Here is a 57,671-nt window from a genome sequence, read left to right on the forward strand (position 1 = left end):
CGAACGAGCCGATGACGTTCATCAGACCGCTGATGTTGAGGTCGATCTGCTGCTGCCACTGGCCGGTGCGCCGTTCCTCGATCGGGGCCGGGAGCATGACGCCGGCGTTGTTGAACAGCAGGTCCGCGCCGCCCAGCTCGGCGTCGACCCGGTCGGCTGCCGCCTGGACCGCGGCGGCGTCGGTCACGTCGGCGGCGATCGCCACCGCCGTGCCGCCGTTCTTGTCGATCCGGGCGACCAGGTCGTCCAGGCGATCGGCGCGGCGTGCCAGAACCGCGACGGTGGCGCCCAGGGAGGCCAGGTGCTCGGCGGAGGCCTCGCCGATGCCGCTGGAGGCGCCGGTGATGACCGCGACACGGCCGTTCAGGGGCTGGGTGGAGCCCGCGGTGAACATGGTTTCGGTGGACATGAGATGCACCTTTCAGGACTGAACGGAAATGAATGTGAATGAACAGGAGAAAACATGAACTAACAGGAACGAAAGAACCGGAAGGCCGGGGGGCCGGAGGACCGTGGACCGGAAGCCCGGGGACGGCGGCCAAGGGCTGCTCGCTCCTCTTCCAGGACACCACCGCACCGGCCTTCCGGCAGCCCGGTGGCGGGGCCTCACCGACTGGTCACTGGGCTGGTCACACTGGGTTCATGGACCGAAGCTGTGCGATCGCCGACTTGTCGCACAGCCGGCGCGCCCGGGGCACTCCCGGCTCGCCACCCGGCCAGGCCGGACTCACCGGCGACCAGCGGGCACCCGGCAGCAGTGCCGCGCCCGGCAGCTGATCCGTTCCGGGGCGGCGCGGTCGTCGTACGGCCCGGGGGCTACCCCCAGCAGCGTTGTCATGCCTGCCGCATGGGCAGCGGACCCCGGCTCAACAACCCTTGTGGCATGACGACTTACTCCCGCAGAGCCCTCGTTCTCGCCCTCTCGGCCGCAGGTGTCGCCGCGTCCCTGACCGCCGTCGTCACCCCGGAGGCGGCCCATGCCGGGGCCGCGGCCGTACCCGCTCTCGACTGGCGACCCTGCGCCCAACAGGCCCGGACATCCGAACCCGCTGTCGCCGAGTCCACGCCCGTGTCCACGCCCGCGCCCGCGTCCACGCCCGCGCAGGAGTGCGCCGAGCTGGCGGCGGCGAGGGGCTCCGGCTGGCCGAACGGGCCGAGGACGTACGTCCGTTGTTCCTCGCGCTGGCGGCGAAGCTGGACCGTGAACCGAAGGAGTCGACCACGGCGGGCACCCCGCTGACCGGCAACCGGCTGCGGCAGGCGCTCCAGAACGCCCTTTACAGCGACGCGTCCTTTCCCCAGCTGGCGCGGCTCGTCCGGGCGGCCATGGACCCGGCCGGAACGCCGGTCCTGCCCGCCGACCTCGCGCAGCCGCTGCCGGACGAGGACGCGGCGGTGACGGCCGGGGTCATCTGCAATGACGTGCGCTGGCCGGGTTCCGTCCCCGCGTACAAGAGCGCCGTGGCCGTCGACCGCGTCCGGTACCCGCTCACGGCCGGGATGACGGCGAACGTCCTGGCCTGCTCCTTCTGGAAGGACGCGCCGGCGGAGAACCCCACCCGGATCACCGCCGAGGGTCCGTCCAACATCCTGATGATCCAGAACCTCCGGGACCCGTCGACCCCGTACTCCGGCGCTCTGAAGATGCGCGAGGCCCTCGGCGACCGCGCCAGGCTCGTGACGGTCGACCACGGCGGGCACAGCGTCTATCTGGGCAACGGCAACGCCTGCGGCGACCGTACGGTCACCGAGTTCCTCACCTCGGGCCGGCGACCGGCGCGGGACACATACTGCGCGGACTGAGCGGGTACGCCGTACGACCGTGCCCCCACGCGTGTCCGGAGCGGCGGCGTCGGGGTGAGCCGGCCGATCGGCCGATCACCTGATCGGCCGATCCCCCAGCGCCCGCCTGACCTGGTCTGATACCCGACGGGCAGGACAGACGGCGGATCAGGTCTTGGACCGTCGGCCCCCTTCACGAGCACAGTCGGTAGTGCCGAGTTCGCCACAGAGGCGTGTCACCGCCGCGGCGGTTCACTGCCCAGGAAGGGAGCGATCATGAAGGTCTTCATGACGGGAGGGTCCGGCTACGTCGGCCGGGCGACCATCGAGGCGCTGGTCCGCCGGGGAATCGAGGTCGCGGCGCTGGTGCGCAGCGATGCCTCCGAGCGGGTCGTGACCGGTCTGGGCGCGAGCGCGGTCCGTGGCGAGCTGACCGACGTGTCCGTGCTCCGCGAGGCGGCGCGCGCCGCGGACGGCGTTCTGCACCTGGGCCAGCACGCCGGTACGGACGCCGCCGAGATCGACCGCTCCGCCGCCGAGGCGATGCAGGACGGCGCGGGACCCCGCCCGTACGTGCACACCGGAGGGGTATGGGTCTACGGCGACACCGCCGGGATCGTCGACGAGGACGCGCCGCTGAACCCGCCGAGGCTGACGGCGTGGCGCGTGGAGAACGAGAAGCGTGTCCTCGCGCGGGCCACCACGGGCGAGCGGCCCGTGGTGGTGATGCCGGGGCTGGTGTACGGCCGGTCGGCCGGGCTGATCGAGATGTTCTACGCGGCTCCCGGGCGGGCGACGGGCGCCGTTCCGTGCGTGGGCGACGGGTCCAACCACTGGTCGCTGGTGCACGTCGAGGACATCGCCGAGCTGTACGTACTGGCGCTGGCGGCCCCCGCGGGATCCGTCTACGCGGGCGTCAGCGACCAGAACCACACCGCGCTCCAGGTCGCCGAGGCACTCAGCCGGGCCATCGGGCGGCCGGGCGCGGTCCGGCATCTGACCATGGACGAGGCGACGGAGGAGATGGGGCCGGTCGCCGAGGCCTTCGCGCTGGACCAGCGGCTCACAGGCGCCCGTGCGCGCCGGGAGCTGGGCTGGAACCCCGTACGGCTGGATCCGCTCGCGGAGCTGGCCGTAGCTGATCGGCCCCGGACGGAGCCGGCCGGCCGCTGACCGAGCCGGCCGGCCGCTGACCGAGCCGGCCGGCCGCTGACCGAGCCGGCCGGCCGCTGACCGAGTCGGCCGCCTGCTGACCGAGTCGGCCGCCCGCCGAGTCGGCCGCCCGCGAGCACCGGCCGTAGCCCCCCGGGCTCCGCCCCGGGCACCGTCGAGCATCGCTGACTACGCTCGGACGACGGAGTGGCCGACGCGGAAGGAGCAGTCTGTGGCCCTCGATCTCGATCTCCGTAAGCTGCGGTACTTCGTCGCGGTGGCCGAAGAGCTGCACTTCGGACGGGCCGCCGAGAGGCTGCACATCGCACAGCCGGTGCTCTCCCGGCAGATCAAGGCGCTGGAGAGCGAACTGAAGGTCCAGCTCCTGGCACGCGACAAGCGTGCCACCGAACTGACCTCCGCCGGCCGGCAACTCCTGGCCGATGCCGTGCCCCTACTGGCGGCAGCCGAGGCCACCTGCCGACGACTGGCCCGCGCGGCCGGGGGGACGGAGACGTTCGCGATCGGGTTCATGCCCGGACTGATCGTCACGGGTGCCGTACGGGAACTCTCCCGCCGCTATCCCGATCTCTCGGTCGAGGTGGTCAGAACAGGCTGGGGCGATCAGGCCGAGGTGATCCATGACGGCCGGGTCGACGTCGGCTACGTACGAATGCCCCTCGACCGGCACGGCCTGAGCACGCGGGACCTGCTGACGGAACCCCGGGTGGCGGTGCTCCCCGCGGACCACCGCTACGCGCACAAGGGCGTCCTGAGCGTCAACGACCTCGCGGACGAACACCTGTTGCAGGATCCGGACGCCGTACCCGAGTGGCGCGACATCGCCACGGAGCTCTCCACCGATGCCCCCGCTGGCGGGCAGCCGACGTCACCACCCATCCCGACGGTCGAGGAGAAACTGGAGAACGTCGCGGCCGGCCGCGGCGTGGTCATCCTGCCCCTGTCGACCGCGACGTACTACACGCGTCCGGATGTCACCTACGTCAAGATCTCCGACATCGCCCCCAGCCAGGTCTGCCTGGCCTGGGCGAGCAGCCGACGCAGCCCGCTGATCCACGAGTTCGCCGCCATCGCCGTGGAGCACGACGCCACGGGACACCGCCCGTGACAGCGGAGTCCCGCGGCGCTCACCTCGGGACGACACACCCGCGCCGCGCCAACGCGTCGAACAGCCGGGGCCGGGGCTCGATGTCCTTCCAGCGCAGATCCAGCTTCTCCAACGACGGGAGTCGGGCGAGCCAGTCCGGGAGTCCGTGGAGGCGGTTGGCCCGCAGGTCCAGCTGACGGAGCAGCGGCAGGCCGGCCAGCGACTCCGGGACGTCGGACAGGGCGTTCTCCCGGAGGTCGAGATGGCGCAGTTCGGTCAGATCCACGAACGATGGGGGCAGTCGCTCAAGCGCATTGCCGCGCAGCCACAGCTCGCGCAGCTGATCGTGCGATCCCCGCTTTCATGCGATCTCCGACGACAACAACCTTTGCGACCCGGACACATGGCCTGGACATATGGGGAGAGGTCAGCGGGCGCGCCGCGTCAAGCCCGCCACCGCAAGGTACGCGGGAATCTCCCACGTTTACGAGGGAGAGCACTTCAAGCTGTCACCGTTGCCCATGATGTTCTACGGCCGCGCATCCTGGCAGGAAGCCTCGAAGCGTTCCCAGGTCCCGGATCGCTCCGGCCGCCCGCAGAAAGGACAATGAGATGGATCCTGATATTCGCACAAAGGCCGCACTCGCGGAACACTGGCGGGCATCGGAACGTGGGGATACCGAAGCCGAGCATGCCATCTACGCCGCGGACGCGATCCTCGACTACCCCCAGTCAGGTGAACGATTCCGGGGCCGCGCGACGATCTCGGCGCAACGTGGGGGGCACCCTGCCAGTCGGCACTTCACCGTCCACCGGATCGTCGGCAGCGGGGATCTGTGGGTGAGCGAGTGTGTCATCACGTACGACGGGGTGCCCACCTACTCAGTGAGCATGATGGAATTTGCCGGCGGGCATGTGGTGCACGAGACGCAGTACTTCGCGGACGCCTTCGGAGCGCCTGAATGGCGGGCAACACTCGGGGAGCCGATGCCGGGCAGGAATATCGCCAGGGCCTGATCCAGGGCTGGGGCGACAGCGCACGACGTCGGCCCCCGGACCGCTGAACGGTCCGGAGGCCGACGTCGGCGGCGTGCCGGGGCCGGCGGGGCAGGGGGCCGCCGGCCCCGCGGCGCGGTCAGGCGTCGCGCCGGCGCAGCACCGCGTAGCCGCCCACGATCGCGGCGAGCGCCCACAGGATCAGCACCACGAGCGCGGTGCCGCCGCTGTACGGGTCGCTGTCCTGCGTCATCAGCACGGTGCCCGCCTCGCTGGGCATGTACTCACTGGCGGTCTTCAGCCACTCGGCGCCCACGACGCTCATGAGCTGGGGCAGCGCCAGCAGCATCATGATGAGCGCGTACGTCAGCGCGATCCTGAACAAGCTCGGCGTTCGCAACCGGGTGCAGGCGGCGATCATCGCCTACGAGGCCGGACTGGTGAACAACGAGGACCTGGAGTAGCGCGCGGGCGGGTCGCCGTGTCGGCGCCGTACCTCCGCGCGGCGGCATGGCGGCCCGTGGTTCAGCCCGGCGGGGATCCCGCGCGTGCTCCTTGATGAAGCGGGCGCATGTCCGGAGTGTCCACCTCCGCACAACCATTCACCGTGCCCATGTGTCGCACAGGACATCTGGAAGCCAACGTCCGGTAAACGGAAAGGTATCCGCGAGATGTCACTACTCAGCCGACGCAGATGGTCCGCCGCCCCGACCGCCGTCGCGGTCGTTCTCCTCGGCGCCGTGCTCGTCGGTACCCCCGCCCAGGCGGACCCGTCGCGTGCGTCGCCGCCCGCGGCCGAGGCGAGCAACCCGCAGCTCGCCGCCGAGGCGAGCCGCCCCCAGCCCGCCGCCGAGGCGAACGGCCCGCAAGCCGCGCAGGACGGTCCCGTTCTGAAGCTCCACGTCGTCGAGAACGAGGTCGGCCTGCCGCAGCCCGCACAGAGCGATCCGCCGCTGATCAATTGGGGCCTGCCCGGCGACCCCGACGGCGGGACCGCCAAGGACGTGGTCGTCAAGATCGACGTATCCGGCATCTCCGCCTTCACCGATGTCTCCGGAATCGGTTGCTCGGACGACGACGTGTGCGAGTGGCCCGTCAGGGACATCGCTCCGGACGGTTATTCGGGCGGGGTCCTCGACATGCAGGCCAAGCCCGGCGTCGCGCTCGGTACGACGGGCACCGCCCGGGTCTACGCCACGTCCTCCAACGCGACCGTCATCGACACCACCGTGAAGGTCACCGTCGGCGCGGTGGATCTGGTCGTGAGCCGGCTCCCCCATACGGACACCGCCGAGCCCGGCACCGTGCTCGACGCCCCGATCACGGTCGCCAACTCCGGGTCGCTGACGGCTCAGGGGGTGGAGTTGCGGCTCGCCACCACCCACGGACTCGGCTTCGCGCAGCGGTTCTCGAACTGTACGTACGGCACCACTGACGACGTTCCGGCCGGCAACGGGCGGACGCTGGACGAGGCGGTGTGCCGTTTCAGCACGCCCGTCGAACCGGGCAAGCAGTACCGGCTGTCCACGCCCGTGGGTATCGATGTCAAGAAGACGGCGCTCTTCGACTTCGTGGACTACCGGGCGACGTTCCTTGAGGGCACCGTGCCGACGAGCGCGAAGAGCGGCAACGGCTCAGGCTCCGGGCCGGTGCTCGCGCTCGTTCCGGACGGCAGCGCTCCGCCCATCGGGTCCGTGACGGACCGCTGGCGGTGGATCGTCGACGCGGCCAACACCGCCGATCTCGATGTCACGGGGGACACCGTCACCGCCGATCCCGGCGACACCGTCACCCTGGCGGCGAAGATCCGCAACGACGGTCCCGGCTCCTTCGACCTCCTCACCTCAGACGCCCAGATCGGGCTGCTGGTCAATATCCCCAAGGGCACGACGGCGGTGAAGGTGCCGGATGACTGCCGTCCGTGGAGGGATGGCGGGAGGGGCGAACCCGAGCTCGGCGCCCCGAGCTACCTCTGCTGGATCGGCTCGCCGTTCCCCGTGGGTCAGGTCGCGACGCTGCCGTTCGCACTGAGGGTCCGTACGGACGCGCCGGCCACGACCAGCGGTGACGTACGCCATATATCCGTGTACGGCGCGGAGTTGACGTTCGACACCAACAAGGCGAACGACAAGGCGTCCTTCACGGTGCATGTGACGGACTCGGCCGGCAGCGGCGGTTCGACGGGCGGTTCCGCGGGCGGCTCGGGCGGCAACCAGCCCCAGCCCCAGACCGTCACCGCACAGCCGATCGGCACCGCGGGCACCACGGGCGGCGGCAGCGGCGCCCTGGCCCAGACCGGTAGCAGCGGTACGGCGGCGATCGCCTGGGCGAGTGCGGTCGTACTCGCCGCGGGCGGCGCGCTGTTGGTCGTCGCCCGCAGGCGCAGGACCGATGCGGCGGCCTGACGCGCCCGATCCGACCCTCCAGACCCAAGGCCCCAAGTACCCAAGGCGGTAGGGCCCCAAGGACCCAAGTGCCCAGGGCAGTAAGGCAGTAAGGCACCAAGGCCCTCATGGCCGCCTCGCCCCCCACAGCCGTGGCGAGCGCGTCATGAGGGCCTCAAGGCCTGTCCGCCGGACAGGCCTTGGCACCGGGCGCTGTTGCCCACCCCCGTGGGGCAGCGGCGCCCAGCGCCCGCAGAGTCAGATCCCACTAGAGGAACTCTCATGACGTGCACGCGCCAGCGCGTCGATCCTGCTACTTGCGCCGAGTAGAAGTCAACTATTGTTGATTGCTCGACGGTTGGGTGGCGGCGATTCCGTGCGCGATGCGTCTTTTGAGTCGCTTATTCGCAACGATCGTGTGAATCGGTACGACGGTGTGATCCCCGCCGACGGCCGAAGAGTTCTATGATCCGGCACATGGCCACCGATTCTCCACGCTCAGAAGCGTCGGCTCTTCGATCTGGCGACACTGGCGACACTGGCGACAGTGGGGAGCCGTCGGAACCTCTGGACTTCGCGGCTCGCTTCCGGCGCGTGATCTCGGTGATCTATCCGAAGGATCTTGGTCGCCCCTGGCGCGACTCCGAGATCGCCGAGGGGACCGGCCTGAGCGGCACCTACATCGGCAACCTCCGTAAGGGCACGCAGAAGCCCAGCCTGGAGAACGCGGTGAAGATCGCCAAGTTCTTCGGCATCCCGCTGGATTACTTCAGCGACTCCGCCACCGCCCAGGCCGTCGAGCGGGACCTGCGGAAGATCGAGGCGCTGCGGGACGCCCGGGTGGAACGTATCGCGATGCGGGCGGCCGGCCTGCCCCCGGAAATGCAGGACGCCGCCCTCACTGTCGTGGAACAACTGAGGAAGGCGGTCGGACTGGCCGACGGCCGGTCCGACGGCCACTCCGACGCGTGACCGACTACCGGCAGACGCCGCTGGGGCACTGGCGGCTGGCTGACGCTGATGGGGAGAACGTGCGAGATCTTGGACGTACCCGCCGCCGGATGCGGGCCATGGTCAGAGAGCTGGACCTGCCGCAGCTGAGCACGGTCGAGGAGCTGTGCGCCGCGGTCGCCGACCGGTCGGGGCGTCCCGTACAGCTCGTTCCGCGCCGGATGCGGGTGGACGAGCCGTCGGGGTTCGTCGAACGCCGCGCGGAATCCGACGTGATCTACTTCGAGCAGGAGACCTCGGGCCTGCACCAGGCCCACATCATCTGCCATGAACTCGCGCATCTCCTCTGCGGGCACCTCGCCGAGGCCCCGGCGGCCGACGAGGACACGGCCCATGTGGAACTGCCCACGATCGACGCCGACATGATCCGGCTGGTCCTCGGCCGTTCGCACTACGATGGCGCCGCGGAAGAGGAAGCGGAGATCCTGGGGGCCGAGTTGACGCGCATTCTCGTGCTGGCGCCCGGGGCCGGGACGACGTCCCAGCTGGCGCCCGCGCTGGAGCATCGCAAGGGGCAGCATGTCTGAGGGCGGCGCATCCGCCATATCCGAGGCGCCGTTCAACGTGGTCTACCTCGGTATCGGTACGGTCGCCTGGGTCGTGGCCGTACTGAAGTTCCGGGCGTGGCGCCGGGATCCGTCCCCCGGTCTGCTCGTCGTGGCCGTGACGGTCGCGGCCCCCGCGACCGCGTTCGTGGTGGCGGCTCCCGTGCTGTACCGGCTGATCGACCGTCTCACGGGCCGCGGCAACCTGGCGACCCTGTTCGTCTATCTCGGCATCACGGGTTTCTCCGCGGCCGTGGTGGTGCTGGCGCGGATGTGGACCCCGCCGAAGAAGCGCACCACCTCACGGGTGTGGGACACGGCGACGGGCGACACCTGGAGTCAGGCGCGGCTTCGGCTCGCGGTGTTCGAGGTGCTGGTACCGGTGATGATCGTCCTGTTCCTGACCGGGGGAACGGACAGCCCGGAGACGCCCCTCACGTTCGACACCACCTTCGCGACCATTCCGCGGATCGCGGTGTTCCTCGTCATCTACCAGGTGCTGTTCGGCTTCGCGCTGATCGACATCAGCCGGGTGTGCTCCGGGCACGCCGCCGGGCTGCCGCACGGGTGGCTGCGCCGCGGCATCCGGCTGATCTCCGTCGGCGGGCTCGTGGCCTGCGGCTACGTCGTGTGCAAGCTCATCGCGATCGGCGCGGCCTTCGCGGAGGTGGACGGGGTGGAGTGGCTGAGTACCGCCGCGGGCCCGGCGTTCGCCGCGCTCGGAGCCGTACTCATCACCGCCGGGTTCGCCGGACCGGCCGTCGCCGCCTGGACGAGCCGGCGCCGCGACTACCAGGCCCTGCGCCCGCTGTGGGATCTGGTGTACCGCGCGGACCGCAGGCTGGCCCTGGAGGCGCCCCCGTCGGTCTGGACCGAGCGGCTGGCGGTCCGGGACCTGGAGTGGCGTACCGCCAGGCGTGGACTGGAGATTCGCGACGGCCAGTTGACGCTGCGGCCGTGGGTCGATCCGGCGGTGGTCACCGCGGCCACCGGTGTCGCCGAACGGGCCGGCCTGGACGACGGTGACCGGGCCGCCCTGATCGTCGCCGCCGCGCTGCGCTTCGCCGGCGAGGCGCTGAACGCCGGGACCCCGCCGCGCCCGCGCGAGGACCAGGCTCCGCTGCCCGGCCTGGACGCGGAACCGGCCGAGGAGCGCGCACACCTGGTACGGGTCGCCCGCTATCTGTACGCCCCCCTGACCGGCGAGGCGCTGGCCGTCGTCACCGCGGCCGAATGACCGCCGGAACGCGCGGCGCGTACCGCGCCTACGTGCGACTCGTCCTGGAGACGATGCCGGAGGAGTCCCGGGTCGGACTCACCCTCGGCTTCGTCCGTACCTTCGGCATCCCGGACATCGCCGATGTGCTGGCCGCCACCGGCCGGATGACCAACGAGCCGCGCGGTCGGGCCAAGGCGACCGGGGTGGCCATGTTCACCCTGATCGGACTGGGCCTGGACAGCGAGGACGGCCGACGGGTCGTCGAGGGTCTGCGCCGGGTCCACGACCGGCCCGGCATCACGCCCGAGCTGATGCACTACGTACTGGCCTGCTTCACCGTATGCCCCTTGCGGTTCATCGACGCCCACGGCCACCGGGCCGTCACCGAAGCGGAACGGGACGCGGCGTACACCTTCCACCTGGCCCTCGCGGACGCCCTCGACCTGCCCGAACCCCCGGGCCCGGGGGGCGAATCGGCCGGCGACCTGGCCGGCGTGGAGAGCTGGATGCGTGACTACGAGACGCGCCACTTCGCCCCCACGGAGTCGGGCCGCGCGCTCTGGGCCGCGACCAGCAAGGGCCTGCTGGCGGCCCGCCTGCCCGCACCCCTGGCCCCGCTGGCCCCGGCGGTCGCCGCCTCGCTCCTGGACCAGCCGCTCCGCGCGGCCCTGTCCGTACGCCGCGCACCCGCCCCGGTCCGCGCCCTGGTCACCTACGCGCTCAGAGCCCGCGCCCGCGCACGACGGCGCGCCACGTGAGGCCACAACCCGAGGCCACAAGCTGAGGCAACGGCCTGAGGCAATAGCCCTCAACTTCTGGCGTCGGGGGCGGGCGGAGGCGGCGGTGCCACGGAAAAGGAGATTCCGGAGATGTCCCTGGCCTGTAGCGTCGGGCCGTGGAAGGTGCCCCCGCTGATCGCGTTGCTGACCTCGCCGTCGCCGGTGCGCACCAGCTTCGCCTGCTCGTACCACTGCTGCAGACCGGCGTGGAAGTCCGCGTCCACGGCAGCTCTCACCGCCAGCACCGTACTGAGCGTCTGCGCACGCGCCGGATCGTCCGGCGCCCCTTCCAGCTCGGCCAACTCCGCTTCCCCCGAGCTGACCGCGGGAGCGTTCGCCGTGCTCGAACCGCGCTGGAACGGGCGCCGTACCATCGCGCTCAGCGCCGCCCACGCCTGCCGGCCGACCTCACCGCCGGCGCCCCCCGCCAACGCGGCCAGTAATCCCACCGATACCGGATCCACCCCGCACCACCTTCCGTTCCCGGGTGCTTACCAGGAGTAGACACGGTACGAGAACTGTGGATCCGCGGATAGCGGGCCGAAGGGTCTCGCACGGGCCCTTCGCCTCCCTCCCCGTCGGCCACCCGGAGGTGTCTCAGCGGCACAGCGCCCCGTCCACGGCCTTCTCCACCTCCGTCAGCGCGGCCAGATCGCCCGGCAGGACCGTGACCGCGACGTTGACGGCCCGGCCGGACTCCGTGACGCCGCCGCGGGTCTCGTAGCCGGGGATGTCGCCGCCGTGGCCCCAGGAGACGCCGCCGCAGGACAGCGGCTTGCTCATCAGGCCGAGTCCGTAACGCGAGCCGGGGACCGGGTCCTCGGCCGGGACAGTGGTGCGCATCTCCTTGAGCTGGGCGGGCCTGAGGAGACGGCCGTCGAGCAGCGCGGTGAAGAAGCGGTTGAGATCGCTGTTGGTGGAGATCATGGCCCCCGCCGCCCAGCCCCAGGAGGGGTCCTGCACCGTGACGTCGCGCAGCGGGGCGCCGGGCTGCGGGGCGAAGTAGCCCTTGGGGTGCTTCTCGCGGATCGTCATGTCGCCGGGCTGCGGGAAGTACGTGTGCCGGAGCCCGATCCGTTCGACGACCCGCTTGTTGATCTCCTCGGCGAGCGGCCGGCCGGTGATCTTCTGGACGAGGAGCCCCGCGACGATGTAATTGGTGTTGCTGTACTCCCACTTGGCGCCCGGAGGGAACGATGCCTTGCCCTTCAGGGCGATGTCGAGCAGCTCCCGCGGTTCCACGTAGCGGTGCTGGACCTCCGTGAAGTTCTCGGCCACGGTCTGGGTGTACTCGGGCAGCCCGCTGGTGTGCTGGAGCAGCTGTCGTACGGTGATGTGGCGGCCGTCGACGCCCTCGCCGCGGAGGAGGTTCGGCAGGTAGGTCTCGATCGGCGCGTCGAGGTCGATCTTTCCCTCGCCGACGAGTTGCAGCACGACGACCGCGGTGAAGGTCTTGGTGTTGCTGCCGATACGTACCTGTCCGTCGGCCGGGACCTTGGCGCCCGTCGCCAGGTCGCCGACGCCGGCGGTGTACGTACGCGTACGGCCGTCCCGCTCCCGCGTACTGATGAGCGCGGCGGGACGCTTGCCGTCGGCCACGAGTCCGTCGACTGTCTTCCGCATGTCCGTCCGCGCGTCCGCCGTGCCGGTCCCCGTGTTCTCGTCGGCGTAGGCCGCGCCGTACGCGGCGGGCAGACCCAGACCGGCCACCAGGGTGAGGGCGATCAGGGTGGCCGCCCTCCACCGAGGGCCGTTCCGGCGGGTGGAGGTACCGGAAGTGGAGGCCGGAGCGAGGGTGTTGTCGGACATGCGGGAACTCCTTCAGGGCTGACCGGGCTGACCGGACGGGCCGGACGCGTGTGCACCGGCATGTCCTCAGCTTGTCCGTGTCGGGCATGCCGCGGGAATGCGGCCTGCTGCCGGAAGGGAGGTGGAGCAAGGTCCACCCCTCAGGGGGTGCGACCCCCAGGCGGGACCCCAGGCGGGACCCCAGGCGGGACCCCAGGCGGGACCCCAGGCGGGACCCCAGGCGGGACCCCAGGCGGGACCCCAGGCGGGACCTCCAGGCGGGGGCGGCTCCCCGGCCGCGGCTCCCCGCGCGCTGATCACGCCTTCAGATACGCGAGCACCGCCAGCACCCGCCGATGCCCACCGTCCGCCGTGGGCAGCCCCAACTTGTTGAAGATATTGCCGATGTGCTTGTGCACCGCACCGTCGGAGACGACCAGCAGCCCGGCGATCGTCGCGTTCGAGTGCCCCTCGGCCATCAGCGAAAGCACCTCGCGCTCGCGCGGGGTCAGGCTGTGCAGCGGGTCGTCGGTGCGGCGCCGTACCAGCAGCTGTGCGACGACCTCCGGGTCCATCGCCGTGCCGCCCCCGGCCACCCGTTCCAGCGCTTCGAGGAAGTCGGCGACCTTCCCCACCCGCTCCTTGAGCAGATAGCCCACCCCGCCGGCGCCGTCGGCCAGCAGTTCGGTGGCGTAGCTGTCCTCGACGTGCGCGGACAGGACGAGCACCGCGAGGCCCGGCTGCCGCCGGCGCGCCTCGACGGCGGCGCGCAGCCCCTCGTCACGGAAGGTCGGCGGCATCCGTACGTCCACGACCGCGACGTCCGGGCGGTCGGCGGCGATGGCGGCCAGCAGATCGGTGGGGTTGTCGACGGCGGAGGTGACCTCCATGCCCTCGGCACGCAGCAGGTGCGTGAGCCCCGCCCTCAGCAGGGCGTCGTCCTCGGCGATCACGATGCGCACGGGCGTCAGACTCCTAGGGGTATGGCGGCCCGCAGGACCGTGGGTCCGCCGCGCGGGCTCTGGATCAGGGTCGTGCCGTCGAAGGCGGCGACCCGGCGTTCGATACCGAGCAGCCCGGTGCCGAGCGTGTCGTCGGCGCCGCCCTGGCCGTCGTCGGTGACCTCGACGGTGAGCAGACCGTCGTCGGCGTGCAGGACCACGGTGATCTGCCGTGCCCCGCTGTGCTTGACGGCGTTGGTGAGCGCCTCGGCCACCACGAAGTAGGCCGCGGCCTCCACCGCGGCGGGCGCCCGGGGCAGGTCCCGCGCCTCGTACGTGGCGGGGATCGCGCAGTGCGAGACCAGCGCGCTCACCGCGCCGGGCAGGCCGCGGTCGATCAGCACCGGCGGGTAGATGCTGCGCACCACCTCACGCAGTTCGCTGAGCGCGTCGGTGGCCGCGTTCTGGGCGGTGAGCACCATCGGCAGGGCCGCCTCCGGGTCGCGGTGCAGCGCGCGCTCCACCATGCCGAGGTGCATCACGACCGCGACGAGACGGTTCTGCGTGCCGTCGTGCAGGTTGCGTTCGATACGGCGCAGTTCGGTGCCGTGCGCTTCGAGTGCGGCGGCCCGGGTGGCCGTGACCTCGGCGAGGCGCTCGGCGAGCGAGATCTTGCGCGGCGCGAGCCGTACGGCGCTGATCCGCGCGTACCACCGGGCCATGGGCGATACGAGCAGCGCCCCCACCGTGCCGTACGCGGCGGCGGTGGCCAGCGCGACGGACGCGTCGCTCCAGGACTCCACCGGGTGGTTCAGCGTCGTCGTGACCTCGGGCAGAAACGGCCAGAGCGCGGCGATCACCACGTTCTGGACGGCGCCCGCCGGCGCTCCGACCGCCAGCAGTCCGGTCAGCGCGCCCAGCGTGGCCTGCAGGGTCAGCCAGCTCACGTCACGGCGCATGTCGGGGCTCGCCAGTACGACGCCGATGTCGTCGCCGTCGTCGTCGAGCGGCTGGGGCGGGGTGATCGGTGTGCCGAGGAACTCGCCGGTACGGCGGCGTTCGAAGGCCGCCAGGCGGCGCGCGGCCCGCGCGGTACGGGGCAGCAGCGGCAGCGTGACGACCGGTGCCACGCTCAGGACCAGACCGGCCAGCGTGAACCAGGACATCAGGCCGGTGACAGCGCCGACCCCGAGGAACCTCAATTCCCGCAGCCATGGCCGTGGCCGCGGGCGCCCCGAGGCGAGGTGGGTCACTCTGGCTGTCCCCCTGGTGCGTGGTGGAGTTGGCTCCACCCCCGATCCTGGCATGTACGGGATCGTTCACGCCAACGGCTCCGGCCTACCGTCACGATATCGATTTCCTGGTGAAGGGGCGGATCATGAGGGCAGGGCCGGTACGGACATCGGGGCGGGCGGTGAGGGGCGCCGAGGCGTCCGGCGCCGATGGGATGTCCGGCGGTGGGACACCCGGCGGGACGACGTCCGGCTTCGCCGTGCGACTGGACGCCGTCAAGGCGGTCTACGGGGAGGGTGCCGCCGCCGTCACCGCCCTGCACGGGGTGACGGCCGGGATCACGCGAGGCGCGTTCACCGCCGTGATGGGTCCGTCCGGATCGGGCAAGAGCACGTTCCTGCACCTGGCGGCGGGCCTCGAACGGCCCGCCTCGGGCCGGGTGCTGCTCGGGGACACCGACCTGAGCGGGCTGAAGGAGACGGCGCTCACCGAACTGCGCCGCGAGCGGATCGGCTTCGTCTTCCAGGCGTACAACCTGATCCCGGCGCTCGACGTCAGCGACAACATCACCCTGCCGCTGCGCTTCGCCGGCGGGTCGGTCGATCCGGCGTGGCTGACGGAGATCGCGGGCGCGGTCGGGCTCGACGGGCTGCTGGACCGGCGCCCGAGCGAGCTCTCCGGCGGCCAGCAGCAGCGGGTGGCGATCGCCCGCGCGCTGGTGACCCGCCCCGATGTCGTCTTCGCCGACGAGCCGACGGGCGCGCTCGACACCGGAACGGGCGCGCAGGTGCTGCGGCTGCTGCGGGGGCTCGTCGACTCGCTCGGGCAGACGGTCGTGATGGTCACCCACGATCCGGTCGCGGCGTCCTACGCCCACACCGTGATGTTCCTCGCGGACGGCCGGATCGTCGGCGAACTCGACGCGCCGACGGCGGAGTCGGTGGCGGCGCGGATGACACGTCTGGGGCAGCGATGAGCGCCCGGTCCGTCAAGAGCGGCAGCTCCGCCGGGCGCGGCAGGTCGGTCGGGGGCGCCCGATTCTTCGCCTGGAAGTCGATCCGGGCCCGCCGCGCCCAGTTCGTCGCCTCGTTCCTCGCGGTGCTCGGCGGCGCCGTACTCGTCACGGCCTGCGGGGTGCTGCTGGAGTCCGGGCTGTTCGCCGGGATCGCGCCGCAGCGCTACGCGGCGGCCCCGGTCGTCGTCGGTGCCGAGCAGTCCGTCACCGTGGCGCTGCCCGAGGGACCGGACGCCGTCGAGTCGCTGCCCGAGCGGGCGATGCTGCCCGCGGAGCTGGTCGGGACGGTCGCCACGGTTCCCGGTGTACGTACGGCAGTCGGCGAGATCAGCTTCCCCGCGACGCTGGTGACGGGCGACGGACGGACGCTGGGCGGCCTGGCCGGCGGCGAGATGCTGGGCCACGGCTGGGGTACGGCGAAGCTGACCCCGTTCGCGCTGCGCGACGGCGCGGAACCGCGCCGCCCCGACGAGATCGTGCTGGACGCGGAGACCGCCGCGCGGGCGGGAGCCGGCGTCGGCGAGGAGGTACGGATCGCGACGGCGGACGGCGCCACCGCGTACCGGGTCGTCGGCCTGGCGACACCGCCGGAGGGCGACGGACTGCCGCGGCAGTCCGCCCTGTTCTTCACCGACGCGCGGGCGCGCGAGCTGTCCGGCCACCCCGCGTCGGTCGCGGCCATCGCCGTCTTCGCCGACCCCGGCGTACCGACGGGCGGCGACAGCGGTCTGCTCGGGACGGTGGCTTCGCTGTCGCGGGATCAGGACACGCTCGTCGAACGCGTGGAGCGGGCCCTCGCCGCGAAGGGTTACGGCGACAGCGGGAACGGCGACAGCGCCGACGACGACCGCGCGGACGGCCAACACGCCGTGGTACGGGCAGGTGTCGAACGCGGCGAGGTCGAGTTCCTCAGCGCGGCGCAGTCGCGCTCCGTACTGACGCTGGTGTCGGGGTCGTTCACCGGTTTCGTCCTGATGATCGTGGTCCTCGTCGTTGCCGGCACGCTCTCGCTGATGGTGCACCAGCGGCGCCGCGAGATCGCGATGCTGCGCGCGGTGGCGGCCACCCCGCGGCAGGTGCACCGGATGCTCGCCACCGAAGTGCTGCTGGTGTCGGGGGTGGCGACGCTGGCCGGTGTGGGGCCCGGCTATCTCGCCGCGCAGGCGCTGCGCGACGGCTTCGCCCGTATCGGTGTGATCGAGGAAGGCTTCGCCCTGTCGATCGGCCCGGCGCCCGCGATCGCCACGCTCGTGCTGTGCCTGGGCTCGGCGCGGTTCGCCGTCTGGGTGGCGGCCCGGCGCCAGGTGCGGGTGCGTCCGGTGGAGGCGCTGCGGGAGTCCGCGGTGGAACGTCCCGACATCGGGCGCGGGCGGATGATCGGTGGGTACGTGATGCTGGGCCTGGCGTCCCTCGCCGTCGTGGCCGTCGTGGTCGTACCGCAGAGCATGGCCGCGGTGCCCGCCGCGCTCTCCTCGATGCTGGCCCTGATCGGTATCGCGCTGCTCGGCCCACGGCTGATGGCCGCGCTCTCCCGCTTCGCCGGCGCGAGCCTGCTGCGGAGTTCCCGGGTGGCGGGCTATCTCGCCGCTGCCAACAGCGTGGCCGGTTCCCGGCGGCTGGCGGCGGCCGTGACCCCGCTCGTGCTGACGATCGGCTTCGCGACGAGCCAGTTCTACAGCCAGACCACGCTGTCCACGGCGACGCAGTACCAGGCCCGTGCGGCGACGGTCGCGGACTTCGTGGTGGCCGGTACCGGCGGCGTCGCCCCGGACGTCGCGGCAGCCGCGCGTCAGGTGCCCGGCGTCGCCGCGACGACCCCGCTGGTCGCCACCACGGTGGTCGCGGTCGACCGCGAGGCCTCCGACGAACCGCTGTCACGGTCCACCGCCTACGGCATCGACGCCACGGGTCTGAGGGGCACGCTCGACCTGCCCGTCGCATCGGGCAGCCTGCGCGAACTGCGTGGCGACACCGTCGCGTTGAGCGAGACGGAGGCGCTCTGGCTCGGCAAGAAGGTCGGCGACCGCGTCGATCTCGTACTGGGCGACGGCACCCCCACGAAGCCCCGAGTGGTCGCGCTGTACCGGCCCAACCTCGGCTTCGGCGACGTACTCCTCCCGTCTGCGGTCGTACTGCCGCACACGACGGACCGGCTCGCCGACGTCGTACTCGTCGCGACCGACCCCGGCGCGGACGGCAACACTGTCGCCACGGGCCTGAGCGCGCTGGCGAAGGAGCACCCGGGCATCGCCGTCGGCGACCGCGAGTCCCTGCTCGTGGCCCAGGACACCGAGATGGAGGCCAACGCCTGGCTGAACCGCCTCCTGCTCGCCGTGGTACTGGCCTATGTAGCCCTGTCGGTCGCCACCACTCTCGTCACCATCACCACGGGCCGCGCCCGCGAACTCGCCCTGCTGCGCCTGGTCGGCGGCACCCGCCGACAGGTGAAGCGCATGCTGGCCCTGGAAACGTCGCTGGTGGCCGGCATCGCGGTACTGATCGGCACGGCGGTGGCCGCCGTCCCCCTGACCGTCCTGGCCCTGCGCCTCATCGACACCCCACTGCCGTCGGGCCCGCCCTGGGTCTTCGCGGCCATCGTCGCGGCGACGGTCCTGACGGGCGTGCTGTCGATCCGCATTCCGGCGACGAGGGTGCTGCGCGCCCGGCCGCTGGAGGCGATGCGGTCGCGGGATTAGCCCGCCACCGATCGGTCGGCGCACGCAGCCGATCAGCTCACGCACCCCGTCAGTTCACGCAGCCGATCAACCGATGCACAGAACAAGCAGGCAGAGCCGGTCCGGTGGCGTCGTGGCCGGCGCGGGGCTCGGGGGCGCTGTGTCCGATGCCGAGTCGTCGGCGGGCTGGGACGGAGGAGAGGCGGGTGGCGTGGTCGTCTGTGAGGCCGGAGGATTGGTGGTGGGCGACGCGTCGGCCGTCACGGGCGTGGTGGCGCGCGGCTGCGGGCTCGTCGTCGCGGCGGGGCGGGTGGTGACGCTGGTCCGCCGCGGGTTCTTCGTAGCGGTCGTGGCCACCACGGTGGTGGCGTTCCGCGGTGGGCTGGTGATCGCGGAAGAGTGTGCGCCGCTGCCGGAATCCCGCGGATCGCGGATGCGCGGCCGTACGGATGACGAGTCGGTTTCGGTGGCGTCCGTCTCGGTCGTGGCCGTGGCTTTCGGCTCCGGCGTCGCCGATGCCTGTGTGTCGTGGCCGGTGGACGGCCGCGACGGCAGCACGGCGAGCGTCAGACCGCCCCCGACGAGCGCGACGGTCGACGCGACCACGGCTCGGCGTCGCTGCTTCTTCCAACGCGCCAGCTGGCGGCGCCGGGCGGCGCGGCCCGGTGTCACGGGGACGGTCTCCTCGGAGCCGCCCGACGGCCCGGAGTCCGACGCGTCCGCCATCGCGTCCTGGGAAGCGTCGGAAACGTGGGAAGCGTGGGAAACGCCGGGAGTGGCCGGCTCGGGGCCGGGGTGGGAGTCGGCGTAGTAGTCCGTCGCGGCCGGGAACTCCCGCGTCCGCCACGCCTCCGCCGTCACGGTCGTTGGTGCCGCGTCGTGGGGGCGGTGGCGGTGGCCAGGAGGGGCGATATCCGGTGCGTACGCGCCACAACCGGGGCACACGAGTGCCCCGTTGAGGGTCCGACGGCACGAGGAGCAGTAGTCCATCCGCGATCTTTCTGTGCTGACTGCGCCACCAGGAATTCCGGCGACCTGTTCAAGTTCGCACTCTTGATCGAGCGGGAAACAACGTAACGGCACCTGCGGGAGGCCGTGCGTAGTCCGTGTGTTGCTCTCGCGAAGATTGTTCACCGACGGCCGCCGTGCGCGGGGTGGGCAGCGGATCGCCCGGACGAAAGGGGACCAATCGCCGGGCCGAAGTCGACGCTCCTCGTCGGCTGTTCACCCGGACGCCGTCTCATGCTCGCTCGCAGGTGGGACGATCTCGCTCCTTCACTGTCGTGCAACGGAGAAAAGATGCCCCCGAAGAGAACCTGCGCCGCGCTCGTGGCCGTAGCTGTCGCCGCCGGCATGCTGGCCGGCACGGGCGCGGCGAGCGCACATCAGGAGTCGCGGCGGACGGTCGCCTTCGATCGCACCGCCACCTACCCGGTCTTCCAGAACCGGCCGGCCAGCGAGGACCCGGCCTCCCCGACCGTCGCCGAGATCTCGGCGGTCAGTGAGGACGGCCGGACCCTGGTCTACACCGACGCGGCGGCGCGGCGGATCGGCTTCCTCGACCTCGGCGACCCCGACAAGCCGCGGGGGCTCGGAACGCTGTCGCTGGCCGAACTCGGCGACGCCGAGGACGAGCCGACCTCGGTGGCAGTGGTCGGCCAGTACGTCCTGGTGGTGGTGAACACCAGCGCCAGTTATGCCAATCCGTCCGGCCGGCTCGACGTCATCTCGCTGCGCGACCGCCGACGGGTCGCGAGCCATGACCTCGGCGGCCAGCCCGACTCCATCGCGATCAGCAAGGACAAGCGGTACGCCGCCATCGCGATCGAGAACGAGCGTGACGAGGAGGCGACCCCGCCCGGCGGCGAGGAGGGCGACCTGCCCCAGCTGCCGGCCGGCTTTGTGCAGATCGTCGACCTCAAGGGTGACGCGCCGAGTCGGTGGCGTACCCGGGCCGTGCCGCTGACCCAGCCGAACGGCAAGGCGCTGCCCGCCCTGGTCGCCGCCGGGATCACCGAGCCGACCGACCCGGAGCCGGAGTACGTCTCCATCAACCGCCGCAACCAGCTCGTGGTGACCCTCCAGGAGAACAACGGCGTCGTTCTGCTGGATCTGCCGACGGGCAGGATCACCAAGGCATTCAGTGCCGGTACGGCGTCGGTCAACGGCATCGACACGGTCGATGACGGCACAGTCGACCTGACCGGCTCCATCACCGACGTACCGCGCGAGCCCGACTCGGTCGGCTGGATCGACGACCGCTATCTGGCGACCGCCAACGAGGGTGACTGGCGCGGTGGCACCCGGGGCTGGTCCATCTTCGACAGCCGGACCGGCAAGGTCGTCTGGGACGCGGGCAACAGCTTCGAGTCGCTCGCCGTACGCTACGGGCTGCACAACGAGGACCGGTCCGAGAAGAAGGGCACCGAGCCGGAGGGCCTGGCGATCGCCGAGTTCGACGGCGTGCGCTACGCCTTCGTCGGCTCGGAGCGGAGCAACTTCGTCGCCGTCTACGACCTGAGCCGGCCGACCGCCCCGGTCTTCCGTCAGGTGCTGCCCACCACCAACGGCCCCGAAGGGCTGCTGCCGATCCCGTCACGCGGCCTGCTCGCGGTCTCCAGCGAGGAGGACGACGCCTCGGTCAACGTGCGTTCCTCGGTGAGTGTCTTCCGGCTGGGCAAGGGCGCCCCCGCGTTCCCGGGCATCGTCTCGGGCCCGGACTCCACCGGCGTGCCGATCGGCTGGGGCGTGCTCGGCGCGCTCTCCGCCGTACCCGGCAAACGGCACGAGCTCTACAGCGTCACCGACGCGGCGTACTCCGAGACCAAGATCCTGACCATTGACGCGGCGCGGCAGCCCGCGGTCATCACCCGGTCGTTGACCGTCAAGGGTGCCGACGGCAAGCCGATCGGCTATGACGCGGAGGGCATCTACGCCCGGCCGCAGGGCGGCTTCTGGCTCGGTGTGGAGGGCGCGACCGGCGCGGACAACAAGCTGGTCCGGCTCGACAGCGACGGAAAGACCCGGCAGGTCGTTCCCCTTCCGGCGGACATCGCCGCGGGCCTCGGGGGGCAGGGCTTCGAGGGAGTCACCGCGACCACCGACCGCGGCGGTCGCGAGGTGGTCTGGGCCACGCTGCAGCGTGAGGTCAAGACCGACCCGGCCGGGATCGTCCGGCTCGGCCGGTACGACGTCGCGGCCGGCACCTGGAGCTGGTACGGCTACAAGATCGGCAGCACCACCACCCCGGGTGACTGGATCGGCCTCTCCGAGATCACCGTGGTCGGCGACAAGCTCGCCGTGATCGAGCGGGACAAGCTGAACGGCCCGTCCGCGAAGATCAAGCGGGTGTACACGGTCGACCTGCCGAAGTCCGCGGCGCCGTCGGGTTCGCTGCCCGTGCTGCCCAAGAAGCTCGCCCACGACGTGCTGCCCGACCTGCGCGCGACGAACGGCTGGACCCAGGAGAAGCTCGAAGGGCTGACCGTGGCCGGTGACGGCGAGGTCTACGCCGTGACCGACAACGACGGCCTGGACAACGCCACCGGCGAGACGGTCTTCCTGCGCCTCGGCTCCAGCGAGAAGATCTTCGGGCGCGACTGATCCACCGCGGCGCTCACCGGCGCCGCCCGCGACAACGGAATCCTGAACGGCCGCCGGCGCATCGCCGGCGGCCGTTCGTGGTGTGTCCATGGCGAGGCCGGCCAGGGCCGCCGCACCGTGGTGAGGGCGGCTTTCATCAGCTCGGAGACGCCGGCGCCGGAGCCGAAGGGCTTGTAGTTGATCTGGGTGTCGGGGCAGGCCGCTCTGTAGTTCTTGATCCACGTGTTCATGGCGTTGTTCTGCGCGGTCGAGCCGGGGCCCAGGAAACCCCTGGCTTCCGGCAGCGCAGGCGCGTCACCGGGCTTGCCGCCGGGGCGGGTTGCACGGGCGGACCGTCGACATGGCGCTGAACGCGATCGCGCCGCAACAGCCGCATCACAGGCCGGCTCGGACGGCCCTCACCCCACCATGCGGAGGCGAGTAGTCGTCTCCCGGCGCGCCTCCGCAAAATGACATGGATCACTAAAGTGCCCCGTAAAGGGAAAGCAACTGTCCCCTTACGAGGCAATTGCCCGCCGTGTGACAGCGGTGTGCCGCACTCGTCACCTTCCTCACGTACTTCCGACAACGGTGTTTCCGGTCATACGATCGGCGACGAAGCCCTGCGTGGTTGCTGCCGCAGCGGCTGCCTCAACACTTTTTCTCACCCGCTTTTCGAACCAGCTTTTCGGACCCGCGAAGGACTCCGTTGAAGATTCGCCGCATGCTTGCCACGGCCGTCGTCGCCGCCGTGACCACCCCCGCCATCCTGCTCTCCGTCACTCCCGCGCTCGCCGACGCCAAGCAGTCCGCCGCGTCGCAGGCGCAGCAGCGGGGCGAGCAGGACAAGCCTTCCATCGAGGAACTTGAGAAGGCCGCCGAGAAGGCGCAGAAGGCGTACGACGACGCCGTCGCCGCGGACAAGGCCGCGCGGGCCGTCCTCGAAACCGCCCTCTCCGACGACGCGCCTCTCAGCGTCGCCGCGAAGGCCGCCAAAAAGGAGGCGGCCGACGCCGCCACCGCCAAGGAGAACGCCGACAAGGCGCTCGCCGACGCCAAGGCCGCACTGGCCGCGCTGCCCGAGACCGCCACCGCCGAGGAGAAGGCGGCCGCGGAGAAGGCCGTTACCGACGCGGAGACCGCTGCCGTGTCCGCGGAGGGCGCGAAGGCCACCGCCGACGAGAAGGCCGCGACGGCCGGCCGCGCCCGTGACGACGCCCGCGTCGCCGCCGTTCGGGAGTACTCCAAGGTCCAGAATGCCGCGAAAGCGGCCCTCAAGGTGAAGGAGGCCGCCGACAAGGCGCTCGCCGACGCCAAGGACGAGGAGACGGAGCCGGAGGAGCCGAGCTGCGTCTTCGAGAGCAAGCTCAGCACGGTCGTCACCGGTCTGCCGTCCAAGATCGTCGCGGGCTCGACGACGGACTTCTCACTCCGCGTGAGCAACGGCACGGACAGGACGCTGGACGAGGTCTCCCCGCGCGTCTACTTCCACGCGACGGACAAGGGCGGCTACAACGTCATCGACGACGCCTTCCACCTGCAGTGGTCGACCACCGCGTCGCCGACCTGGAAGAACGTGGACAAGGGCAGCAACGCCGGCTCCATCAGTCCGCTGAAGGCCGGTGCCCACGCCGACGTGAAGCTGCGCCTGAAGGTCGACGCCAAGGCCCCGGCCGGGTACGGCCTCGCCTTCGTCGCCGGTAACTACGTCAACGACGACGAGTCCTGTGGCGGCAACCTCTCCACCGAGTACGCCTTCGAGCTCCTCGCCGCCGGCAGCGCCGTCCCCGACGACGTCGACGACGCCGAGCCCGGCAAGACCACGCCGCAAACCCCGGACAACAAGCCGCAGGGCGGCACGTCCACCACCCCGGTGAACTCCGACAACGCCGACAACACCGCGGACACCGGCGCCCTCGCCAGCACCGGCTCCCCCTCGGCACTCCCGCAGTTCGCCACGGCGGCCGGCGCGGCGATGGCCCTCGGCGCCGTCGCGGTCTTCGTCAGCCGCCGCCGCAAGGCGGGCTCTGCCTCCTGACGATCCGTGTCGACCTTCTGACGCGGCCCCATCCAGCCGCGCCGTGAGAAAGGGCGCCCCCTTCCCCGGGGGCGCCCTTTCTCATCGGCAGCCTCTGGTGGATCAGCGCTCGCCGGTCGCCGCGACCGTGCCGCAGTTGCTCAGCGTCCCGAAACCGTGGAGCCGGATGACGGCGGGGCTGTCGCAGAGCTTCGAAGTGGGCCCGATGAAGGCGGCTTTGATGTCCGCGTTCTCGACGCGTGCGCTGTCCACGACGACGTAGAGCCGACGGACATGGGGGAAGTCGGTGTTGAACGTGCCGGAACCGCTGATGGGTTCCACCCCGTCCATCGGCACGAGCACGGCTTCGCCACGGGCGTCCGGTGCCGGCCCGTCCGTCTGGGCGAGGTAACTGGAGATCGAGAACGGCACGATGTGTCCGGCGGAGGTCAGGACTGTGCCGTTGTTCTCGGGGGCGGAGCCGCCGACACAGGAGCCCAGCTGGACCTCGCTGAGACGCAGCGCCGCGAGCCATGCGACACGGGCATCGGAGCCCGGCTGCGGCAGCAGCGGGTTCACCGTGATCCCGGCCGCCTGGGTGGTCTCGCACGTATAGATCCGCTGAAGCTCCATCAGCGTGAAGGGGTGGCTGCTCAGCGGGCTGTCACCGCGGACGGCTGCGGTCACCCCGTCCATGGCGAACTGGATCCAGCTCAGGTCCTGCGTGGAGGTGTCGATGGGCCCGCGGGCGACCCCGGCGAAGTCCAGGCAGCCCGCGCGGGTGTCGATGTCCTTGCGCAGCGCGTCGATGGCGGCCGAGGAGCCGGTCGGGCGGGCCATCCGGCAGCCGGCGGGGCGCGTCTGGATGATCGGCGAACCGCTCGACCCGAAGCAGGAGAAGTACCCCTCGCCGAGGGCATCGAGCACGGGCTCGACCGTGTCCGAGCACACCCCGACGAGCGGGGTGAAGGTCCCCACCGGCGGGTCGGCCTGGGCCGGCGCGGCGACGGTCAGTCCCAGACCCAGTCCCAGGCCCAGGGTGACCGCCACACCGGCCGCCTTGGCCGCGCGTCTGACGTTCCTCGGGAAGTTCACGTGGTGCCTCCTTGTCTTGGGGTGCGCCGAAGCCGTGGGGCACTGCGTGGCTGACGCAGTGCACGGTGGTGAAACCCCGCGTGATGTCGGAACGCACCAGGTGAAAACACGTACCCCACGAGTTTTCCAGGGGCGCGGCATACGGGCGCGGAAGCGAATGCGGCCGAGGCGCGGCCGAGGCGGCAATTCCGTCCGATGAGGGCGGCGACTTCGCCGATCGCGCTCCCGAGGCACCACGGGCAGCGTCTTGGCCCTCCTCCTCATGGGGTCGGTGGCGACCGGTTGGCGGCTGGCCCGATCGGCCGGGCTGATCCGCCCGACCGTGCCCAATGCCCGGGGCCGGCCGCCGGAACGACGCGAACTTTCGCTGCGCCATATGGCACCGTTGGTCGGCCTCGCCGTCGTGGTCATCGGTCTCGGCGTGGCGCTCACCCGGGAACGGGACTGGCAGCGCGCCTCCTGGCTGAGTCTGCGCCGGATTCCTACTCGGTGCGCTCTGGCGCCGGCTTCCCGGACGCCGGGGCCCCATACGGAGCCTCCCGATCGCGGCTGCCTACGCCCTTCCCATCCCTCTTCTTCGGAGGGAATCCCCGCCTTCGGGCGGGGAGGGAATCCGATTCTGGGTCCGGAGGCGCGGGGCGCTGGAGTTCTCTGCCCCTTCGTCGTGAAGGTCAGGTGGGCAGCTTCTGGTTCTCGATGTAGTCCTTCACCACTTGAAGTGGTGCGCCGCCGCATGATCCGGCGAAGTGGGACCCGACCAGCTGGGCAACTTCCTGCCCAACGGGGCCGGCTCGAAGGCCGGGCTGAACCGCTCGATCGCCGATGCCGGATGGGGGGTGCTCCTCGCGATCCTGAACGCCAAGGCTGAAAGCGCCGGACGGGGAGTGATGGCCGTGGACCCCCGCAACACCTCCCGGCGGTGCCCCGCATGCGGGCACACCGCCACGGAGAACCGGCCCACACAGGAAAAGTTCCACTGCCTCTCGTGCGGCCACAACGCGCACGCTGACACAGTGGGAGCGATCAACGTTCTACGGGCCGGGCTGGTCCGTCGCGAAGCCCAACCGGCATAGCGAGAAGCCACCCCCTTCAGAGGGTGGAGGAGTCACAGGTGCCGACGCCATCGGCAACGGGATCACGGCCACACGCATGGGCCGGCCGGCGCCGTCGGCTTCTACCGGTGGAACGCTCAGGGGCATGGGGCGTCCGACTGCGTCATCGTCCATCCGTTCCCGAGCACATGGACGTTCCTGGGCGTGGGGGTTTTTCCGCCTGGCCGAAAGCAGCCCCGGACGCACTGTCCTGGTTCGCCTCGAAGGGCTGGGGGGCGAACGGCGCGTGCACGTCGGCCACCGTGCACGCCAACTGCAGCATGGCCACTCGGCTGAGGGGAGTGACCTCCTTGGGGAGGCGGACGGAGAAGGTGTTGTCGCTGCCGAGCGTCACCTCCGGCGCCGCCGTCAGACGGGGCAGCTCCGTGGTGGCCGTCGCGGCCTCGCTCGCGGTCGGTCCGCCGAACAACGAGTTCACGACGGCCCCGAAGTCCCCTGGGTCGTCGATCCTGCGGGAATAGGGCGTCAGATCGCCGTCGCGCAGGAAATAGAAGGGGATGGCGGCCGGCACCGCCGACGCCGGAGGTCGTATGCCGCTCGCCGGTTCGCCGGCCTGGATGACGTCGGACGGGGGGACGCCGCACGCCGCCAGTGTGAGCGCGGCCGTGACCCCGACCAGCAGCGCCGGTACGCGCGAGCCCGTCACCAGGCACCCGCGGTGGCGTCGTCGGTGGCCGCGGAGTCGCGGTTCAGGGGGAGTTCGACCGTGAACGCCGCGCCGCCCCCGGGCAGGTTCGCCGCGCTGACGCGCCCTCCGTGCAGGTGCACGTTCTCCACCGTGATGGCCAGACCCAGCCCGCTGCTCTCGCTTCTGGTCCGTGTGGTGCTCGCCTTGTAGAAGCGTTCGAAGATGTGGGGCATGGCTTCCTCGGCAATCCCCGGTCCGCTGTCGGTCACCTCGATGACGGCCCACGCCACGTCCGCTCGCTCCTTCCGCACACCCAGGGTCAGCCGCACCGGCGGCGCACCGTGCCGCAGGGCGTTGCCGACCAGATTGGCCACCACCACGTCGAGCCGGCGCGGATCCACACGCGTCCTGAGCACGCCCGGCGGGGGCAAGCGCGTCTCCACCTGGCCCTGCCATCCCCGAGAGGCGAGGGTGCGCTGTACGGACTCGGCCAAGTCGACCTCGTCCAGGTTGAGTTCGACAGCGCCGGCATCGAAGCGGGAGATTTCCATCAGGTCTGTCACCAGCCCGCTCAGCCGACTGGTTCCCTCCGTGATGAGCCGCAACGCGTCGCCGGTCTCCTGGTCCAAGTGCAGTGCGTTCTCGTCCAGCACGTCGGTGACCGCGGACATCGCCGCCAGCGGCGTCCGCAGTTCATGGGAGACGTCCGCGGCGAAGCGGCGCGCCTGGGCCTCCAGGCGGCGCAACTCCGCGACCGACCGTTCCAGCGCGGCCGCCGTGTCGTTGAAGGATCGCGAGAGGTCGGCCAGTTCGTCGGAACCGTTGACGGCCAGCCGGACGTCGAGATGCCCTTCGGCCATCCGACGCGTCGCCCGGCGCAACGCCCGCACGGGACGGAGTACGCCGCCCGCGGCCAGCAGCGCCAGGACGACGGCGAGGCACAGTGCCACCAGGGTGGCGCGCTCGATGCCGCTGACCATCGCCCTGACGTAAGCCTCTTCGGTGTTCTGCGGCACCACCAGGTACATCACCATCCCCGAGAGCCTGGACTCCGTGCTTTCACCGGTGGTGTCGTCGTACGTGACCGGCATTCCGACGACGAGATAGGGATGACCGTCGGCGTCCACCCGCTGGAACACCGCGGCGCGTTGGGTTCCTACGGACCGGCGCAGTTGCGGGCTCAGCTTGTCGAAGTCCGCACTCGGCGCGTAGGCGCGGAAGCTGCCGTACGTGGCCAGTACCCGCCATCCCTGTGACTGGTTGGCGTGGAGCACCTGGTTCACCGCCACCTGCAAGTCCGACTGGCTCGGCGCCGTGGGTGTGTAGACGGCCACGGCGTCGACGCTGGTCCGGAACTGCCGGATGACGGAGTCCTGGCTCTGCTGCAGCACCCCCGTACGCGCCTCCCGGAAGGCGAGGGCTCCGGTGCTCAGGGCACTGACCACGGCCACCAGGGCGAAGGCCACCACCAGGCGGGAGCGCAGGCCCCGCAGCGGGAGCGGGGCCTTCGCCAGGACCGTCCGAAGGAACCGCACCGGCCTGGGGCCCTGCCCGGCCGCGCCCTGCCCGGCCGCGCCCTGCCCGGCCGCGCACTGCCCGGCCGCGCACTGCCCGGCCGCGCACTGCCCGGCCGCGCCCTGCCCGGCCGCGCCGGCCTCGCGTTGCCGTGCGGCCTTCTGCGATCGTGTGGCCTTCTCTGCCCGTGCGGCCTTTTGTGCCCGCACGGATCTCCCGCTGTTCACGGGGAACCGAAGCGGTAGCCGAAGCCGCGTACGGTCTGGATGTACCGGGGATCCCCGCCCAGCTCACCGAGCTTGTTGCGCAGTCGCTTCACACAGGCGTCCACGAGCCGTATGTCGCCGTGGTAGCTGTGCTCCCAGACCGCTTCCAGCAACTGCTGGCGGCTGAACACCCGGCCGGGCGAGGCCGACACGGTCAGCAGCAGCCGAAGCTCGGAGGGGGCGAGCGCGACGGGTTCACCGCGGTAGGTCACCACCAACCCGGCCCGGTCGATGACCAGCTCGCCGTGCGACTCCGCCCTGGGCCGGACGCCGCCGGAGACCGACGCGTCCTGCCTGCGCAGTACGGCCCGTATGCGCGCGTCGAGCACCCGGGCCTGCACGGGCTTGACCACATAGTCGTCCGCGCCGGCCTCCAGCCCCACGACGACATCGATGTCGTCCCCCTTGGCGGTCACCATGATGATCGGCACCTGGTCGCGACCCCTGATCCGCCGGCATACGTCGAGGCCGGACATGCCGGGCAGCATGAGGTCGAGCACGACGACATCCGGGCGGAAGGGGCGGAGCTGTTCCAATCCCTCTTCACCGGTTGCGGCGGCGAAAACGTCATGCCCCTGATGTCGCAGCGCCAGCTGGACGGCCTTACGGATATCTGAGTCGTCTTCGACAATAAGGACTCGGGACATGCGGACAGTATGCACAGATCGCATTTCATGACTGTCTGACTAAAGGCCTCTCTCGGGAGCTGTTACAGAAGGATCGCAAAGGATGGGGGCCGAGGGGGATACGGAAGGCTGGTGGGCCGGTTCGGCGGTGGGCGCGAAGTGGGCGGCGAAGTGGGCGCGAGAGTCACTGAAAACCACTCGTTATTCTTTCGTGACCATCCGATCCCATGGCGATCATCTGAAATGACCAGTTTGAGCTGCCATGCATTCGGCACGAGAGCGGGAATCCGCACCTCCCACCGGCAGCGCCGTGGCCCACCGCGTTGGCCGGCAGCAGCGGTCCTCCCGCCGTGGTGGACGTCACGGGCCCTCCCACCGCCGGGGCCGTCCGCGCCGCCGGGTTCGTCCGCGCCGCCGGGGCCGGAGCCTTCTGGTCGGCACGCTGGTGGCCGCCGGCCTGCTCGGCTCCGTGACGTTCTTCCTGAACGGCGGACGAAGCGACGCGTCGAGCGGTGCGCCGCACCCGCGGAGCACGGTGCGCATCACCCCCACACCGACCCCCACGCCGACCCCGACCCCGACCCCCACCCCGACCGCGACCAAGATCGACGTCCCCGCGACAGGCAGCGGCACGTTCGTCACCGCCCGTGCCAGTGGCGCGAAGGTCGGTCACGGTACGCGTCTGCTCCGCTACGTGGTGCAGGTCGAGACCGGGCTCGACGTCTCGCCGACCCAAGCGGCGAACGAGATCGCCGACATACTTGCCGCGCCCCGGGGCTGGACTCACAACGGGATCTCCTCGTTCCAGTTGGTGAGTGCGGGGGAGCCCTACGACCTCAAGGTGAAGATCGCGACACCGGGAACGGCGGACGCCCTGTGCTGGGAGGGCATCCACCAGGACACCGGAGGCGAATACAACTGCGAGATTCCCAACGGGGTGGTGGTGAACCTGAAGCGCTGGGCCGAGGGCTCGCCCACGTTCGACGGTCCGATCCATGACTACCGGGCACTGATCATCAACCACGAGATGGGGCACTTCCTGGGCCACACGCACACGACCTGCGCGGGTCCCGGACAACTGGCCCCCGTGATGATGCAACAGATCAAGGGCCTGCACGGATGCATCGCCAACGCCTGGCCCTACGACAAGAGCGGTCACCTCGTCTCCGGGCCGAACGGGTCGTGAACCGGCGGCGAAGCCGACTCCCCTGACGTCGCGAGGCCGGGGGCGGTCGGCCCGAAAGCCGTCGTTACCGACGATCCCCAGGTGCCGGGCAGCGCGGCGTCCCGGAAGGACTCGACCGACACGGTCCACGCGGACTCCGTCGCCACGCTCACTCCCGAGCAGAAGAGAACTGGACCGGTTGCTCCGGAACGGCCGACACCCTAGGGTCTCCGGCCTCCGGTCCGGTCGCGGTCCGCATGCTCGGCATGGTCTGCGCGTTATGGATTCTGTTGGATTCTGTGCGACGGCCCCTGGCGGATCCGGTGGATCCCGGCGGACAATCCGCAGCACGGGCGCCCCTTCAGGCTCTGCCCCGTCGTCTTCAACTCGCGCCCCGTGTTTGCCCGGTGGGTCCGGCTCCGGCCGCACCCACGACCGCTCCGCTCCCGAGTGAGAGGGACAAGCGATGACGAACAGCAGACCGAGTTCAGCCAATCGATCGCGTGCCGCGTGTGCGACCGCGCTCGCGGGGGTGCTGTGCCTGGGGACCCCGGCAGTGGCCCAGGGCGACGCGAGCGACACCCGGCCCGGCGTCTCGGTCCGGGCCGACGGCTCCGCCTGGACCGTGTCCCGTGGCGGGCCCGCCGCCGCCGTACGGCTCGACCCCGCCGACGGCTCCGTCACCCTCGCCGTACGCGACGGGAGCCGCACTCTCGTGGAGCCCTCGCCCATCGGCATCGTCACCGAGGACGCGGACCTGACGCGCGGGCTGCGCTTGGTGGACCGTAAGGACCGTCGTATCGCGGAGCGGTACACCACCGTCGTCGGCAAGGAGCGCCGTCGCACCGTCGACATGGCCGAGTCGCGCTTCACCCTGCAAGGGGCGGGCGGGGCCCGGGTCGACCTGGTCGTGCGCGCGGCCGACGACGGAGTCGCGTACCGCTACGTACTCCCCGGCGACAGCGGCGACGGCGGCGACAGCGGCGACGGCGGTGACGGTGGCTCGGGCGCCGTGCTGCGCGAGGCGTCCGGCTTCGTGCTGCCGGGCGACGCGCCCGCCCGGCTGAGCGACTACTCGGTCAACTACGAGCAGCCGTACGACGGTACGACCGCCGCCGGGGCGGAGAGCGGACAGTACGCCTACCCCGCGCTCTTCCAGGTGGGCGACGACCATGTGCTGCTCTCCGAGGCGGACGTCGACGGCCGCTATCCCGCGAGCCGCCTCGTGCACACGGCGGGCAGCGGCCGCTACGACGTGGCGCTGGCCGACCCCTCCGTGCCCGTACCCTCCGACGGGCCGCTCGCGACCCCCTGGCGGACCGTGATCGCGGGCGATCTGGCCACCGTGACCGAGTCCACGCTCGTGGACGACCTGGCTCCGCCCTCCCGCGTCGCGGACACCTCCTGGATCCGCCCCGGCACGGTCGCCTGGTCCTGGCTCGCCGGCTTCGGCGCGGCGCAGCGCAGCCTGGAGACGCAGCAGCGGTTCGTGGACTACGCGGCGGCGCACGGCTGGGAGTACTCCCTGGTCGACGACGGCTGGAAGACCACCGACTGGATGCCGCAGCTGATGGAGTACGCCGAACGGCACGGCGTGGGCGTCCTGTTGTGGATGCACTGGACCGATCTCGACACCGCCGCCGAGCGCACGGAGCAGCTCGACAAGGTCAAGAAGTGGGGCGCCGCCGGACTGAAGATCGACTTCATGGACTCCGACTCGCGCGAACGCATGGGGTGGTACGACGAGATCCTCCGGGACACCGCCGCCCGCGAGCTGATGGTCAACTTCCACGGCTCGACCCTCCCGCACGGCATCCAGCGCACCTGGCCGCATGTCATGACGATGGAAGGCGTGCACGGCGCCGAGCAGGGCGATGTCCAAGCCGACGACATGGCGACGCTGCCCTACACCCGCAACGTGGTGGGCTCCATGGACTTCACCCCCATGGGCTTCCAGTTCGGGCAGCGCAACAACACCGAGGCCGCCGAGCTGGCGCTCTCCGTGGTGTACGAGTCCGGTTTCCAGAACTACGCGGGCAGCGTCGAGGCGTACCGGGCCCGGCCCGAGGTCGCCCGGTTCCTCGATCAGGTCCCGACCGTCTGGGACGAGAGCCGGCTCGTCGCCGGTGCGCCCGGAGAGGGGGCGACCTTCGCGCGCAGGAACGGCGACCGGTGGTTCCTCGGCTCCGTCAGGGCGGGCGACGCGGGTACGGAGCGGGTGCCGTTGACGTTCCTGGGACCCGGTTCGTGGCGGGTCGATGTCGTGCGGGACGGCTCCGACGGGCTGGTCGGGCACAGCCAGGTGATGGACCGTCAAGACGCGATCACGGTGCCGGTGCCGGCGGACGGAGGCTTCGTCGCCCAGATCTGCCGCGCCGTGCCGGGCCGCGAGAGCTGCGACCGGCCCGTGGACGCGGTGCCGGTCGGCACCTTGTCCGTATCCCCCGGGATGGCCGACGCCCGGCCGGGAACGACGGTCGACGTCGAGGCGAGCTTCGTGCTGGACGAGGCGGGCCCCGCTGAGGACGTGACGCTGAGCGCCCGTACCCCCGACGGCTGGGCGGTCGACGGCGCCGGCGCGACGGCGGACGAGCTGGCCGACGGCGCCGAACTGACGGCGTCCTGGCGGGTCACGGTCCCCGTCGACCCGGAGTACGGGGCGACGGAGATCCCGGTCACGGTGGCCTACCGGGACCCGGACGCCCGGCGGGGCGCGCCGCCGCTGACGGTCGAGCGCACGGTGCGTGTCTTCGTGGCGCGCGCGGGCATCGTGTACGTCAGCTCGTTGCCGTTCGTCTCCGAGACGAACGGCTGGGGCCCGGTCGAGCGAGACCTGTCCAACGGCGAGAACGGCACGGGCGACGGCGGCCCGCTGCGGCTCGGCGCCGCGACGTACGACAAGGGGCTCGGGGTGCACGCGCGGTCCGAGGTGACCGTCGATCTGAACGGCGCGTACGACCGCTTCGCGTCCTGGACCGGCATCGACGAGGAGAAGCCGGACAAGGGCTCGGTGGTCTTCGAGGTGATCGGCGACGGCCGGGTCCTGGCCGTCAGCGGTGTGCTGGGGCCGACGGACGCGGCGCACGCGTTCGACGTCGACGTGAGCGGGGTGCGCCGGCTGACGCTGCGCGTCACGGACGGCGGCGACGGCATCGACTCGGACCACGGGGACTGGGCGGACGCGCGACTGCGGGAGAACGAGGCGTAGGGCGTGTTGTAGAAGTCTCTTCTGCCGGGCGGCGTCCGGCACCGGAGCTCGACCACGGCGGGCCGACCCGGCTGCCCTGCCCCGGCCCGCGTCGCCAGCCGGGGCAGAGTTTTGAGTGGCTGTTCGAGTGGCTGGGAGCGCAAACACAGCGCGATGCCGAGCGGCAAGGCGTCTCTTTTCTGTTTGTTGCCATTCGACCAATTCCGCTCGCATTCCGTCGACGGCTGACTTCGTTGCCGAAAACACCGTCGAAAACACCGGCGAAACGGATAGGCATCTCGTGGACCTCACGGCAATGCGAGAGGATTCGTTTGCGGTTCTACCCGAAGAAATTATTCGGAGATTTGACCGGTACTGTCGTGAGCGTGCAGGCATGCGTAACGGGAACTGGCCGGTCGTTTTCGTGGTAGAGTCTTAATGAATTCACAGGACGCCACGAAAAAAGGGGAATGGCGTGAATACCGAGAAGGCTACGGCTCGACGTCTTACGGCCGCGGAGGTTTCGGAGTTGGGCCTCCAGGACGGCATCTTCGTCTCGGCAGAGATGGATGGCCTTCCTCTCGACTGCTACGCCCCGGCTTTCCTTACGGAGCCGGGTAAGAATTTTGAGGGAGGGTCCTTCACCGCGAGGACGATCTTCGGTGAGGAAATCCGTGTTCTCCCGGACAATGCCGAAGAGCGCGGGATCTGGGTCGCCGACGAGGCGGGGGAGGAAATCGAGGTTCTCCAGAGTGCCGGCGTCCTCCTGAACCTCGCCCTCTTCGTGCCCAACGGGAACAAGGAATCTCTGGAGTCGCTCTACTCCGCCGCGCGGGACGCGTTCGGCGTGGGAATTGTTCAGCGCTGGAGCGAGGAAGTCGTCGCGGTGCCGGACGTGAAGGTCGACCTGTTCGAGGAGCCGACCCGGGGGCGGAAGAGCGCGAGCAGCCAGAACCGCGACCGCCGCGCCCTGGACATCTACCCGACCCGGGTGCGGTTCCTGGAGCCCAGCGATGGCTGGAGGTTCATTGTCGAGCCGCACAAGGAGGTCGTCGATGACACACCGACGATCTGACCCGAAGACAGGCCCTAGAGGATACGCCGGCGGTACAAACCCCCCTCCCCGTGGCGAATTCAAGGGGGAGTAGCAACCTGCTGGTCCAGCGGCTGTTGTCGGCGGCTGTTGTCGGCGGACCGAACAAAACGCTCGGCCGGGGTCTCCCAGCCGAGCGTTTTGTTCGGTCCGCGCCGGTCAGCTCTGCCGGTCCCGCTCCTTGTCGCGGAGCGCCTCCTCGACGGCGTCCTGTACGCGGGCGTCCTCACGCACCTTGCGACGTGCGCGGGCGCGGCGGGTGAGGATGAACGCACCGACGACGGCCGCGAGCAGTACGACGATCAGCAGCAACAGCGTCCATGGGACGGCCCAGCCGTGCGTGGTGGCCTCGACCGGCTTGAGCGAGGTGGTGGAGCCCGACGCGTCGGTGAGCAGGGGCGTGAGGGTCGCGGTCGCGGCCAGGCTGACTCCGGGCGCCACGCCGTGCACGGGCACCTTCACCTTCCAGCTCTCACCCGGAAGCAGCTCCGGCGGCGGGGCGATGTCGCCCGCTTCGGTCCGCAGCCACCCGAACGGGCCCGAGACCGACACCGTCTGCCGGCCCGACAGAAGGGCGTTGCCCGTGTTGCGGATCGTGTAGGTGACGGTGGCATCGCCCTTGGCGAACGGGTTGTAGGTGCCGCCGTAGTCCACATGGAGGTCCTCGATCGCGAGCTTCGGCTTGAGCTCGCCACCGACCCGCAGCTTGACCCGGATACCGAGGCGCCGGTCGACGTTGATTCCCTCGGCCTCGTCGGCCTGCTTCAGGGAGGTGAGTATGCCGCCCACGTAGTCGCCGGGTGTGGCATTGCCCGGAACGCTGACCGTGAAGGGGACTTCGGCGGACTTACCGGGCTTGATCACGACGCTGTCGCGGCCGGCGTGAGCCCAGGCGCCGATGCCGACGGACTTCTTGTCCTTGGTGAGCAGGTCGAGTTGGCCCGTGTCGGTCGTGAAGCCGTCGGCGGCGTAGACCGTGAGTTCGAGCGGGGACTTGCTGTGGTTGGCGACGACCATGGCGTCCTTGACCTGTCCGCCGGGGTTGACGGCATAGCTGTAACTGGACCGGTCGTCGCCGTACCCGTTCGCGGCCGTCCTGACCGTCCAGGTGACGTCGCCGTCGCCGTCGGCGGCCTGAGCGGGGCCGACACACAGGCCGGCGATCGCGAAGGCCATGAGCAGGGGCAGGGCGACGGTACGGACGAGGGCGGTGACGCCGGTCTTCCGGCGCGTTACGGGCGTGAGCATGTCGGGGTTCTCCTGGAACGGGAGGCGGGGCAGGTCACCCGAAGGCGCCTGCCCCGCCGGGTGGAACGGGTCAGATCAGCTGCTCAGCGCAGTGATCGTGAGAGTGGCGCGGTAGCCACCCTTCTCGACGCTGTCCGGGATCTTCAGGCCCAGGTCAGCGCCCAGCTTGGCGGTACCCCGGGCGTGGCCCTGCTCGGCCGAACCGAGGCCGCGCGAGACGGACAGACCCTGGCCCTGGTCGTCGTAGCCGGAGGCGACCGAGGCGCCTGCCTCGGAGCCCGCGCCGTTCGCGAGCACGCGCGGCTTCCAACCGAGGTAGGAGCCGGAGAACGTCTTGCCGGCGTCCTTGAAGTCACTCACGTTGGCCGAGATCGACCAAGGAGCGAGCGAGCGGCGGCTGTCCGAGACGACGATCGGGTTGATCTTGCCGTTCGCCTCGAAGTGGGTGCCGTCGGTCTCCTCGGCGGTGCCGAGGTCCACCAGGCCGTTGTAGCCGTCGATCGTCCAGCCGAACTCGCCCGGGGCGGCGTTCGGCACGTTGACCTGCAGGTCCTGACCGTCACCGTGGAACGGGTGCACCGTGACCTTGTCGACGAGCGAGCCGACCGGCTGGTCCTCAGCGGTGTTGTTGCACCAGTTGCCCTTCTCCACCGCGGCGTTCGGAGCGGCGCAGGTGCCGCTGCGGACGTTCTCGACGACGAGCTTGTCGTTGCGCACCTGGACCTTGACGTAGGTGCGGACGTGCTCCTGGTTCTGGACCGAGTTGTACCAGTAGCTGTCCGGGTTCAGCGGGTCCGCACCGTTGCCGGCGCCGCTCGTACCGCTGTTGTCCGGCTTGGTGATGTCGTAGTACTTCGAGCCCGAGGCGGAGTTCCCCGTCACGTAGAGGACACCACCCGGACCGGCGTACACGTCGGAGGCACCGGGCTGCTCGGCCGGGTCCGCCTTCTCGCCGTTCTTGATCAGGTAGCTGCGGGAGTAGCTGTGGTCGTGGCCCTGCAGCACCAGGTCGACGCCGAGCTTGGAGAAGGTGGTCGGGAAGTCGACGCGGCGGGTCTTGTTGTCGGAGTCCTGGGCGTGGTCGGCCGGCGAGTAGATCGCGTGGTGGTAGGTGAGCACCTTCCACTTGGCCTCGGCGCCGTGCTTGTTGATGATGTCGGTCACGTAGGCGAGGTGCGCCGCGTCACCGCCGCCGCCCTGGGAGGTGGCGTAGCTGTTGCTGTTGAGGTCGATGAACAGCACATCCTTGTAGATGTACCAGTAGTCACCGCCGGACGAGGTGCCCCCCGGGTTCCCATTGGAGTAGTACGGGGCCGAGCGGTCCGTGTTCGGGGTGGAGAAGTGCTGCTCGTAGGCCTTGCCGCCGACGTCGTGGTTGCCGATGGTGGCGGCCCACGGGTACTGGCGCAGCTTGTCGGGTGCCAGGAAGGAGTTCCACTGGGACTCGTTGTTCGCGGTCTCGACCTGGTCACCGCCCGACACCAGGAGTTCGGCGTTCGGGTTGGCCGCGAGGGAGACGTCCACGGTGTCCTGCCAGCCGGCCTGGTCCTTCGCCAGATCGCCGGACGAGCCGATCTGCGGGTCGCCGTAGAACAGGAAGTCGTAGTCGCCTTCGAAGTCCTGCGTCTTGAAGGAGTACGCCGAGGACCAGTTGCCCTCGGTGCCGACGCGGTACGAGTACTGCGTGTGCTCCTTCAGGCCGGTGATCGTGGCGTGGCGGTTGAAGCCGCCGCTGGTGGCGATGTTCGCCCCGCCGATGGCGTCGAAGGTGGCGGCGCCGGGCCCGAACTCGCCGTCGACGAGCTCCGCGGTCGGGGCGACCTGGAGCTTCTGCGCGGTGTCGGCCGAGGAGTACCAGGTCACCGTGCGCTGGGACTCGTTGGCGCCTACACCGAGGATGACGCCGGTGAGCGAGGTGGGCTCGGCGGCACCGGCGGGGGACGTCATGCCGCCGCCGAAGGCCACGGCCAAGCCCAGGAATGCCGCTGCGGCCCCGGTGGCCACACGGCGTCGCGCAGGCCCGGAAGCCTGCGCAGAAGGTCTGAATCTCATTATTTTACGTTCCTTTTACCCACATGGGTGGATGTATTGGGAATCAATAACTTCTCGGCCCTTGGTGAACCGCACGCGAATGCGACCTTCGCGCAGGCTGAACTTCTGGACTTCCTCGAAGGCGTGCGCCGGTCTCACAACCCGAACAGCCGTTGCGTGAACCACACCAGCCCCATGGCGCACACACCCGCGGAGATCACGCCGGTCGCCCAGAGACCGGCTGCCGGCGCCCGGCGCCGCACCACGGTCAGCAGCGGGAAGACCAGGGCGATGATCGCCAACTGCACCGCCTCGATACCGACGTTGAACACCAGGAGAGACCACAGCAGGGTCCACGAGAACGCCTCGTCGATTCCCAGCGCGCCCGCGAAGCCCAGGCCGTGCACGAGGCCGAAGCAGAACACGACCACGAGCCGCATCCAGCCCGCCCGGTCCAGGCTGAAGTGACCGCGCCCCGCCGTCCCGTCGAGTTCGAGGTCGGCGGCGTGGCCACCGCGCCGCCGGATCTGCCAGAGGTACCAGCCGGCCACCACGGCGATCGACAGCGCGATGACGGGCTCCACGACCCTCGACGGCACGTCGACCAGACCAAGGGCGGCGAGCATGAACGTCACCGAGTGCGCCAGGGTGAAACTGGTGGCCGCGAGCACGATCTCGCGCAGACGCCGTGACCCGGCGATGAGCGCCAGCAGGAACAGGATGTGGTCGATGCCGCTCAGCAGATGCTCGGCACCCAGGCGGAAGAACTCCCAGAACCGCTCGTACCACGACTGCCCCATCGAGAAGGACGGATGACCGGCGTCGAGTGCGGCGCTGCCGGTGCGGCCGTCGATCTCGTAGGTGACGATCGTCTTGGTGCCGGTGACGTAGGTCTCGGCGTCGGGGAACAGAGCGCTGCGCACTTCGCGGTTGTCGCCCCCCTCGGGACAGGACCAGTCGAGCAGCAGATCGGCGTACGGCACGCCCTCCCGCCGGCCCATCGTCAAGTCGCCGACCCGGGTCGGCGCGCAGGCCGCGCCGTCCGAGGTGACCGAGAAGCGCTTGGTGACATACGAGACGGCCGACTTCGCGTGGGCGTTGAGCGCCGCGGCCTGTGCGTCGGTGTCCCCGTCCTCGAACGCGGCGTTTCCGGTCCGGAAGAGAGGATCGTCGTCCTCGGAGTCGGCGGCGGATACGACGAAGAGGTCGTACTCAAGCCCCAGTTTCGTCCGTATATGACCTCCGTCGCCCGAGGAGACGTCGGCGTATACGGTCGAGGTGAATCCGTGGGCCTGCGCCGACGGACCGACGCTCAGGAGAGCGATCACCGCGGCGGTGACCCCGACGAGGGCGCGGCGGAGGTGTCGTGACATGTGGCTGGCTCCTTCAGGTTGCCAGTGCACGGTGCATGTCACGGGTGAACGCATCCCGGCCAATCGGCGAAGAGCGGAAAAACAAGCGCGAAGACGACACCCGCGAATGAAGGAGTCAGAACCCGGGATAGGAGGATGTAGGCGCACTATCCACCACCACTCGGAGGAAGATCGCCTTGCGCTCCCCGCTTCGGGCCGTCGCCACGCTGGCCGCGGCCGCCGCGCTGGTCACCGGATGCAGCTCCGGCGACGACTGGTCACGGCCGCATCCTGAGCCCACCGCCATCGGCACTCTCGGCCGGGGGTTCGTCGACCCCTCCGCCTCCCTCGTTCCGGAGTCGACCGCAACGCCGCGGCCCGGCTCCTGGACCGGGGTCCACCCGTCCAAGGACTACCGCGTGGTACTGCTCACCACGGGTGACGACCGTCCGACCAAGGCCCTCGTGACGGCGGTCGAGGGCTGGGCCGAGGAGGAGCACGTCGACCTCAGAACGGTGGTCGCCGATACCCCTCACGACTTCATATCCAGCATCAGCAAAGCCATGGAGATGCGCCCCGACCTCATCGTCAGCGCGGGCAACGACCTCGTCGACCCCCTCGCGATGGTCACCCCCAACCACCTGTCACAGCCGTTCCTCGTCGTGGGGGCGGAGCTGGCCGAGCCCACCGGCAACGTCACGGCGGTCGACTGGTCCGGGGCGTCGTTCCGCGGCGAAGGGCTCGGCGCGTCCTCGACGTACGACCCCGACTCGTTCACCACCGAGCGCTGCGCGGCCGCCATCAGGGCCGGCGTCGCGGCCGTGCTCAACGACCTGACCGGGATCGTGATCTGGCTCGACAAGGTCTAGAACCCTTCGTTTGGACGAAGGGCCCTAGGTGTCGAGTCCCAGCACCTTGATGAGGCCCACGCCGCCACGCGGGCCTCTGATGCGCAGTTCGTGCTTGGTCAAGCCTCAGGACACGCCCCAGCACTCAGCCGCTGTGCGATTCCAAGGCGTTGATGATCTCCGGCCAGAGCTCGCGGGGGCGGTCGTGGCCCATGTGGGGAATCAACATGAGTTTCGAGCCTCGCACCAGCTCTGCGGTACGTCGCCCACCGCTGGGATCGATGAGCGTGTCGTCGAGGCCATGGACCACCAGGGTCGGGACCCGGAGCTGCCGGAGAGCGTCAGCGCGTGAGCCGGCGAGGATCATTGCCGCGAGCTGGCGTGCGACACCGGCCGGGTAGTACGCGCGATCGTAGCTGTTGGCGGCCAGTTCGCGAACGGCTGCGGGGTCGCCGTAACGCTTGGAGACCCACACCAGCTCCCTTTCCGCCGCCGCGATGTACCCCTCGCGGTCCGATGGCTTCGGGCTGGAGATCACCGCCTGGGCCTCGGGGCTGGGCTGACCGTATTCGGTTTCGCCGGTCGAGGACATCATCGACGTCAAGGACAGCACCCGCTCGGGCTGGGTGACTGCCATAATCTGAGCGATCATGCCGCCCATCGAGGTTCCGACCACATGTGCTCGTTCGATGCGGAGCGCCGTGAGCAGACCGAGGCCGTCGTCGGCCATGTCCCGAAGGGTGTACGCAAGCATCCCCAGGGCGGAGGGAATATCTCCCGAACTCACAGCGGTGATGAACTGGCCCATGTCGACGGGATGATCGTCGAATTTCGTGGACAGCCCGCAGTCACGGTTGTCGTACCGGATCACGTGGCGGCCACGCTGCGCCAGCGCAGAGCAGAAGTCGTCATGCCAGGCGATCATCTGAGCGCCGAAGCCCATCACCAGCAGGACAGGCGTGTCGGAGGGGTCACCGAAGGTCTCGTACTCGATGGACATCTCGGGCGAGACTTCAACACTTGGCATGGCTGGGAGTGTCCATCAGCGCTGGTCGGAACGCACCCCATTATGAGAGGCGCCGAAGCCCTGCCCGCGACGGTGCGGCAGGCCATGCCGGTCCACACGGTCCGTAACGGGCGGCGAGGGCGGTGGTCGCCGCGCGACTCCGGGCGTTGCGGCATGTGTCGAGGAAGGGCGATGGGCGGTCGAGGGGGACTGACAGATCCTCAACGCGGTGCTTATGATGCCGGGGATGAAGAACTACTCCTCGTACAGATCGGGGGAATCATTCGCGCAAGGTGATTGCTGATGGCACATCACTTCGCGAATGCGATTCCGACCCACCTGTTGATGTGGCAGCGCGTGCGTGAGTACGCCGTGCCACCGTCCATGATCGAGACCGCGACCGCACGGCGTGCGGTGGGTGACTGGGCCGGGGCGTGCGCCGCCGCCCGGGTCGACATCGATCTCGATCTGCGCGCCGCGTGTGACCGCCACGGCACCGATCTCGTCACCCGTCTTCGTGCGGATCTGCGCCGCCTGGCTCCGGATCTGCTCCGCTGGCACATGCCCCGGATCGCCCCCGACGGGCGGCTCCGCGCCGGCCTCACCATCTCCCTGGCCCGTTACGGGAGTTCCGGAGCCACGCCGCTGCATCTGGTGGTGCGGACACCGCCGGCCTGGGCGGACGCTGGACAGCGGATATCTCTGGCTCTGTGGGAGGAGTCCGGGAACGCCGCCCCAGGGCACCTTCCGCATCCGCGCCCGCACCCGCATCCGCACCCGCGTCCCGACCGGCGTTTCCGGCTCGACCTGCACCGGCATCTCTGGGACTCCGAGCGGAGCGGCGAACTGGCGTGGCGGTGCGGTGCGGGCGAGGCGCCGTCCATGGTGCCGTCCGACCGGCCCTACGCATTCGCCCGGCCCCACGCATCCGACCGGCCGGACCGGCCGGACCGGCCGGACGTGCCGGACCGGCCGGATCGGCCCGCCGTCCACGATGACTCGTGGGCGTTGGCACGTTGGGCCGCCGAGGCGGAGTTGCTGTTGCGGGCCGAGGCTCGCGCTCGCGGGGCCTTCACCGTGCGGCTCGGTACGCGGAGCCGCGCCGTGCTCGAACTCATCGCCCCCGACGACAGCCACGCCCCGACGTTCCGGCCGCTGCGGGAGACGCTGCCGCGGCAGGAGGTCGCGGCGCTTCCGGTACTGCCGGAGGCGGCGGCCCGGGTCCTGCCGGATCTGGAGCTGCTGCGCGCCGGGCTGGTCGCGACCGATCGCCTGCACCCGCTCGTCGCCACAGCATTGGCGGCGTTCGGCTCAGCGGCGTCGTCCGGCTCGGGTCCGGCGACCGGCCCCGCCCTCCAGCCAGGTGATCCGCACCGGGTGGAGTGCCGGGGTGAGGTCCATCGGATAGCGCTGCGGGACGGGACACTGTCAGCGATCGATCACGATCCGGCACAACTGCGCCGGGAGGAAATGCTGGTGGCCCTCGGCGGGCCCGCGCCGGCCTGCCTGCGGGCCATCGACGAGGTCCACCGTGATCCGGAGGCACTGCCCGCGGTACGCGAGCGGCTGGGCCATGGCGACGTCGCCGGGGCGCTGGCCGTGGTCGAGGGGCTGCTCGGTCCCGGTGCGGTCCTGCGCGACGGGCCGCTGCGGAAGGAACTGGAGTCGGCTGCGGCCCGCCGCGTCGACCACGGACTCTTCCGCTCGGGGTTGGTCGCCGTGCACCCCGGTGCGGGTGGGGCAGCGGGCGGAAAGGACTCGGACCTGAGGCCCGCGGAGGCGGGCCACCGCCCCCGGCTCGACCGCCGTACGCCGCCCGCTGTGCGCCTCAAGCAGAGCAGCCGGGCCCGGCCCCGTACCGGCCTGAACTTGAGTACCAGCTGACCAGTTGACCGGCTGTCCCACCTGAGTCCCGTGCTCGCGCTGCGTATTGCGCGGTACGCCCACGACAGCCGTACGCCCACGACAGCCGTACGCCCACGACAGCCGTACGCCCACGACAGCCGTACGCCCACGACATCAGGGACGGGCCGCGTCCCGTTCCTCCATCCCACCCAAGGTGATGCCCATGACCTCCAGTACCCTCCTGCCCGCCCCGCTCCCGGCCCTCGGCGCTCCCGCACCCACCCCCGCCGGCGCACCCGGAACCGGCACCCAACTCGCCGTCGCCGACGACCTCCTGGCCCTCCTGCGCACGACCACCACCGAGCCGCGCCCCGACGAGCAACTCGAAGCCCTCACCCTGGCCGTCGCGGCCGACCTGCCCGTGCTGCTCTGGGGCGAGCCGGGCATCGGCAAGACCGCGGCCCTGACACAGCTCGCCACTTCCCTCAACCTGCCGCTGACGACCGTGATCGCCAGCGTCCACGAGCCGACCGACTTCTCCGGGCTGCCCATCGTCGGCGACGACCCGGCGGTGCAGGGGGTGCCGATGGCGCCGCCGCAGTGGGCCGTGGAACTGGTGCGGGCCGGGCGGGGACTGCTCTTCCTGGACGAACTCTCCACCGCCACACCGGCCGTCCAGGCCGCGCTGCTCCGGGTCGTCCTGGAGCGGAGGGTCGGTGCGCTGCAACTGCCGCCGGAGGTACGGATCGTGGCCGCGGCCAATCCGAGCGCGTCGGCGGCGGACGGGTGGGAGCTGAGCCCGCCGCTGGCCAACCGGTTCGTGCACCTGTACTGGGTGCACGACCGGGACGTGGTGGTGCGCGGACTGGGCGGGGTCTGGCCCCGGGCGGAGCTGCCCCGGCTGGTGCCGGAGCGGTTGCCGGAGGCAGTGGCCTTCGCCCGCCGCGCGGTCTGCGGATTCCTGGAAGCCCGGCCGACGCTGATCCACCGGCTGCCCAGCACGGAGACACGGCGCGGCGGTGCCTGGCCCTCGCCCCGGAGCTGGGAGGCCGCGTTGGCCCTGCTGGCCTTCGGCACGGCGGCCTCCGTCTCCCGGGAGGTGCTGGCACTGCTGGTGCGGGGCACAGTGGGGGACGGGCCGGGGCTCGAACTCCTCGCCCATCTGGACCGGATGGACCTGCCGGACCCGGAGTCGCTGCTCGCCGATCCAGCCTCCGCCGAGCTGCCGGTACGGGGCGATCTGCGTCAGGCCGCGCTGGAGGCGGTGGTGGCCGCCGTCGGGTCGCGGCCCGAGCGGGCGCGGTGGGAGGCGGGCTGGGCGGTGCTGGTCCGGGCGCTGGAGACCGGCGCCCCGGACCTGCTGGTCGCCCCCGCGAAGACGCTGGCCTCGCTGCGGCGCGACGACTGGGAGGTGCCGGCGGCGGTGGAGCGGCTGGTCGGGGTGATCGGACTCGCCCGACGGGCGGACCGGTCGGTGGGGCGGGTCGCGGCGGCGGCCGACGCCCGGCGCGCGACGGGGGTACGCCGATGACGCGGGGCGCGAGGCACCCGCTGCCGCGCCCGATGGCCCGGCCCGCGCCGCCGCGCCCGGTGCGGGCCACCGTGCCGAAGCCACCGGCAGGCTCCGGCACTCCGTACGGCCCGCCCGGTCTACCGCTGGACATGGAGAAACTGCTGGCCGCCCGGCTGCACGCGGTGAAGGTCCGTCCCTACCTGGCAAGCGCGCTCTTCGCGCTGCACGTGGTGGAGGACCGGTCGGTGCCGACGATGGCGGTGGACGCGCACTGGCGCTGTTACGTCTCCCCCGGCTTCGTCGCGCGCATCCCGGTGGAGGAGCTCGCGGGCGTCTGGGTGCACGAGGTCTCCCATCTGCTCCGGGACCACCACGGGCGGGGCGAGCGGTATGCGCGGGAACACGAGGAGTACGGGCCCGGCGCGCGGCTCCGGCGGAACATCGCCGCCGACTTCGAGATCAACGACGACATCTACGGTGACGGTCTGCCCCTGCCCGCCGGGGCGGTGCTGCCGTCTCTGCTGCGGCTGCCCGAGGGACTGCTGATGGAGGAGTACCTGCGAAGGGCGTCGATGTCAGGGCTCACCGGGGACTTGGCGTGGCTGGACTGCGGCAGTGGCGCCGACGGGCAGGGCCGACCGTGGGAGCTGGGGCCCGACGGGGCACACGGGCTGAGCAGGCAGCAGCGGGACGCGGTCCGCTTCCGGGTCGCCGAGGGGATCAGGGGGCGGCCGGGCGAAGCTCCGGAGGGATGGCGCCGATGGGCCGACGAGGCGTTCCATCCACCCCAGCCGTGGCGGCGATTGCTGGGGGCGGCGATCCGCTCCGCCGCAAGTACGCCTGGGGCGGGCGAGAACCACAGCTACCGGCGTCCGTCCCGTCGCTCGGCCAGCGTCCCGGGAGTGCTGCTGCCGAGCCTGCGCCGTACGCCGCCCCGCGTCTGCGTCGTGATCGACACCTCCGGATCGGTGAGCGACGCCGAGCTGGGCAGCGCGCTGCTGGAGGTGGCGGCGATCTCACGGGCGGTGGGCGGGCGGCGTGACCTGGTCTCGGTGATCTCCTGCGACGCGGCCGCCGGGGTCGCCGTCCCGCTCTGCCGCGCCGAGAACATCGAACTGATCGGCGGTGGAGGAACGGATCTGCGCTCCGGCTTCGTCCGGGCGCTCCGCTCCAGGCCCCGCCCGGACGTGATCGTCGCCCTGACGGACGGCCAGACACCGTGGCCCACCGGGCAGCCGCCCTGCCGGACCGTCGTCGGTCTCTTCCCTCGTCCCGTCCGTGCCGCGGAAGAAGAGAACCCCGGCTACGTCCCGGACACCCCGCCGCCCTGGGCGCGTGTCGTCACCATCACCTGAGAACCGGGCAACGCCCGGATTGTTTCAGCGGATGCCGTAAGCCCGGTGGTACGGCAATCCCAGTCCAGCGCGTCTTTGATGCCGGCCGAACTGCAACCGTCAGTACTCGGGCAGAAGTCGGCGGGGCGAGTATCCGTGTCGGCACCCGCCCCGTCCGTAAGGCATCGAACCGTCAGCCCGCCGTCGGCGGCATCGGGACCCAGTCCGCGCCGGGGGCGGTTTCCGTGCCGTCGGCGAGGACGGCCGTCACCCAGTAGTAGTGGGTCGTGCCGGAGGCCGCGGTTGTGTCCGTGTACCACGTGAACGCGTGCGGGTCGGCGCCGGTCAGCGGCGTGTACCGGCCCGCGGCCCGGTCCCAGCGGTACACGCGGTAGCCCGTCGCGCCCTCGACCGTGTTCCAGGACAGCTCCACCGCGCCCTGCGCCCCCTTCACGGCGTTCAGGTAAAGGGGTGAACCCGGGGGAGTGGGGACCGTCGGCGTCAGGTCCTGCGCGGTGACGATCCTGGCGTCGGCCGTCTTGGTCATCCGGTAGTTCGAGTTGTCGCTGGTGTCGACGGCGTCGATCCAGAAGCAGTGCTCGCCGCCGTCGGGCTTCGCCGGGTACAGGTAATGCGTGGTGGACTTGTTGAGGTAGACGAACTCCGCGCCGCTGCACGTGGTTTCGCCGTCGTCGCCGCGCAGTGCCTTCCCGACGTAGACCACGTACCGCGCGAGGTCGGACTCGGTATTCGCCTTCCAGTCCAGCGCGATGCCGTACTCGGTCGCCTCGGCGGTGACCCCGCTGACGGCGGCCGGCGGGGTGAGGTCCCGGACGGGGACGAGCGTGGTGACGGACGCGGTGCCGGAGGCGACCGACTCGCGGCCGCCGTTGTCGTGACCCTTCACCACGTAGTGGTACGTGGTCTTGGCGGCTGTGGTGGTGTCGGTGCAGCTGTATTGCCTCTGGCCGTCGGCGAGAGTGGTCAACCGCACATCGCACCGCACCGGCTCGCCGGTGGTGACCACCGGCAGGGACGTGGAGCGGTAGACGTGGAAGCCGAAGTAGCTCCCGCCCGTCGCCGAGTTGACCTTCCAGGTCAGCGCTGCCCGATTGGCGTCGGCACGGGCGGTGACCTCGTGCGGCGCCGCGACGGGGCGCGAGACCTCCACACCGGCGTAGCCCGAGTACCGGCCGGCCCCGTCGAGGGACCGCACCAGGTACGTCCGCCTCTCGGACCGGGGGGCCGCCGTATCGGTGTAACCGGTGGTGGTCGTCGCGCCGAGGAAGCGGATACTGCCGTCGGTGGCGCGCCACTCGACGGAGTACTTCACCGCTCCCGGCACCGCCTTCCAGGTCAGCTTGTTGCCGGTGTCCAGGCCCTGCGCGGCCAGTCCGGCCGGCGGGGCCACGGCGATAGTGGTGACCGGCACGTCCGTGCTGCCTGCGGAAACGTTGCCGGCCTTGTCGTACGCCCGGACCTCGTAGTAGTAGGTGCGGCCGGTGATCGCGGGCAGGTGGGCGAGCGAGGTGCCGGTGGTCGCGCCGATGTAGGCCCACGTGGTGTTGCCCGACTCCCGCCGGTACACGTTGTAGCCGGCGAGGTCCATCTCCTTGTTGCGCACCCAGGACACCACCGATTTGGCGGTGGCGTTGTCGAGCCTGCCCGTCACCGTGGTGGGGGCGAGCGGCCGGACCTTGTCGACCGCGGCGGTGCTCCGGGGGGCGTAGGAGAACGTGACGTTCGCGGACCCGGTCCAGGCGACGAAGTCGACGCGCAGGGTGTGCGTGCCGGCCGGGACAGTGAGGTCCACGTTCTTGCTCTGGGTGCTGGAGACGTTCCGCCACAGGTCGATCTTGCGGACGCCGTCGAGGTAGACGCGAATGCCGTCCTGGGATGCGGCGGAGAACGTGAACGGACCGCCCGAGCCGAAGTCGCGGGCGACGCTCCAGCGCACGGCGAAGTTGTCCCGGGGCAAGGTGACGCCCGCCGGGTCACCGGTCCCGTAGTTCTCGCTGATGGCACTGTCACAGGCAGTCGACTTGGGAGTGCCACTGAAGGTGGTGTTGGCGTAGAACTGCGCCTTCCAGGCCGGAAGGGCACATGTCACATCAGCGATGGCCGGGGTGGCCGCAGCGCTGAGCAGCGTGCCCGCGACGACGCAGACGACGCCCACCGCGCTGACGGCGCTCAACCGGTTGTGGGGTCTCACAGAGAGAGGCTTCCTTCCAATCATGATCAGCTGGGCTAGGAGGTGACCATCGGGAGCCTCATTTGGTTGTACGCCCGGTCCTGCGCCGCCGCACTGATCGCACGGTTCCCCCCGGACGCCGGCCCATGCCGGCCCATGCCGATCCGTCTTCGCCCTGAGCTGCCCCGTGGGTCCCGTACGTGCCGAACGTAACGTGAGCCCGCTCGATCAGCGGAAGGGGAAGGGCCCCCGGCCGGCGGTGACGCCGCCCAGGGGCCCTTACAACTGGCGGGAGTTCAGCCGATGTCAGTCGGTGTCCGACGAGGGGATGTAGGCGCCGGGAACGTCGTTGGGCGTGTGGATCTTGTTCTCGCCCGGGTAGGGCTTGGACCAGTTGTGCGTCTCGTACCAGGTGAGGTGGTCCATCTGCGCGGGGGGCGCGTAGTCGGGCACGGCATTGGGCCCGGTCAGCCGCTGGTGCGACTTCCAGTCGTTCCACTCGTTCGCGAGCGCCGTCATGCTCGCCGGGACCTTCGTCGCCGGCACGGCCGCGGCCTGGGGGTCCTGCGGGGCCGGGGTGTCCACGCCGCACGAAGGCGCGGTCTTCGAGCCGTCGGTCAGCGAGGTGCGGTTGGGCAGCGCGGTGAACGGGGTGAAGTCGGGCTTCTTGGTGAACGCCGAGGCCATCGGGGTGGCCGCGCTGTCCTTCTGGTTCATCGGGCGGATCCCGAGGATCTGCTCGATGGTCCGGATCATGGTGATCTGAGAGTAGTAGTGGCTGTCGACGACGCCGTGCTGGGCGTAGGGGCTGATGATCTGGACCGGGGCGCGGTGGCCGTCGACGTGGTCCTGGCCGGCCTGGGAGTCGTCCTCGACAACGAAGATCGCCGAGTCCTTCCAGTACTTGCTGTGCGAGATCTCGTCGACGATCCGGCCGACCGCGAGGTCGTTGTCCGCGACCTGGGCGGCCGGGCTGACCGGGCCGCCGGTGTGGTCGCTGGAGAGCCAGAACATGTTCAGGTTCGCCGGCCCGTTCTTTTTGAAGTCCTGCTTCCAGATCTCGGACCGGTAGACGTCCGGGACGCTGGTGTCGAACTTCGGGAAGGCGGGCACCGACACGTCGTTGAGCGACGGTATCGGCGAGGACGAGGTGAGCGTGTAGGCGGACTGCTTGCCGGACGCGTTCATGTCCTTGGCGTCGCAGTACAGGTTCTGCCAGCTCGCGTCGGCCGGCTTGGACAGGAACTGGTGGAACTCGCCGAAGTTGCGCACCGACTTGCCGGCGGCCTGCGCGCCGGTCCAGATGAAGCCGGACTTCTGGTGGCCCAGCGCGTCGTCCTCGGTGTCGTAGCTGCGCAGGTACTCACCGGCCGAGGACTCGGTGTACTCGGGGTTGTCGGCCTGCATCAGCCAGTTGTGGCCCTCGGCGGAGTTCGTGCCGACGTCGTAGGTGTTGTCGTACAGGCCGAACTGCTTGGTCAGCGCGTGCTGGTTCGGGGTGACGTTCTCGCCGAACTGGGCCAGCGACGCGTCGCCGTCGCCCTGGGGGATGTCGCCGAAGACCTGGTCGTAGGTCCGGTTCTCCTTGACGATCATGAACACGTGCTTGATCGTCGAAGGGTCACCGATCTTCACCGGCACCGGTACAGGCTTGGCGTTGCTCTTGCCGTTGGCCAGCTGGACGGAGTTGTTGGTCCAGCCGTTCTGCTTGAAGACCTTGCTCGTCTGGGACTTGATGGTCTTGTCGTCCGGCAGCGTGAAGTGCGTCAGGCTGGAGGTGGTGTCGTGGGTGCCATGTCCGGCGGCGGTGGTGGGACGGCGGGCGTCGATACCGCGCGTGTTGGAGACGACGATCTCCTTGCCGACGGTCGCGATCTCCGCGGGGAAGTAGTCAGTCGGCAGCAGACCCACGTAGCTGACCGGCTCCTGCGCGGACTTGTACTTGTAGACGGCGACCGCGTTGGCACGGCCGAGCGTCACCAGCAGGTGATTGTCGCTGGTGAGCGTCACCGCGTTGGGCTCGTACCCGACTGACGCCTCGGCCCACGGCTGGGTGGAGATGGTCTGGACGACCTTGTCCTTCGCCGTGTCGATGACCGAGATGCTGTTGTCGGCGGTGTTGGTGACGAACACCGTCTTCTTCTTGGCGTACATCGCGGTCGGGTGCAGACCCACACTGATGCTCTTGGCCGCGGCGGACGGGTTGGCCAGGTCGATGACGCTGACCGTGCCGGTGGTGGTAGCACCCGTCACCGGGCTGGCCGGCACCTGCGTGCCGTAGGAGTTGATCGTGTCCTCACCGGGACCCGCCGGACGCCCGCCCTCGTTGCTGATGTAGAGCTTGTTGCCGACCTGGACCATGCCGCGTGGGGCGTTGCCCGTGTTCCAGCTCTGCTCGATGGCGCCAGTCGCCGCGTTGATGGCGACCACCCGGTTCTGCCCGTTGACCGCGGAGTAGACCGTGGAGCCGTCGGCGGAGAACACCAGCGCGGCCGCCAAAGAGCGCTTGGAGCCCTGTGCCGGGATGGAGACGGTGGTCGGGTTGGACACACTGCCGTCCGGGTTCACCGTGAACTTGGTGTAGCCGTCGGCCCGGCCCACCCACAACTGCTTGCCGTCGGGCGAGTAGGCCGGGCCTTCCTGGCCCACGTCACCACCGCTGATCTTCAGGTCGGCCCCGGCGCCGCTGCCGATGATCTGCTGAACCTTGTAGTTCTTCAGGTCGATGATGTTCAGCGCCATCCCACCGTCGGTGACGGTGGCGGCCATGTGCTTGCCGTCCGGGCTGATGGTGGACGACATGATCTTGCCGTCGTTGACGACCAGGCGCTTGCCGTAGGGGGCGAGGTACTGGTCGCTGGAGATCAGCTGCCCGTTGGCAGTGGTCTGGCCGACCTGCACCGTCCCGAAGGAGTCGGTCTCGGCGAAAGCGGTGCCGGCGGCCGCGACGGCCAGGACGGTGACCCCAGCCGTCATGAGCGGCATCCGGCGGCCGATGCGTCTGTTGCCGAGATAGACGGAGTCGTCCTTGACCGTCTGGATGCGGCGGCGTGCTACCTGCATCAAATTATCCTTTCGAGGTGGAAAGCAGTTCGACGTTGCTGTCGAACTGCCACAACGGGTTCGGCGTGTCCCCGTAAGGGGTCCGCACCAGGAAGTAGCCATTGACTTCCTTCGGTCCGTCACCGTCGGCGACGAACCGCCCGTCCGCAGTGAGGTCGAGTTGATAGATGGCCTGCCCGGTGGCCTCGCTGTCGGGCAGGTGCCATGACACGACGCAGCGCCAGTCGTTGCCCGCGCCCTCAGCGTCGTGGTCGACGTTGCCCTTGGTGCATGCGGCGCTGGACTTCAGCTGTGCCTCGGTGACGGCGGGACGGTGGAGCTGATCGGCCTGCATGCGGTAGAGATGCGCGAATGCCGTGGCCAGCGAGTGCTCCACCTTGGCCTGCTGGATGCCCGAGCCCGAATAGGTCGCGGTCGTCACCGCGGGAAGGACCGCGATCGTCACCGCGAGCAGCCCGGCCAGCGGCAGGACTCCGGCGGTGAGCGCGCGGCGCGTCAAGCCGTCATCGGTCAGATTGGTGAAGTCGCGCCGCAGGAAGAGCACATAGGCCAGCGCCGTGGCGATCACGGCCCACACCAGGCTCACCACGATGCCGATCAGGAGCGGGCCGAGCTGCTCCGGGCTGGTGAACAGTCCGTTCCACGCGATGAAGGCGTAGCCGGGCAGGGCCAGGCGCACGGCCGCCGGCAGCGGCAGCATCTGGGCCAGTTGCATCGCGAGCGCGACGAGCGCGGGCAGCAGCAGTCCCATCGGGGAGCGCCCCAGCGTGACGGACCCGAGGAGTCCGATCCCGGCGAGGGCCAATGTCGGGGCGAGCACACAGGCCCAGGCGAGCAGTACGGTGCCCGCGGCGCCGCCGGGCGTCATGAGGTGATCGTCCAGGCCGACCAACGGATGGTTGCCCACCGCCGCGAGCCCGCCGACAACGCTGGAAGTAACCAGGCCGACGACCAGCAGCAGGATGACGGTCAGGCTGGCCAGTACCTTCGCTGCGAAGATCCGCTGAGGCGACCGCACGGCCACAAGCAGGTGGCGCCAGGTGCCGAGGCGGTCCTCGGCGGCGAAGACATCGCCCGCGACCACCGACGTCAGCAGCGGAAGGGCCCAGGTGCCCGCGAAACCGAGCGTCACCAGCGGGCCCGCCCAGCCCGTGGCCTGCATCCAGCGGCCGAAGAGAGTGTCGACGGGCAGCGAAGTCTGCTGGCTCATCGCGACGACGAACAGCGCCGGCGCGATCCAGCAGGCGAGGACCAGCAGGCGGATCCGCCATTGCGAGACCTGCTTGACCAGTTCGAAGCGGTAGGCGCGCGACACCGGGATGCGACGGGCGTCGCCATTCGGGTGGTCCACGAGGGCCGCAGGTGCGGTCGCAGTCATCGAGAGTCCTCCTGCTGCTCGGTGAGGGCGAGGAACGCGGCCTCCAGCGGCGATACGACGGGTGCGAGCTCGCGCAACGCGACGCCCGCCTTGACGAGTTGCACCACCAGTTCGTCCACGGCCGGCACCAGCGCCCGCACGACGAGCGCTTCGGCGTCGTACCGCGACTGAGCGTCGTCGACGACCAGGATCCCGGCGGTCTCGACAGCAACGCGGCGGGCGGCTTGGGCATCGGAGGTGATCAGCCGATAGTCGAGTTCACGGTTCTCGGCCGCCAGCTTCCTCAGTGGGCCGGAGAAGACAACCTGCCCGGTGGCGAGGATGGTGACCTCCGAGCACAGTTCCTCGAGGTCGTCCATGCGGTGGCTTGAGAGCACGACGCTCACTCCCTCCGCCGCGAGTCGGGTGAGCACACGGTGCACGTGTCTCTTACCGGCGGGGTCCAGACCGTTGGACGGCTCGTCGAGCACGAGCAGCCGGGGCCTGGTGAGCAGGGCGGCCGCGAGACCGAGCCGCTGACGCATGCCGAGCGAGAAACCGCGGGTCTTGTCGTCGGCGACAGCGGTGAGCCCGACCTGATCGAGGGCGTCGTCGATCCCCGCCGTTCGTGCATCGTGACCGCGAAGCGCGGCCAGCGAGGCCAGGTTCTGCCTGGCGGTGAGCGACGGGTACAGACCTGGGCCGTCCACGAAACCGGCGACACCGTCAGGAGCGGCGAGCGCCCGCCCGACCGGCGTACCCAGGATCTCCAGTTGGCCCGCGTCGGCGACGGCCAAGCCCAACAGAAGACCGAGCAACGTTGTCTTCCCGGCACCGTTCGGGCCCACCAGGCCGTGAATCTGACCTGACGTCACATCCAGATCGACGCCGTCAAGTGCGACGACGTCGTCAAATGTCTTGGTGATCCCACGAGCCCGGATCGCGTTGAGTGTCTCCATGAGTCCCTTCCTTCACGGCCCTCACGGACGTTAGGGGGACAGCGGAGCATTCAGACGGAAACCGAGTTGAACAGACGAAGAACGATTAACTGCCATTTCGCCGCGCGGGGTGGTGGTGACGGCATCGCCGAACAATTCGATGCGCACCCGTATCGCTGTCCTGCCGACCTGTGTGACATGGCGGCTCGTCTAACCTGGAAAACTACATCTTGTGGTTGAACCAACGTGATTGCACCGGATGTCTCAGCAAGGCGGGTTGGTCCGTTCGCCGTCAGGCCACTGCTACAGCGGTTGACGATCTCCGCGCCGAAGCGCTGGACCCTGCCGTGTGGTTCGTGGAAAGTGGTGAGCGCGGATTACGCCTACACTCTCTGCCTGCCGACGCATGACGATCGTCCGCCCGCCGCCTGACCCGAGAGCGTTGTGCCGAAGTTCAACCGTGGCGCACCACCTCATCCTCCAGCGACTCCGACGTACTGATTGAGCCATGCCCGAACTCACCTGTCCCCGCTGCCGGCACCAGGGGCAACAGCACCGCTGGTGGGCACACCGCCACGACGGCGTGATATGCCCGCGTTGCCATCTCACCGAACGGATCACAGAGGTCCTCGACGACGGTACGGGCCAGGTCTCCCCTGCCCTGCTGCCCCTGCACGAGGCCATCCGCACCCAGCCCCGTCCGGACGCCGGGCTGGTCTGGCTGGTCGGCAACCGGCACATCGCCCCCCTGCTGGCCGATCTGGCAACCGGCCGGTTGCCAATCAGCCATGAATTCCTCAACGACCATCCCTCCCCGCAGTCCGCGGCTCACCTGCGCGACCTGCTCGTCCAGCACAAGATCCTTGAGCAGCGCGACCGCTACCTGGTCCAGTTCGAAGCCTGGCTCTCCCGAACTCTCGCCTCCGTCGAGCCGGTGGAAGACCGACAACTCATCCGCCGATTCGCCACCGGACACAGCCTGCGCCTGCGGGAACGCGCCACTCGGGAGCCCCTCACGCCGGGCCTGGTCGACCGTCCGCAGCACGAGATCAACTCCGCGAAGGCCTTCCTGGCCTGGCTGCGCGACCACGACACCACCCCGGCCACGTGCGCCCAGGCCCACATCGACACCTGGATCACCACGGGCAGTACCAGCCGCCAAGGCACCCGGGCCTTCATCACGTGGGGCGCCGGGGACGGAGTGTTCCCCCACCACCTCAGCGTGCCGTACAACGTTCAGGTCACCCGCCGACGGAAACCCGCACGCGGCACGTTCAACCACGAACAACGCCTGCGACTCCTGCGCGACATACTCGATCCCGCGACCGACTACATTCTCCGCGACCGCGCGGCCCTCATCATCCTGATCCTGTTCGCTCGGCCTCTGGCTCACATCACCGCGCTCACCATTGACGACTTGGCCCTGAACAACCACGAAGTCCGTATCAGCATCGACCGACCGCACGAACCGCGCCTGGTGCCGGATCCCTTCGCGCCAGTCCTGCGCGACCACGCCCTCAGCCGGGGCCCCCGCAACATCGAGGCCAACCGCAGCAGTCCCTGGCTCTTCCCGGGCAACCGCCCCGGCCAGCACATCCATGCCAAGCACCTGAAGAACCACCTGAGCCGCTACGGCATCGAGGTCACCAGAACCCACCTTGCGGTCCTCCGGGCTCTGGCCCAGGAAATGCCACCCGCTGCCACCGCCTTGAGCCTTGAGAGCGACTCTCACTGAACCTGGTTCGCCACGCGTTCAATCCCCGGGGCAACGTTCCAGCTCGACCCGACAGGAGGCACAGACCGTACTCACCGGACGTGATGAGGGACAGGCCGATGCGCTGGATCGATGAGCGTGGCATCACTCCGACGACGGACGAGTTGTGCCGCAGGCTTCTGCGGCTCCGAGAATCGAACTCGCGCTCTGAGCTTGGGAATCACCGGCGTCTGCACCGTTCAAGACAGGCTCTGCCCCGGGCAGATGGCCGGAGTCGGTGCTGCTACAGGGACCAGTTCGATACCCCTGTTGACTGCCGTTGACCCGGTTGAAGGGCACGAATGGGGCACGGGCGCCGGCCGTGACCGGCCAACGAGGGTGCCGATCCGGTCGGCGGCGCCAACTTGGTGGTGGGTGGCCCGGTTGCGTCTTCACCTGCCCCCCGCGCCGAGGCCGCGTTCCCCCGGCAGTGTTGACCACGGCGCCTGACCGCTCCTGCCGCCGCGGCCGGACGGGCCACGTGGCGCACGGCAGAACCTGCCACGGCCCGCGGCCCGCTCGGCCATTGGATCAGCGCGAGAAGAGCCCGATGCCCTCCGGGACCGGGCGTTCGGCGCCACCGGTCGGGTGGTTGCGGACGACCGGGGTGTCGGTCACCGGGTCCCGGGTCACCAGGGTGGACGAACCGCCGCCGTCCAGGTTCACGCCCGCGTCGGCGCCCACCGTGTCGAGTACGTCGGCGACCTCGGCGACCGTCAGGCCCGAGCCGCTCTCCGCACTTCCGTCCAGTACCAGCAAGTAGAGGCGCCGACCGTGGTCACCGACACCCGCGCCGGTCCGGGTCGCTGCGGCCTTGGTGTCCAGGCCGGGGAGGGGCTCGCCGTCCCGGAGCACCGGGAAGCCGCCCACGGCGAACTGCAAACGCCTGCCACTCGCCGTGTTCAGGCGCTCGGAGACCTTGACCTTGTCTCCGCTCCGGAGCGCGCGCAGCCGGTCCGCGCCGGCCTCCCGGCCGACCAGCACCACGGTGTCCTCAGCGATCGCGCCTGCCCCGATCGTCGCGGATCCGGAGACCACCCGGCCGTCGCGGACGGTGACCTCATAGGTGTCCGTGGAGCACGCCGCCGCCCGGACGGTGTCGGTCCCGCACACCGAGCGCTGCCGGGAGACCTCGCCCCACTTCGGGGTGAACGCGCCCACCCCGCCCACCGGGATGGCGTACTGGTTGAAGCCGCCCAGGTCGAACGAACCGGACCTGGTGCGAACGCTTCCCTTGAGCGTCAACTCGTCCAGCCGGGCCCGCTTGTCGTATCCCACCCCGATCACATCGCGCGTCGATGTGCCGGGCGGTAGACCGGGACCGAACCGCTGGCCGTCCGGCACAGCCGCCTTGAGCGCCTCACCGTGGGCGATCGCCGGGCCGACCGCGGAGTTGGTCGGGGCCACCCCCACGTGCTGGGATTCCTCGATGTTGAAGAAGTCCGCGTTGACGCCCGCGACTGCGCCCTGGACGGCGGCCATCTGGGACAGCTTGACGCGGCTGGAGACAGTGCCGGGGGTGAGCAGGTCCACCGAGACGTGCCGGTTGGTGAGGTCGGCGGTGACCAGATGCCCGGACACCACCCCGTGCGAGCCCGTCACCGAGAACGCCCGGTAACTGATGCCCGGTGCCACGGAGGCTTCGGCGGCCAGCCGGACTTTGTCCAACGCGGTCGCCTGCCCGACACCCGTACCCGTGACCACCGCACCAACGGTGGCCGCCGCGGCGACGACCGTACGAGCCCGAACAACAGATCTCATCATGTGATGTCCCGTCATAAAACTGTGCGTATCGATCTTCGACAGACGGCATGACACAGGACGGGACACAACATCGGACAACCGCGCACTGACCGAACGGCGAACTCTGGTGGCGCGCCGCCCACGGGACGCGCGCCTCTACCCGGATCAGCTCCCTCGCGGTCCTGATCGTGCCGCCGGTTACGGCACGTAGGGGCGCGCAAGATCCACGTAATGGGCCTGGATCCTCAATGGGTGGACAGCACATGAAGCTCCCGCCGGACAGAGCGACCCTTGTCGGCAATCCACCTGGCAGGAGCTTCGCCGGGCTGGAACGAGGCCGGCCGCCTGGGCTCAGCGCCGGAGCGAACGCGCCACCCAGCGCCGTATCCACCGCTTGATGACCGAACTGAACGCGTCCACCCGTGTCCATCCAGGTCGGGCTGACGGCTGCGCCGCCGCGGCAGGCTTTGAGCCGCGGCGTTTCCTCCGGGCGATTCCGGTGCGCCGCCCGGATCGGTCAGTCTCGGGTCGGACT

General features: G+C 70.3%; 42 protein-coding genes and 6 pseudogenes (1 of these 48 running past the window's edge). 27 read left to right on the top strand and 21 right to left on the bottom strand.

The window, feature by feature from the left end; genetic code table 11:
- A partial coding sequence (locus tag ACIRQP_RS02370; protein WP_403882160.1) for an SDR family oxidoreductase occupies positions 1–409 on the bottom strand: 409 nt, incomplete at its 3' end.
- Positions 410–642: 233 nt separating this feature from the next.
- Here ACIRQP_RS02370 and ACIRQP_RS02375 point away from each other — a divergent pair.
- The 4 genes and pseudogenes from ACIRQP_RS02375 to ACIRQP_RS02390 all read left to right on the top strand — a co-directional run bounded on the left by ACIRQP_RS02375 (position 643) and on the right by ACIRQP_RS02390 (position 4,063).
- Complete coding sequence (locus tag ACIRQP_RS02375) at positions 643–777, top strand: hypothetical protein (protein ID WP_403882163.1); 135 nt, start codon at positions 643–645, stop codon at positions 775–777.
- A 351-nt stretch (positions 778–1,128) separates the two neighbouring features.
- A pseudogene (locus ACIRQP_RS02380) lies at positions 1,129–1,803 on the top strand (alpha/beta hydrolase); the annotation flags it as partial.
- Positions 1,804–2,058: 255 nt separating this feature from the next.
- Complete coding sequence (locus ACIRQP_RS02385) at positions 2,059–2,955, top strand: NAD-dependent epimerase/dehydratase family protein (RefSeq protein ID WP_403882166.1); 897 nt, start codon at positions 2,059–2,061, stop codon at positions 2,953–2,955.
- Positions 2,956–3,166: 211 nt separating this feature from the next.
- The gene (locus ACIRQP_RS02390; RefSeq protein WP_403882169.1) at positions 3,167–4,063 is read left to right on the top strand and encodes a LysR family transcriptional regulator; all 897 of its coding nucleotides are present in this window, start codon (positions 3,167–3,169) and stop codon (positions 4,061–4,063) included.
- A gap of 19 nt (positions 4,064–4,082) precedes the next feature.
- On the opposite strand, the pseudogene ACIRQP_RS02395 reads toward ACIRQP_RS02390, so the two are convergent.
- Positions 4,083–4,397 (bottom strand): annotated as a pseudogene (locus tag ACIRQP_RS02395) (leucine-rich repeat domain-containing protein); the annotation flags it as partial.
- Between the two features lie 257 nt (positions 4,398–4,654).
- Here ACIRQP_RS02395 and ACIRQP_RS02400 point away from each other — a divergent pair.
- Entirely contained in the window at positions 4,655–5,059 is a 405-nt protein-coding gene (locus tag ACIRQP_RS02400) for a nuclear transport factor 2 family protein (RefSeq protein WP_403882172.1), read from the top strand.
- A 118-nt stretch (positions 5,060–5,177) separates the two neighbouring features.
- Here ACIRQP_RS02400 and ACIRQP_RS02405 read toward each other — a convergent pair whose 3' ends face one another.
- Entirely contained in the window at positions 5,178–5,390 is a 213-nt protein-coding gene (locus ACIRQP_RS02405; protein ID WP_403882175.1) for a hypothetical protein, read from the bottom strand.
- Between the two features lies 1 nt (position 5,391).
- On the opposite strand from ACIRQP_RS02405, the pseudogene ACIRQP_RS02410 reads away from it, so the two are divergent.
- The 6 genes and pseudogenes from ACIRQP_RS02410 to ACIRQP_RS02435 all read left to right on the top strand — a co-directional run.
- A pseudogene (locus ACIRQP_RS02410) lies at positions 5,392–5,502 on the top strand (DNA-binding response regulator); the annotation flags it as partial.
- Positions 5,503–5,709: 207 nt separating this feature from the next.
- Positions 5,710–7,443: an LPXTG cell wall anchor domain-containing protein gene (locus ACIRQP_RS02415; RefSeq protein ID WP_403882178.1), complete on the top strand. Its 1,734-nt coding sequence runs from the start codon at positions 5,710–5,712 to the stop codon at positions 7,441–7,443.
- 573 nt (positions 7,444–8,016) lie between these two features.
- Entirely contained in the window at positions 8,017–8,394 is a 378-nt protein-coding gene (locus tag ACIRQP_RS02420; RefSeq protein WP_403882181.1) for a helix-turn-helix domain-containing protein, read from the top strand.
- A gap of 59 nt (positions 8,395–8,453) precedes the next feature.
- The gene (locus tag ACIRQP_RS02425; protein WP_403882184.1) at positions 8,454–8,960 is read left to right on the top strand and encodes a hypothetical protein; all 507 of its coding nucleotides are present in this window, start codon (positions 8,454–8,456) and stop codon (positions 8,958–8,960) included.
- On the top strand, positions 8,953–10,215 hold the full coding sequence (locus tag ACIRQP_RS02430) for an MAB_1171c family putative transporter (protein ID WP_403882187.1): 1,263 nt from the start codon (positions 8,953–8,955) through the stop codon (positions 10,213–10,215). Before ACIRQP_RS02425 ends, ACIRQP_RS02430 begins: the two co-directional genes overlap by 8 nt.
- The gene (locus ACIRQP_RS02435) at positions 10,212–10,955 is read left to right on the top strand and encodes an oxygenase MpaB family protein (protein WP_403882190.1); all 744 of its coding nucleotides are present in this window, start codon (positions 10,212–10,214) and stop codon (positions 10,953–10,955) included. Before ACIRQP_RS02430 ends, ACIRQP_RS02435 begins: the two co-directional genes overlap by 4 nt.
- Before the next feature lie 50 nt (positions 10,956–11,005).
- Here ACIRQP_RS02435 and ACIRQP_RS02440 read toward each other — a convergent pair whose 3' ends face one another.
- The 4 genes from ACIRQP_RS02440 to ACIRQP_RS02455 all read right to left on the bottom strand — a co-directional run bounded on the left by ACIRQP_RS02440 (position 11,006) and on the right by ACIRQP_RS02455 (position 15,012).
- Positions 11,006–11,440 (bottom strand): hypothetical protein, encoded by a 435-nt coding sequence (locus tag ACIRQP_RS02440; RefSeq protein WP_403882193.1) that lies wholly within the window; start codon positions 11,438–11,440, stop codon positions 11,006–11,008.
- 133 nt (positions 11,441–11,573) lie between these two features.
- Positions 11,574–12,785, bottom strand: a complete 1,212-nt coding sequence (locus tag ACIRQP_RS02445; protein WP_403882195.1) for a serine hydrolase domain-containing protein — start codon at positions 12,783–12,785, stop codon at positions 11,574–11,576.
- Between the two features lie 296 nt (positions 12,786–13,081).
- A complete protein-coding gene (locus tag ACIRQP_RS02450) occupies positions 13,082–13,726 on the bottom strand; it encodes a response regulator (RefSeq protein WP_403882198.1) in 645 nt (214 codons plus the stop codon).
- A 5-nt stretch (positions 13,727–13,731) separates the two neighbouring features.
- Positions 13,732–15,012 carry a sensor domain-containing protein gene (locus ACIRQP_RS02455; RefSeq protein ID WP_403882201.1) on the bottom strand — a complete coding sequence of 427 codons (1,281 nt, stop codon included), beginning with the start codon at positions 15,010–15,012 and terminating at the stop codon, positions 13,732–13,734.
- Positions 15,013–15,152: 140 nt separating this feature from the next.
- On the opposite strand from ACIRQP_RS02455, the gene ACIRQP_RS02460 reads away from it, so the two are divergent.
- The 5 genes from ACIRQP_RS02460 to ACIRQP_RS02480 all read left to right on the top strand — a co-directional run bounded on the left by ACIRQP_RS02460 (position 15,153) and on the right by ACIRQP_RS02480 (position 24,248).
- Positions 15,153–15,914, top strand: coding sequence for an ABC transporter ATP-binding protein (locus ACIRQP_RS02460; RefSeq protein WP_403883256.1), 762 nt, complete (start codon positions 15,153–15,155; stop codon positions 15,912–15,914).
- Positions 15,911–18,649: an FtsX-like permease family protein gene (locus tag ACIRQP_RS02465; RefSeq protein WP_403882204.1), complete on the top strand. Its 2,739-nt coding sequence runs from the start codon at positions 15,911–15,913 to the stop codon at positions 18,647–18,649. The genes ACIRQP_RS02460 and ACIRQP_RS02465 overlap by 4 nt, the downstream gene beginning before the upstream one ends.
- 139 nt (positions 18,650–18,788) lie before the next feature.
- Positions 18,789–19,439 (top strand): hypothetical protein, encoded by a 651-nt coding sequence (locus ACIRQP_RS02470; protein ID WP_403882207.1) that lies wholly within the window; start codon positions 18,789–18,791, stop codon positions 19,437–19,439.
- A 488-nt stretch (positions 19,440–19,927) separates the two neighbouring features.
- On the top strand, positions 19,928–22,231 hold the full coding sequence (locus tag ACIRQP_RS02475; RefSeq protein ID WP_403882210.1) for an esterase-like activity of phytase family protein: 2,304 nt from the start codon (positions 19,928–19,930) through the stop codon (positions 22,229–22,231).
- A gap of 703 nt (positions 22,232–22,934) precedes the next feature.
- A complete protein-coding gene (locus ACIRQP_RS02480; protein WP_403882213.1) occupies positions 22,935–24,248 on the top strand; it encodes a peptidase in 1,314 nt (437 codons plus the stop codon).
- 102 nt (positions 24,249–24,350) lie between these two features.
- Here ACIRQP_RS02480 and ACIRQP_RS02485 read toward each other — a convergent pair whose 3' ends face one another.
- A complete protein-coding gene (locus ACIRQP_RS02485) occupies positions 24,351–25,322 on the bottom strand; it encodes a hypothetical protein (protein ID WP_403882216.1) in 972 nt (323 codons plus the stop codon).
- Positions 25,323–25,584: 262 nt separating this feature from the next.
- Here ACIRQP_RS02485 and ACIRQP_RS02490 point away from each other — a divergent pair.
- The 3 pseudogenes from ACIRQP_RS02490 to ACIRQP_RS02500 all read left to right on the top strand — a co-directional run.
- Positions 25,585–25,732, top strand: a pseudogene (locus ACIRQP_RS02490) (hypothetical protein); the annotation flags it as partial.
- 72 nt (positions 25,733–25,804) lie between these two features.
- Positions 25,805–25,990: pseudogene (locus ACIRQP_RS02495) on the top strand (DUF6185 family protein); the annotation flags it as partial.
- Positions 25,991–26,074: 84 nt separating this feature from the next.
- Positions 26,075–26,395: pseudogene (locus tag ACIRQP_RS02500) on the top strand (zinc ribbon domain-containing protein); the annotation flags it as partial.
- Positions 26,396–26,537: 142 nt separating this feature from the next.
- Here the strand turns inward: ACIRQP_RS02500 and ACIRQP_RS02505 are convergent.
- From ACIRQP_RS02505 to ACIRQP_RS02515, 3 genes are all read right to left on the bottom strand, one after another.
- Positions 26,538–27,080, bottom strand: a complete 543-nt coding sequence (locus ACIRQP_RS02505) for a hypothetical protein (RefSeq protein ID WP_403882219.1) — start codon at positions 27,078–27,080, stop codon at positions 26,538–26,540.
- Entirely contained in the window at positions 27,077–28,597 is a 1,521-nt protein-coding gene (locus ACIRQP_RS02510) for a sensor histidine kinase (protein ID WP_403883259.1), read from the bottom strand. The genes ACIRQP_RS02505 and ACIRQP_RS02510 overlap by 4 nt, the downstream gene beginning before the upstream one ends.
- A 203-nt stretch (positions 28,598–28,800) precedes the next feature.
- The gene (locus ACIRQP_RS02515; protein ID WP_403882222.1) at positions 28,801–29,490 is read right to left on the bottom strand and encodes a response regulator; all 690 of its coding nucleotides are present in this window, start codon (positions 29,488–29,490) and stop codon (positions 28,801–28,803) included.
- Positions 29,491–29,914: 424 nt separating this feature from the next.
- Here ACIRQP_RS02515 and ACIRQP_RS02520 point away from each other — a divergent pair, with 424 nt between their 5' ends.
- The 3 genes from ACIRQP_RS02520 to ACIRQP_RS02530 all read left to right on the top strand — a co-directional run bounded on the left by ACIRQP_RS02520 (position 29,915) and on the right by ACIRQP_RS02530 (position 34,896).
- Positions 29,915–30,655, top strand: a complete 741-nt coding sequence (locus ACIRQP_RS02520; RefSeq protein WP_403882225.1) for a DUF3152 domain-containing protein — start codon at positions 29,915–29,917, stop codon at positions 30,653–30,655.
- A 445-nt stretch (positions 30,656–31,100) separates the two neighbouring features.
- A complete protein-coding gene (locus ACIRQP_RS02525) occupies positions 31,101–33,842 on the top strand; it encodes a glycoside hydrolase family 97 catalytic domain-containing protein (RefSeq protein WP_403882228.1) in 2,742 nt (913 codons plus the stop codon).
- A 454-nt stretch (positions 33,843–34,296) separates the two neighbouring features.
- Positions 34,297–34,896: a hypothetical protein gene (locus ACIRQP_RS02530; protein ID WP_403882231.1), complete on the top strand. Its 600-nt coding sequence runs from the start codon at positions 34,297–34,299 to the stop codon at positions 34,894–34,896.
- A 177-nt stretch (positions 34,897–35,073) separates the two neighbouring features.
- On the opposite strand, the gene ACIRQP_RS02535 is transcribed toward ACIRQP_RS02530, so the two are convergent.
- From ACIRQP_RS02535 to ACIRQP_RS02545, 3 genes are all read right to left on the bottom strand, one after another.
- Positions 35,074–36,162, bottom strand: a complete 1,089-nt coding sequence (locus tag ACIRQP_RS02535) for a WxL protein peptidoglycan domain-containing protein (RefSeq protein WP_403882234.1) — start codon at positions 36,160–36,162, stop codon at positions 35,074–35,076.
- 75 nt (positions 36,163–36,237) lie between these two features.
- Complete coding sequence (locus tag ACIRQP_RS02540) at positions 36,238–38,214, bottom strand: fibronectin type III domain-containing protein (protein ID WP_403882237.1); 1,977 nt, start codon at positions 38,212–38,214, stop codon at positions 36,238–36,240.
- Positions 38,215–38,348: 134 nt separating this feature from the next.
- Entirely contained in the window at positions 38,349–39,566 is a 1,218-nt protein-coding gene (locus ACIRQP_RS02545; protein ID WP_403882240.1) for a HupE/UreJ family protein, read from the bottom strand.
- Between the two features lie 176 nt (positions 39,567–39,742).
- Between ACIRQP_RS02545 and ACIRQP_RS02550 the strand changes: the two genes are divergently transcribed.
- Positions 39,743–40,414 carry a hypothetical protein gene (locus ACIRQP_RS02550; RefSeq protein ID WP_403882243.1) on the top strand — a complete coding sequence of 224 codons (672 nt, stop codon included), beginning with the start codon at positions 39,743–39,745 and terminating at the stop codon, positions 40,412–40,414.
- A 124-nt stretch (positions 40,415–40,538) separates the two neighbouring features.
- Here ACIRQP_RS02550 and ACIRQP_RS02555 read toward each other — a convergent pair whose 3' ends face one another.
- On the bottom strand, positions 40,539–41,420 hold the full coding sequence (locus ACIRQP_RS02555; protein WP_403882245.1) for an alpha/beta fold hydrolase: 882 nt from the start codon (positions 41,418–41,420) through the stop codon (positions 40,539–40,541).
- Positions 41,421–41,702: 282 nt separating this feature from the next.
- Between ACIRQP_RS02555 and ACIRQP_RS02560 the strand changes: the two genes are divergently transcribed.
- The 3 genes from ACIRQP_RS02560 (at position 41,703) to ACIRQP_RS02570 (ending at position 46,112) form a co-directional block, all read left to right on the top strand.
- Complete coding sequence (locus ACIRQP_RS02560; protein WP_403882248.1) at positions 41,703–43,283, top strand: hypothetical protein; 1,581 nt, start codon at positions 41,703–41,705, stop codon at positions 43,281–43,283.
- A 184-nt stretch (positions 43,284–43,467) separates the two neighbouring features.
- Positions 43,468–44,775: an AAA family ATPase gene (locus tag ACIRQP_RS02565; protein ID WP_403882250.1), complete on the top strand. Its 1,308-nt coding sequence runs from the start codon at positions 43,468–43,470 to the stop codon at positions 44,773–44,775.
- Between the two features lie 131 nt (positions 44,776–44,906).
- Entirely contained in the window at positions 44,907–46,112 is a 1,206-nt protein-coding gene (locus ACIRQP_RS02570) for a VWA-like domain-containing protein (RefSeq protein ID WP_403883262.1), read from the top strand.
- Between the two features lie 172 nt (positions 46,113–46,284).
- Here the strand turns inward: ACIRQP_RS02570 and ACIRQP_RS02575 are convergent, their stop codons facing one another.
- The 4 genes from ACIRQP_RS02575 to ACIRQP_RS02590 all read right to left on the bottom strand — a co-directional run bounded on the left by ACIRQP_RS02575 (position 46,285) and on the right by ACIRQP_RS02590 (position 53,661).
- Entirely contained in the window at positions 46,285–48,303 is a 2,019-nt protein-coding gene (locus tag ACIRQP_RS02575; RefSeq protein ID WP_403882253.1) for a PA14 domain-containing protein, read from the bottom strand.
- 285 nt (positions 48,304–48,588) lie between these two features.
- The gene (locus ACIRQP_RS02580; protein WP_403882256.1) at positions 48,589–51,345 is read right to left on the bottom strand and encodes an alkaline phosphatase family protein; all 2,757 of its coding nucleotides are present in this window, start codon (positions 51,343–51,345) and stop codon (positions 48,589–48,591) included.
- Positions 51,346–51,349: 4 nt separating this feature from the next.
- The gene (locus tag ACIRQP_RS02585) at positions 51,350–52,723 is read right to left on the bottom strand and encodes an ABC transporter permease (protein WP_403882259.1); all 1,374 of its coding nucleotides are present in this window, start codon (positions 52,721–52,723) and stop codon (positions 51,350–51,352) included.
- Positions 52,720–53,661: an ABC transporter ATP-binding protein gene (locus ACIRQP_RS02590; RefSeq protein ID WP_403882261.1), complete on the bottom strand. Its 942-nt coding sequence runs from the start codon at positions 53,659–53,661 to the stop codon at positions 52,720–52,722. Before ACIRQP_RS02590 ends, ACIRQP_RS02585 begins: the two co-directional genes overlap by 4 nt.
- Positions 53,662–54,148: 487 nt before the next feature.
- Between ACIRQP_RS02590 and ACIRQP_RS02595 the strand changes: the two genes are divergently transcribed.
- On the top strand, positions 54,149–55,375 hold the full coding sequence (locus ACIRQP_RS02595; RefSeq protein WP_403882264.1) for a hypothetical protein: 1,227 nt from the start codon (positions 54,149–54,151) through the stop codon (positions 55,373–55,375).
- Positions 55,376–55,924: 549 nt separating this feature from the next.
- Here the strand turns inward: ACIRQP_RS02595 and ACIRQP_RS02600 are convergent.
- On the bottom strand, positions 55,925–57,157 hold the full coding sequence (locus ACIRQP_RS02600; RefSeq protein WP_403882267.1) for a phosphodiester glycosidase family protein: 1,233 nt from the start codon (positions 57,155–57,157) through the stop codon (positions 55,925–55,927).
- 330 nt (positions 57,158–57,487) lie between these two features.
- Positions 57,488–57,671 carry the final stretch of a CPBP family intramembrane glutamic endopeptidase gene (locus tag ACIRQP_RS02605; RefSeq protein WP_403882270.1) on the bottom strand. Its footprint extends 473 nt past the window's final position, so only the last 184 of its 657 coding nucleotides appear in the window; the start codon falls outside the window, past its right edge — the gene reads right to left on this strand; it ends in the stop codon at positions 57,488–57,490.

Source organism: Streptomyces sp. NPDC102274 (genome assembly GCF_044766385.1).
Taxonomy (GTDB): domain Bacteria; phylum Actinomycetota; class Actinomycetes; order Streptomycetales; family Streptomycetaceae; genus Streptomyces.

What these genes read in the sequence shown, in the direction of transcription:
- ACIRQP_RS02525 (WP_403882228.1), top strand. Translation starts at nt 31,101, where the DNA reads ATGACGAACAGCAGACCGAGTTCAGCCAATCGATCGCGTGCCGCGTGT.
- ACIRQP_RS02480 (WP_403882213.1), top strand. Translation starts at nt 22,935, where the DNA reads ATGCTTGCCACGGCCGTCGTCGCCGCCGTGACCACCCCCGCCATCCTG.
- ACIRQP_RS02600 (WP_403882267.1), bottom strand. Translation starts at nt 57,157, where the DNA reads ATGATGAGATCTGTTGTTCGGGCTCGTACGGTCGTCGCCGCGGCGGCC.
- ACIRQP_RS02415 (WP_403882178.1), top strand. Translation starts at nt 5,710, where the DNA reads ATGTCACTACTCAGCCGACGCAGATGGTCCGCCGCCCCGACCGCCGTC.
- ACIRQP_RS02580 (WP_403882256.1), bottom strand. Translation starts at nt 51,345, where the DNA reads ATGCAGGTAGCACGCCGCCGCATCCAGACGGTCAAGGACGACTCCGTC.
- ACIRQP_RS02535 (WP_403882234.1), bottom strand. Translation starts at nt 36,162, where the DNA reads ATGCTCACGCCCGTAACGCGCCGGAAGACCGGCGTCACCGCCCTCGTC.
- ACIRQP_RS02595 (WP_403882264.1), top strand. Translation starts at nt 54,149, where the DNA reads ATGCCCGAACTCACCTGTCCCCGCTGCCGGCACCAGGGGCAACAGCAC.
- ACIRQP_RS02455 (WP_403882201.1), bottom strand. Translation starts at nt 15,012, where the DNA reads ATGCCAGGATCGGGGGTGGAGCCAACTCCACCACGCACCAGGGGGACA.
- ACIRQP_RS02375 (WP_403882163.1), top strand. Translation starts at nt 643, where the DNA reads ATGGACCGAAGCTGTGCGATCGCCGACTTGTCGCACAGCCGGCGCGCC.
- ACIRQP_RS02515 (WP_403882222.1), bottom strand. Translation starts at nt 29,490, where the DNA reads ATGTCCCGAGTCCTTATTGTCGAAGACGACTCAGATATCCGTAAGGCC.
- ACIRQP_RS02555 (WP_403882245.1), bottom strand. Translation starts at nt 41,420, where the DNA reads ATGCCAAGTGTTGAAGTCTCGCCCGAGATGTCCATCGAGTACGAGACC.
- ACIRQP_RS02475 (WP_403882210.1), top strand. Translation starts at nt 19,928, where the DNA reads ATGCCCCCGAAGAGAACCTGCGCCGCGCTCGTGGCCGTAGCTGTCGCC.
- ACIRQP_RS02540 (WP_403882237.1), bottom strand. Translation starts at nt 38,214, where the DNA reads ATGAGATTCAGACCTTCTGCGCAGGCTTCCGGGCCTGCGCGACGCCGT.
- ACIRQP_RS02435 (WP_403882190.1), top strand. Translation starts at nt 10,212, where the DNA reads ATGACCGCCGGAACGCGCGGCGCGTACCGCGCCTACGTGCGACTCGTC.
- ACIRQP_RS02405 (WP_403882175.1), bottom strand. Translation starts at nt 5,390, where the DNA reads ATGATGCTGCTGGCGCTGCCCCAGCTCATGAGCGTCGTGGGCGCCGAG.
- ACIRQP_RS02430 (WP_403882187.1), top strand. Translation starts at nt 8,953, where the DNA reads ATGTCTGAGGGCGGCGCATCCGCCATATCCGAGGCGCCGTTCAACGTG.
- ACIRQP_RS02590 (WP_403882261.1), bottom strand. Translation starts at nt 53,661, where the DNA reads ATGGAGACACTCAACGCGATCCGGGCTCGTGGGATCACCAAGACATTT.
- ACIRQP_RS02445 (WP_403882195.1), bottom strand. Translation starts at nt 12,785, where the DNA reads ATGTCCGACAACACCCTCGCTCCGGCCTCCACTTCCGGTACCTCCACC.
- ACIRQP_RS02545 (WP_403882240.1), bottom strand. Translation starts at nt 39,566, where the DNA reads ATGTCACGACACCTCCGCCGCGCCCTCGTCGGGGTCACCGCCGCGGTG.
- ACIRQP_RS02565 (WP_403882250.1), top strand. Translation starts at nt 43,468, where the DNA reads ATGACCTCCAGTACCCTCCTGCCCGCCCCGCTCCCGGCCCTCGGCGCT.
- ACIRQP_RS02570 (WP_403883262.1), top strand. Translation starts at nt 44,907, where the DNA reads ATGGAGAAACTGCTGGCCGCCCGGCTGCACGCGGTGAAGGTCCGTCCC.
- ACIRQP_RS02560 (WP_403882248.1), top strand. Translation starts at nt 41,703, where the DNA reads ATGGCACATCACTTCGCGAATGCGATTCCGACCCACCTGTTGATGTGG.
- ACIRQP_RS02400 (WP_403882172.1), top strand. Translation starts at nt 4,655, where the DNA reads ATGGATCCTGATATTCGCACAAAGGCCGCACTCGCGGAACACTGGCGG.
- ACIRQP_RS02465 (WP_403882204.1), top strand. Translation starts at nt 15,911, where the DNA reads ATGAGCGCCCGGTCCGTCAAGAGCGGCAGCTCCGCCGGGCGCGGCAGG.
- ACIRQP_RS02460 (WP_403883256.1), top strand. Translation starts at nt 15,153, where the DNA reads ATGTCCGGCGGTGGGACACCCGGCGGGACGACGTCCGGCTTCGCCGTG.
- ACIRQP_RS02385 (WP_403882166.1), top strand. Translation starts at nt 2,059, where the DNA reads ATGAAGGTCTTCATGACGGGAGGGTCCGGCTACGTCGGCCGGGCGACC.
- ACIRQP_RS02585 (WP_403882259.1), bottom strand. Translation starts at nt 52,723, where the DNA reads ATGACTGCGACCGCACCTGCGGCCCTCGTGGACCACCCGAATGGCGAC.